Genomic DNA, 57,671 nt, shown 5'->3' with positions numbered 1-57,671 from the left:
GCGGCACGTATCAAGGCGCAATATCAGCCGGGGAGATGGTCGAGGGAATTAATGTTCATGCCTTTGATTCGGAGATCAGCTGTAGCGTCCAGGGATTTTATGTTCTGGAGGCGGCAAAGATGGCCCTTGAGGGGAAAGGTGCAGGAGAGATCATGGCCAGGCTCGAAGAAATGAAACCGTCCGTTAAGGCATACTTCATGGCGGACGATCTATCCCACTTACAGCGTGGGGGACGGTTAAGCAGTGCCCAGGCTTTGATCGGCAGCCTGCTTCAAGTGAAGCCGGTCCTCCATTTCGTGGAGAAGGTCATCGTCCCGTTCGAAAAAATCCGCACAAGGAAAAAAGCGATGAAGCGGATTGCCGATTTACTTGGAGAAGATGCGGCAAGCGGTGCGAAGTATAAAGCCGTCATCATTCATGCAAGGCGGGAAGCCGAAGCCAAAGACTGGAAAACCGAGCTTGAAGCACGATTCCCGAATGTGGAATTTGACATCAGCTATTTCGGTCCTGTGATTGGAACCCATCTTGGTGAAGGCTCGATGGGAATGGGCTGGTATAAAGTATGAACAACGGCGTCCTCCCCGAATTGGGAGGCGTTTTTTTTATGGAGAGACAGGAAACGGTATGGCTTATATCGAATGATAGGGAGAGTAAATCCATGACGAAAGAAGGGTGCAAATTGAAACACTCAAGCATTCCCCGGCCTTTTTCTCCCGAACTTCAGAACCATCTCTCTGGAAGGCACCTGCTGTCCTCCGAAATCCCCTTTTCCGAAGCAATGATCGTAGAGCATCTCAAAAATGGGCATATCTCGCATACAAGCGGCGTGCAATCCGGAAACGGTAAGTTTACCTGTCTGCGCTGCGGCAACAAAGATCAAGCCATGTTTCATACCATCCCGTGTAAGGTCTGCAATCGAGACTGCGCTTACTGCCGCTCTTGCATCATGATGGGGCGTGTCAGCGAATGCGCAAGATTGTATCAATGGATTGGCCCCGGCTTGTTGTATGCCATTCCTGACCCTGTCATGTGTTGGGACGGCAAGCTATCTGACGGGCAGAAAACGGCCTCGCAACGTGCAGTCGGCGCGGTGAATGAAAAGGAGGAGCTCCTGGTATGGGCCGTCTGCGGTGCCGGCAAGACGGAGGTCTTATTTCCAGCCATCAAGACAGCCCTGCTTGCAGGGAAACGAATCTGCCTGGCAACACCGCGGACAGATGTCGTTCTCGAGCTTTCACCAAGACTGAAAAAGGCCTTTCCGAAAATCGATGTCGCCGCCCTTTATGGAGGTAGTGCAGAGCGGCATAAATCCTCACAGCTTATTATCTCCACGACTCATCAGCTTTTTCGTTTCATTGAAGCCTTTGACGTGATCATCGTCGATGAGGTCGATGCGTTTCCCTACTCCGCGGATGATTCCCTGCAATATGCGGTCAATAAGGCGAAAAAATCCTCTGCCGCAACCATCTACCTGACCGCCACGCCCTCGAAGCGTATGCAGCGATTGTATCGAAGCGGTAAATTGAAAGCCGTGACCATCCCGGCCCGTTACCATCGTCAGCCAATTCCTGTCCCGGAAATGAAGTGGTGCGGGAACTGGAGAAAAAAGTTTCTTGATAAAAAGATGCCCCCCGTAATTAGCAGGTGGGTAAGTGAACGTCTGAGGCAAAACATCCCCTTCCTCTTGTTTTTTCCAAGTATACAAGTGCTGGAGCAGGTCATGCCGCTGTTTCAAACATTGTCTCCTACCTTGAAAATCGTCCACTCACAGCATCCAGAGCGAAAGGAAAGGGTATTGGCATTAAGGAAAGGGGAGGTTCCTGGGTTATTGACCACGACCATCCTGGAACGCGGCGTCACAATCGAACGCCTGGAGGTAGCCGTAATCGGCTCGGAGCATGAAGTGTTTTCAGAAAGCGCCCTCGTCCAGATTGCCGGCCGGGTTGGAAGAAGCTTGGCCCACCCTTGCGGCACGATCACTTTTTTTCACTATGGTAAAAGTAAAGCGATGATCGAGGCGATCCATCACATCCGAATGATGAATGAGGCTGCCCTGAAAAGGGGGTTGCTCGATGCGTAGATGCCTGGTTTGTGATGAAGTCATGAAGGAGGCCCTGACATGGGGAACATTGCTTAAGCGGGGCGAGGCCAAGGCGATCTGCAAAGGATGCGAGGCGAAACTGGATAAGATAACCGGGGAGAGATGTTCATTGTGTTCAAGGGGGCTGGCCGGCCATTACAGCAGTGGAGGCACCTGCTTCGATTGCTCAAGGTGGGAAAGGGATAAGGAGTGGTCCGGCTATTTGTCCAAGAATATATCGCTTTTTCACTATAATGAACACCTGAAAGAAATCATCGCCAAATATAAGTACCGGGGGGATTATGCATTGGCAGCGATTTTCGTTCCCTATTTGAGGGAGGTGCTGCAGGACATGGAGCATGACCTTGTAACGTGCATCCCGCTAAGTGCTGAACGGCTAAGGGAGCGGGGGTTCAACCAGGCACAGGCTTTGGCGGATGTTATTGGCATTCGTACAGTCGAGGTACTGACTCGGATCGATACGGAAAAACAATCAAAAAAATCAAGACATGAAAGAATCACGCTGCCGCAGGTTTTCCAGGTCATCAATGAGGAATTGCTGCGGGATCGATCGATTTTGGTCATCGATGACATTTACACAACCGGCACAACACTCAGGCAGGCTGCCAAAGCCTTGAAAAACGCTGGGGCGAAAGCCGTATCATCGATTACTTTGAGTAGGTGAAATAGCACAATTTTAAGGAACATCCTAAAGTATCGTACGTATTATTCGATATATACAGTACAAATCAATAATCGGTGTGATGGTGAAGGAGGGACCTTGATGGATATATCCAACTGTCCAAGCTGTAATTCGTTATTCGTTATGACTAAATTCCGTGATGTTTGCGATGCCTGCCATAAAGAGGAAGAAGCTAACTATGATAAAGTGTATGCCTATATTCGCAAGAAAATAAATCGAACGGCCTCCATGATGCAAGTGGTAAACGACACTGGTGTGGAAGAAATGCTCATCATTAAATTCGTGAAAACAGGTAAGCTAAGGATTTCGCAGTTCCCTAATTTAGGGATTCCTTGTGAAAAGTGCGGCACCCCTATCAAGAGCGGAAGGCTATGCGGCAATTGCAGCGATTCCCTGCGTACGGATTTGCAGGAATTCGAAGATGAAGAAAGGCGCAAGGCCTTCGGGAATGAGAAAAAAAATACTTATTACATGAAGGATGATCAAAAAGGGTAATTCATGGAAACATGTTGCATGATTTGCTAAAATATTCGATATTGAGAACAATTTTCGACAATAGATGTCGGACGAAAGATAACAGGAAACCATAAAAGATATCCAATCCTTGTCGATAATAATGATAGGGAGAATGATGCGGTCCATAGCCACTTCAATGGCCTGTCTGGGAAATCGTAAGTTGGGATGGAAAAATCGACCGAAGGAGAGGATCTGGAATATGAAAATCAATAACGTCGGTGTGACAGGTGTTAACCCGTATAATCTTCAAGCCAATAAAGCAGGTAATATCAAGGAATCCAAGGCGAATGCCAAGGATAAAGTCGAAATTTCCTCAGCGGCAAAAGAAATGCAGCAATTATCTCCGATTCCTGCTGCAAGACAAGCAAAAGTGGATGAATTGAAGAAGCAAGTGGAGAATGGAACTTATAAATTGAATGCGCAAGCGACGGCTAAAGGTCTGATCGATTTTTACCGGAAATGATGTTTAAAAGATGATTGCATTGGACGGAAGGCATCAATTTCCGTCCCTCATTCATGAGGAGAGGAGGCAGCAAATTGTCTGTACGGAACATCATCGAGTCGCTTGAAAAATTGATCAAGCTCCATAAAAGCTTCAATCAATTGGCGATAAGAAAAACGGACCTTTTGAAAGCGAATGATACCGAAGCGATAACGGAACTGCTGATTCAGGAACAAAAGCATATGAAAGCGATCAGTCAAACGGATAAGGATAGAGAAGGAGCTGTCGCGGAATTTCTTCATGCAAGTGGAAAAGCGGGGCAGCCTGCCTCCATCCACACCGTAACCGAACTGACAGGCCCGATCGAAACGGAAAAGCTTGCCCGGCTAAAGGGGGAATTGATTGAAGAAGTGGCTAAGCTGAAGGAGCGGAACAGTTTAAATCAGCAATTGATCTATCAGTCGCTTCAATTCATCAACGTCTCTTTGGATATGTTCAGGCCTCGGAATCAAAACCTGAATTACGGCAACCCGGTTAAAAAACCTGCCAAAAGCGGCATGGCGATGTTTGATTCAAAAGCTTAGGAAATGGAATAAAAGGAGGCATGAGTAAATGATTTCAACCTTTATGGGTCTTGAGACGGCCAAGCGTGGATTATCTACCTCACAAGGAGCCTTGTACACAACAGGAAATAACGTAGCCAATGCCAATACATTAGGGTATTCAAGGCAAAGGGTCAACCTCGTCCAGACGCCGGGCTTCCCCACTGTCGGGATGAACAGCCCGCGGGTGGCCGGCCAAATCGGGACGGGCGTAGCGGCTGAAACGGTGCAGCGTATCCGCGATAGCTTCCTCGACGCTCAGTATCGGACACAAAGCAATAAAATCGGATATTACGGGGCGATGAGCGAATCCTTGACCAAAATGGAGGGGGTCATGAACGAACCTACCGACAGCGGATTGGCTGCCACGATGGAGAAGTTCTGGAATTCACTGCAAGGGCTGACGGCGAACACGGAAAACTCAGGGGCGCGTGAAGTCGTTGCCTCGACAGGCGTCATGGTCGCAGATACTTTGAACTACTACTATAACTCGCTAACCAGCGTCCAAACGGATATCGGGAATCAGATCAACGTCAAAGCGAACGAAATCAATACGCTCATCAGCAGCATCGATCAGCTTAACCAACAAATCAGCAAGGTCGAGCCGCATGGCTATATCCCCAATGACTTGTATGATAAACGTGACGTTCTGGTCGATAATCTCTCGCAGCTTGTCAGCATAAAAGTGCAAAACGTCATTCCGACGGATTATGGCAGGGCCAGCGATGTAGCGACAGGACTGTACAATATCGAATTGATGCAGGAGGACGGTTCTTCCTATAAGCCCCCGATCAATTTGATCAGCGTTAATCAAACGGGGATGGTGGGAACGTCGAAAGTCGAAGTCGGCTATGACAAAACGACAGGCATGGTCGATGGAGTGAAAGTCGGGTCAAAAACATTGACGGACTACAAGTTTTCAGGAGAACTGTCGGGCTTGATCAACAGCTTTGGTTACAAAAAGGCTGATGGCACGATCGGCGGAGCGTTTCCGGATATGCTGAAAAAGCTCGATAATATGACGGCTGCCTTCGTGAACGAGTTCAATGCCATCCACAAACAAGGGTATGCATTGGGCGACGGCAACCAATCAGTCCTGAACTTCTTCGAGATCGAACCAGGTAAGAGCGCTGCCCAAAGCATCAAGGTGAATGGCGAAATCATAAAAGACCCGTCGAAAATTGCCGCAGGCGGTAAAAGCGGCGGAGCATCAGGCGACAATGAAAATGCTAAACTGCTGGCGGACCTGAAGAAAAAGGCGTTTAGTGAGTATTCGACGAAGGACCAAAATTCAAAAGAATTGACGGGAAGCTTCGACACATATTATGCCGGTATCATCGGCAAGCTTGGGGTCGATTCCCAAAGCGCCCAAAAGAACCTATCCAACTCGGTTGTGCTTGCCACTTCCGTCAATCAAAATAGGGATTCCGTCAGCTCCGTATCGCTTGATGAAGAAATGACGGACATGATCAAATTCCAGCAGGCATACAACGCTTCTGCAAGGATGATGACGATGATGGACGAAATGCTCGATAAGATCATCAACGGAATGGGCACGGTAGGCCGATGAAAGGAGTGAATGAACATGCGGGTAACGCAATCGATGCTAACCAATAATATGTTAACCAACTTAAGCGGCAGCTACGAAAAGATGGCCAAGCTGCAAGAACAGGTTTCCTCTCAAAAGAAATTCTCCAAACCATCCGACGATCCCGTTGCGGCCATGATGGGCATGGGATACCGGACCAATTTGAATCAAATCGGACAGTATCAGAGCAATATTTCCGAGGCGACAAATTGGATCGACAGTACGGATGATACCATTTCTGAAGCCGTTTCCGCGATGCAGCGGATTCGGGAGATAACGGTTCAAGGAAGCAATGGCACGTATGAAGGCGATCAACTGAAAAACGTTGCCGAGGAAATCAAGCAATTGAAGGAACATCTCATCACACTCGGAGACACACAGATCGGCGGGAAGTATATTTTCAACGGTCAGGATACGAATGTGAAGCCTTCATCCGTTAAAGACGCGAATGGGAATATCGTATATGGCAAAGGGGACATAAACCTTGAGGTGTTTTCCGGGATTTCGTTGAAAATCAACACGGACGGCTCGAAGGTTTTTGGAGAAGCACTCGCAAATGGCGGGAGCATCGATAAAACGATCGTTGCACTGGAAAGCGGCGGAGATGTGACGGGGACGCTTGACGGGCTTGATGCAACGATCAATACCTTCTTAGGCCTGCAGGCCCAGGTCGGCGCCAGGCAAAACCGGATTGAGCTGATGACGGACCGTCTTAAGCAGCAGGAGGTTTTTGCCACCTCGATCCTCTCAAAAAATGAGGATGTCGATATCGAAAAAGCGATCATGGATTTGACGACCCAGGAAAGCGTCCATAGTGCCGCTTTAAGTATCGGGGCGAAAATCATGCAACCGAGTTTATTGGATTTTCTTCGCTAAGCTATTCTTAAATGGATAGCTTTTTTCTATAAGGAGTGATGATGATGCAGATTCCGCAAATTAGATTGCAATCCGCCCCAATGAAGATCGGGTTGGATATCGAACAGCCAGTACAGCAAATCGAACAAAAGGCGGCGGTTCAACGAATCGAACAGCCGCAGGCCATTTTGGAAATCCATACGACCCCAGGCAAGCTGACGATCGATCAGACAAAGGCCAGGGAGGATATGGACTTGAAAAGCCTCTCCAAACGAGTGGAGGAATTCGCCCAGCAAGGGTACCAGGATTGGCTAGCAGGCATGGCTCGGCGTTCGCAGCAGGGGACGGAGCTGAGGCACATTGAAAGAGGCGGCAGTCCGCTCGCCGATCAGGCCAAGCAAAACAGCAAAGGGGCCGAAAAGCAATTCAATCTTGGCTGGATTCCCTCCTATTTTAGCGTGCAGCTTGACTACGATCCGGCACAAGTGGAGATCGAAGCGACCGCCCAGAAGCCGATCATTGATGCCCAGATCAACAGGCCGGAACATACTTACACACCAGGCAGTGTGGATGTGGAGATTTTACAAAAAAATACGTTGGATATCAATTTCATTAATGTATATCCCGATGAGTCAGGTGAGTGAAAACGGAGATGAATGTACAAACCAAATTTCATGGCGAAATTGAATTAATGGCGAATGAGATCTATCGATTCGAAAGCGGGCTGCCGGGCTTTTTGGAGGAAAAACAGTTTTGCCTGCTTACATTGGATGATACACCCTTTTTCGTCCTGCAATCGACAAAAACAAAAGAGGTTGCCTTCATTGTGACGAACCCTTTTGATGTATTTCGTGATTACGAAGTGAAGCTTACGGATGAAGTGCTCGAGCTTTTACAAATAGAAACGGAGCAGGATGTCCTTACGTTCGCGATCTTGACGATTTCGGATCCCTTCAATGAAACGACAGCGAACCTTCAGGCCCCCGTCATCATAAATGGCTCAAAGAAATTGGGTAAGCAATTCATCATGAACGGCACTGATTACCGCACAAAACATAGGCTGATCGAAACTCCCACAGAACAGGGGGCGAAATGATGCTCGTATTGACGAGAAAACCGAATGAAGCGATCATGATCGGCGATGATATCGAAATCACGATCCTCTCGATTGAGGGAGAACAGATCAAGCTCGGGATCAATGCCCCGAAAAACGTCGAGATCCATAGAAAGGAAATCTATCTATCGATCCAGCAGGAAAATAGTGAAGCCACCCAAACGGAATCACATCTTCTGCAAAACATAAATGACTATTTCAAGAAAAAATCGTAAAATCCGCTAAATATGTTTCCGAGCATGTCGATATTAACTATACAACGATGGGCAGTGATATAGGCGGCCGACTTATTCACTGCCCACCGTGATGAACCACATGGATGTGGGAACTTAAAACTCAAGGAGGAAACATAAATGATCATCAATCACAATATCTCAGCTCTTAACACACACCGTCAATTATCAAGTGCAACAAACGCTCAATCCAAATCAATGGAGAAACTGGCTTCAGGTATGCGTATCAACCGTGCTGGTGACGATGCAGCTGGTCTAGCAATCTCTGAAAAAATGCGTGGACAAATCCGCGGCTTGGATCAAGCTTCCCGTAACTCACAAGATGCTATTTCTCTTATCCAAACTGCTGAAGGTGCCTTGAACGAAACGACTGACATCCTTCAACGCATGCGTGAACTTGCTACTCAAGCAGCAACAGATACAAATACAACAAACGACCGCGGCGAAATCCAAAAAGAAATCAATTCTTTAACATCTGAAATCAACCGTATCGGTAACACGACTGAGTTCAATACACAAAAACTTTTAAATGGTGAAAAAGATGGGGTAGCTAAAGCAGCTGTTCACAAATTAGCATCAAGTGATATTAGTTTTGCGGATACAGAATCAATGACTATTGGTGGTAAATCTTACACAGCTGATACTACTGATAATGGTATTACTGGATTAGTGAAAAAAGTTAATGCTGATACTACTAATAAATATACTGCTACTGAAAATACTGATGGCTCACTTACACTTACTGCTAAAGCAACAGGTCCTGATACAGTAACTGCAGGAGACTTTAAAAAAGGTGCAACTAATGTAACTCAAACAACAGTCTCAGCTGGGAAGGATACTGACCCTGATAAGAGTCTTAAATTCCAAATCGGAGCTAATGAAAAACAAAGTTTGACTCTTGATATTGGAGATATGAGAGCAGAAGCTTTAGGTATTTCTACTAAAGGAACTGGAAATGCAGATTTAGCAGTGACAGACGGAACTAATAACGTAACAACTGAGCAAGCATTGAATGTGGGAACACATGCTAGTGCTGCTGAAGCAATTACAAAAATTAATGACGCAATTAATACAGTATCAGCAGAACGTTCTAAATTAGGTGCTAACCAAAACCGTTTAGAGCACACGATCAACAACTTAGGTACTTCTTCTGAAAACCTGACGGCTGCTGAATCACGTGTACGTGACACAGATATGGCTAAGACGATGATGGAGCAAACTAAAAACTCCATCTTGGCTCAAGCATCACAAGCAATGTTGGCTCAAGCAAATTCCGCACCTCAAGGAGTTTTACAACTTCTAAGGTAAATTTGAAGGGCGTTTTATCCAGTAATGGATAAAAGGATGACTGGGTGAATTGCTGGAACTTCCTAAAGCTTCATCAACCACAACGTAACTGGAAACGGTAAGCGTGATGGTCTGAAAATGATGGAGATGACACAATGGACAATCAGCAGCCAAGCTCCTTTGAGGAAACTCTGGAGAAGGTTCAACGACTAGGATATACAGTCTAAGGCTAAAAAGCTATGACCATGAAATCCGTAGGGTGGCAGCAGCCATTCGAAGTGCCCAGCCCCTTATAAGACAAGGGTGAAGATATAGTCTATTCTATGCTCGAAAGACATAGTCGCAAAGCAAGCGAACCAACAACCACAAGGCGTTTTACAACTTCTACGTTAATAACTTGAAAGTGACCCTAGTTTTGCTAGGGTCTCTTTTTTTATAAAGCAAACGGATAGATATTATCATTTTCCACGGAATGCTATCAAGAAGTGGTGTTAGTTTCGTTTTTTAATATCTTGCCATTTGTAGGTAACGGACCAATAACTTCTTTTTAGCACCTTTGCTATTTCATTTGTCGAATAACCAATTTCTTTGAGTTGATTTAATAATTTGATTTCATCTGGAGAATAGGGTTTAGAGCGATCGGAACTGCTGGTAACAACCGTGTAGTCAGGATACTTCGATTTCCATTTCATTATTTCTTTTTGATATCTAAAATCCCAAGAGGTTTTGTATAACATAGAAGAACAAGTTTTAGTCACAGGTTCGATTAGTTCAAGGAAACGAAACGTTTCCTTAACAGAAGTGGTTTTTAGGATAAATCCATGTCCATCCTTACGAGCACTCAGTCTAAAAGATAACTCATAGGTGGTAAAAATATGGTCCTTTAACTTCTCTAATTCGTCCTTACGATAACACTGAAGGTATAGGTAAATATGAGGTGTGAGGTAAATAATTTTCTTAATATGATTTACCCTAAATGAAATACTTAAAGAGCCATCATCCATGTATAGAATAGCTATGAAATGGGGTAATAGACAATTTTTGATTAAAGTGAAAGGAAGATATTTAGTTCCATCTTTTCTGTAAAAATGAGGGAATAAATTAGTGAATAATTCTAAAGATGCGGAACGTACACATTGGCTTGCTGGAGTGATATACAATAGTCCATCAAAGAAGGCGACTTTCCATTTTCGGTACTCTTCTTGAGATATACCGTAGTGCTCTCGGTAGCTATTGTTCTTTCTCCTGCTATTTTTATAAATTTTCGTGATTTCCCCGTCACTTATTATGCTGGCGTATAATACATTTCTTTGAATTTCAGTAAGCATCATCATGGACACCTCCTTAATAAAAGTATGAAAGCCCTTCTTCCATTTCCTTTTTTATAATGTTATCTCCTCCATTAACAGAATGTTTGTTCTCTATATAATGATAAAACCTTTGTATGAACACTGTAAAGTTCAATTTCAGAACCGATATAAAAAATAAAGACATCATATTGGGGGCTATTAAGATGCTGGAGAGTTTGTCCACGAATATTCTTTCCTCACAACTCAGAACAGCCATCTCGGATGGAATCAGTTCTTATTATCAGCGTGAAATGAATACGCTGGCCTATTCGGAACAAAGCGCCGAAAGCAGTCAGCCTACGAAGGAAAAGGTTCAGGAAGTGGTGGAGAGCTTAAACACCTTCCTCAACCCGATACATACGGCGGTCCGCTTTGAGTATCATGAGAAGCTCAATGAGTATTATGTCAAGGTAGTGGATGACGTAACGGATGAGACGATCAGGGAGATCCCGCCTAAGAAGCTATTGGATTTCTATGCGGCAATGACGGAGTTTGTCGGGATCATGGTGGATGAAAAAATATAAGTGGGTGATGTATTGTGGTACGGATCAGTGGTTTGGCAAGTGGAATGGACATTGATGAATTAGTTAAAAGCATGATGCAGGCGGAACGGGTGCCTTTGGATAAATTGACACAGAAAAAGCAGTACTCCGAATGGCAGCGCGATGATTACCGCTCGATCAATACTTCATTATCGGAATTGGATACGCTCATCCGTGATGGAATCGGAAAGCAATCATCCTTTGTTAAAAAGAAGGTATCGGTTTCGAATCCAGAAGCGGTATCGGTGAAAAATGTAAGTTCGACTAGTGACTTTACAGGAAATATCAAGGTGAACAGTCTTGCCAAGGCAGCAACCATGACCAGTACGGAAAAATCGGCTGTTACGGATGCGAAAAAGAAGCTGTCGGAATTAGGCATTACGGCACCTCAGGAGATTACGATACTGGCTCCAAATAAAGAGGGCGCTTTCAATACGGAAGTGAAGGATGGAGTAACCAAGGATAAGCCATACACGCTTACGCTTAATGCCGATGATACGTTGGAGAGCGTCATCAATAAAATTAATGCGAACTCGGGTGTCACGCTATTTTTTGATCAAAATTCGCAAAACTTTTCGATCACCGCTAAAAATACGGGTGATGTCAAAGATCGTCCCGAAATTGAACTAGGGGGAACCGGTGATTTTTTTGCTGCGTTAAAACTGAGCAGCAACAATGAAGAAGCTGGCGGCACAAAAGGGGAAAATGCAGCGATCACGTATAATGGCCTGGACATTTCCCGCCCTGCGAATACGTTCCTAATCAATGGAGCGGAAATAACGGTAAAGCAGAAAACGACGGATACCGTCTCATTCTCTTCAACGGCCGATGTGGATGCGATTCTGGACACGGTCACGCAGTTCGTGAACAAATACAACGAAATCATTAAAAAGGTACAGGATAAAACAGGTGAAGCGAAATACCGCTCCTTCATCCCGCTGACTGCCGAGCAAAAGAAGGAAATGACGGAAGATGAAGTGAAGCTTTGGGAAGAGAAGGCAAAAAGCGGAACACTGAAAAGCGATTCGACGCTTAAGAGCCTCTTAACCACGATGAGATCCTCCCTATACACCGCAGTGGACGGAATCACTGGGAAAAACAATCTCAGCAGCCTGGGCATTACCACGACCAAGAATTACTTGGAGGGCGGCAAATTGACGATTGATGAGGACAAGCTTCGGGCAGCGATCAGCGAGGATCCCAATGCGGTTTATAATATGTTCATGGCTGATGGAGCGGAAAAAGGTGAAAAGGGGCTGGCACGCCGTTTGCGTGATGATATACAATCTTCGATGAAGGTCATCACCGAAAAAGCCGGGAAGGCTGGATATGTGAATAATAATTTTACCATCGGGAAAATGGTCAATGGGCTGGATACGAGGATCTCGGCATTCGAAACAAAGTTAGCGAAATTGGAATCCCGCTATTACAGCCAGTTCACGGCCATGGAAAAGGCGATTCAAAAGGCAAATAGCCAAAGTTCATCGTTAGCATCTTATTTTAGTTAAGGCAATCGGGAGAGGAAGATAAATATGGCGATTAATAATCCCTATCAGTCGTATCAACAAAATTCGGTCAATACAGCGTCCCCGGGAGAGCTGACATTAATGCTATACAATGGCTGCCTGAAGTTCATCATGCTTGGGCGGAAGGCGATTGAAGCAGGAAATATCGAAGCGAAGAATACCAACATCATCAAGGCGCAAAACATCATCCACGAATTGATGGTGACGCTGAACATGGATGTCGAGGTGTCGAAGGAAATGATGAGTCTGTATGATTTCATGAATCGCCGTCTGATAGAGGCGAATATGAAAAATGATGTTGCTGCCTTGGACGAGGTGGAAGGACTCGTCACTGATTTCCGTAATACGTGGAAGGAAGTCATTCAGATCAACCGCAAAAAACAATTCAGCCAAGGCGGGCAAGTGTAATGATTCAGGCTTTTCACGACTTGACTGCCGAATTACTTGCCGTTCTGGAGGATCGGATGATTGCAGAACGTGAGGATAAAATAGAAAGGATCACCGAGCTGATTGATCGGCGGGATGAAGTCATTGCCCAAATCAAGCCGCCCTTCACTGCTGCTGAACAACAGGTAGGCCGCAGGACGATGCTGCTCAATCAACAGGTAGACAGCTTGCTGAAGCTTCAAAAGCAGGAAATACAACGGGACATCCAGGAAATAAACAAAAAGAAAAATTCCTCCAATAAATATATGAACCCATATGAAAGTCTATCAATCGATGGCATGTTTTACGATAAAAGAAAATGATAACCCAGCCGTTTGGTTTCCAAACGGCTATTATGTTACATTTATTTAAATTTTCTGTAAATAATTAAAGCTTAAATTTTTCTTTATCGCCAGGCATTTGTTATAATGAATGTAGGGTATACATCAACCCTTTCCAAACCTTCCGACAATTGTTTCATAATTTCGACATATTTCATGATATGTTTCCAAAGGGAACCGGAGGGGTATTGTAGAATCTAACTGTTATAGTCTTAATTTAAGGAGGACTCACTTTATGAATTACAACGTACGCGGTGAAAACATTGAGGTAACTCCAGCAATTCGAGAATACGTCGAAAAGAAAATTGGCAAGTTAGAACGATATTTTAACAATACACCTGATGCAAATGTGTTAGTTAATTTGAAAGTTAACAATAATACATCCAAGGTCGAAGTGACGATTCCTATGCAGAATTTGGTTCTTCGTGCTGAAGAGGAAAATGCGGATATGTATGCTGCCATCGATTTGATCAATGACAAGCTTGAACGCCAAATTCGTAAACATAAAACGAAGGTCAATCGTAAATTCAGAAACAACTTATCAACGACTCCGGAAGCATTCGCTTTCAACACGGACGTTGACGAAGTGGTAGATGAATTCGAAGATGATAATGATGTTGAAGTGGTCCGCAATAAGCGCTTCGATTTGAAGCCGATGGACAGTGAAGAAGCGATTTTGCAAATGAATATGCTTGGTCACAGCTTCTTCGTTTACACGAATGCGGATACTAACACAACGAACGTGGTATACCGTCGTAAAGATGGTCGCTACGGTTTGATTGAACCTAGCTAAATCTTAATCTATGAACTAAAGCACAGCCCAGCATTTGGGTTGTGCTTTTTTGCATGCTACAAGATTGCGGTCAGGCTCTGGATGGTTTTTTATAAAGAACAATTTGTGTTCTTTAATAAGATAAATAGTTAATATTACCTATTCTATTGAATCTTCCCTTTGTACTATACTCAAGTTGTTAGTTCTTTAAAAAGAACATAGTGTAATTTATAACAAACGATTTGATTAAGGTGCAAAGGGGCTGGATATTTTGTATCAAAAGAATTGCCATAAATGCAATCGGTCTTCTTTTAGCAGTGCAGACTATGGAGAGTGGCTTTGCCCGACCTGCGGTGACGACCTGACTGTGCAAAAAGCCTTGGATCCACTAGTGGTGGAGAGGGTGAACCTGCAGCATAAACTGAATGGGAAAAGCACGATTTACTATTACGTAAAAAGGAGAAAATGATAAAAGGGAAGCGGTTATTGAATTTTCTAAATATTGTAATATTTTGTCGGATAAATTTTTTTGCATTTTGTTAGTTTGGCGACATAATATAACAATATGTGATGCAAGTATCCGATATAATATGTTTATAAGCAATGTATTTGGTAATTAGTACCATGACAAAGGCAAACTTATTGAAAGATAAGGGCGCAAAGGCACAGGTCTAAGGTCCGCTCGACTAAGATGGCTGGTCTGCCTGAAATACAAAGGTATTTTAGGAGGTAGAAGAGGTGGCTAAAATGGAAATCGATCAAGAATGGGTGGATTTAATATCAGAAGCACGGAGCTTAGGTTTTAAAAAAGAGGAAATTAGTGCTTTTTTTGAACGGAAATGCCTTGAGGTTCCACTAGAGGAGAGCGAGCGAAGCTAATTACCAAACACACCCCTATAAACAGAGGCTGACCTGGCTGTTTATAGGGGTGATTATTCGTATTGGATTTCTGTAAGTCCAGCATTTTCAAGCTGTTTACTCCAGGATTATGTAGGTAGACTATTAAACTTCTACTCTTCTTTGTCTTTTCTCCATTTATTGAATTCGATGAATTCCCTGAATTGTTGTTTCGACACGCCGGAATTCATGGCTTCCTCCACGATTTTCATCCAGTCATTGTCCAAGGTTTCCTTGTTTGGTGCATCGTAAAGGAGGGCATCAACAGGAATGTTCAGCACGGCGGAGATTTTTTCGAGAAATTGAATGGAAGGGTTCGTTTGCAAGTTACGCTCTAGCGAACTTAAGTAAGACTTTGCCACACCGGCTTTGTCGGCGAGTTCAGTCATCGACATCTTTTTTTCTTCACGCAGTTTTTTTACACGTTCACCAATCATAATACCACCTCGAAACATGTTCTATTTATCTTCTACTTAAAATGTTAGTAGCCCACCTTTAAAAAAATTCAAACATGAAATCTGGTTGGATTACCTTGGCAGCATCAAATGATGGAAGGTTATGGATCATTCACATTTGCTTTTTGGAATAGTGGGGAGATTCCATGAATTATTTATACTTCCATCTATTTTAACAGTTTTACTCATGATTTATCCATTGTTTTTCGCAAGAATTGAATTCGGATCAATAGGCATGGAAGTGACATGAAGTTGTACCTCTAGGATAGAAGTGGTAAAATTAAGCGTGGATTAGGAATAACAGAAGATGCATTTCTTCTTACTTATATGAATTTTGTCATGGAACGATCATTACCATAATAGAGGAGCGTTATTGAATGCTTAATATATTAAATAAAGTTTTTGATCCGAATAAGCGAGAAATTAAACGTCTGGAAAAGATTGCTGACCAAGTCGAATCGCTGGCTGATGAGACGGCCGCATTATCGGATGAGCAGCTTCGTGCCAAAACGGGCGAGTTCAAAGAGCGCTACCAAAACGGGGAGACCGTCGATGATCTGCTCGTCGAGGCTTTTGCTGTTGCCCGTGAAGGAGCGAAGCGTGCCCTTGGCTTATATCCTTACCGTGTTCAAATCATGGGTGGGGCCTCACTTCATGACGGCAATATCTCGGAAATGAAGACAGGGGAAGGTAAAACATTGACATCGACCATGCCGGTTTATTTAAACGCGCTTACTGGTAAGGGCGTCCATGTCGTTACAGTCAATGAATACTTGGCCCACCGTGATGCCTCCGAGATGGGGGTATTGTTTGACTTCCTTGGTTTGACCGTCGGTTTGAACCTGAACAGCCATTCAAAAGAGGAAAAACAAGAGGCGTATAATGCCGATGTTACCTATAGCACGAATAATGAGTTAGGCTTCGATTACCTGCGTGACAACATGGTGTTATATAAAGAACAAATGGTCCAGCGGCCCTTGCATTTTGCTGTAATCGATGAAGTCGATTCCATTTTGATTGATGAGGCGAGAACGCCGTTGATCATTTCCGGTTCGGCACAAAAATCGGCCCAGCTTTATATCCAGGCCAATGCGTTTGTCAAAACGCTGCAAAAAGAAAAGGATTATACGTATGATGAAAAGACAAAGGGTGTACAGCTGACGGAAGAAGGCATGAACAGAGCCGAAAAAGCGTTCAATATCGATAATTTATTCGATATCACCCACGTTACTTTGAATCATCATATCAATCAGGCGTTGAAGGCGCATGTTTCGATGCATTTGGATGTGGATTATGTCGTTCAGGAAGGCGAAATAGTCATCGTCGACCAATTTACTGGCCGTTTGATGAAAGGCCGCCGTTACAGTGAAGGCCTCCACCAGGCCATCGAAGCGAAAGAGGGTCTTGAAATCCAAAATGAAAGCATGACTCTTGCGACGATCACGTTCCAGAATTATTTCCGGATGTACGAAAAACTTTCCGGTATGACCGGGACTGCCAAAACGGAAGAAGAGGAGTTCCGCAACATTTATAATATGCATGTCATTGCGATCCCTACAAACCGGAATATCATCAGGGATGACCGGGCCGATCTCATTTATGCGTCAACCGATGGTAAATTCCGGGCTGTTGTCGAGGACATCGCCGAAAGGCATGCAAAGGGGCAGCCTGTGCTTGTCGGAACGGTTGCCATTGAAACATCCGAAGTCATTTCAGCCTATTTATCCAAAAAGGGGATTCCGCACGATGTCTTGAATGCGAAAAATCATGAGCGTGAAGCGGAAATCATTGCCAATGCAGGGAATCAAGGTTCCGTTACGATCGCTACGAATATGGCTGGCCGTGGTACGGACATCAAGCTTGGTGAAGGCGTCAAGGAGCTCGGCGGTCTTGCCGTCATCGGAACGGAGCGTCATGAAAGCAGGCGTATCGATAACCAGCTGCGTGGTCGTTCCGGCCGTCAGGGAGATCCGGGGGTCACACAATTCTATTTATCCATGGAAGATGAATTGATGCGCCGTTTCGGCTCCGATAACATGAAAAACATGATGACACGACTCGGTATGGATGATACCCAGCCGATTCAAAGCAAGATGGTGACGAGGGCCGTCGAGTCTGCACAGAAACGAGTGGAAGGCAATAACTTCGATTCCCGGAAGCAATTACTGCAATATGATGATGTTCTTCGTCAGCAACGGGAGATTATCTATAAGCAGCGTTTCGATGTGATGGAAAGCGAAAACCTGCGCGAAATCGTCGAAACGATGATAGCGGCTTCCATCCAGCGCAATGTGGCAGCATTTGCCCCAATGGGTGATGAGGAAGGCTGGAACCTGCAAGGCCTTGTCGATTACCTGAACGGCAACTTATTCGATGAGGGGTCCATTTCCGTACCTGATTTAGAAGAGAAAAATGAAACGGAATTGGTTGATTTCATTTTAGCCAAAGTGAAAAATGACTATGACCAAAAAGAAGAAGAGCTATCCGAAGAGCAAATGCGTGAATTCGAAAAGGTCATCGTCCTTCGCGCGGTAGATAGCAAATGGATGGATCATATCGATGCAATGGAGCAATTGCGCCAAGGGATTCACCTTCGTGCTTATGGCCAAATCGATCCGCTCCGTGAATATCAATCAGAGGGCTTCGCCATGTTTGAGGCGATGATAGCCTCTATGGAAGATGAAGTCGCCAAATACATCATGAAAGCTGAAATCCGCAACAATCTAGAGCGGAAAGAAGTCATACAAGGACAAGCGGTGAACCCGAAGGAAGAAGACGGGGGCAAAGTGAAAAAGGCTCCGGCCCGTAAAAAGGATGACGTTGGGCGAAATACGTTATGTCCTTGCGGCAGCGGTAAAAAATATAAGAATTGCCATGGCAGTGTAGGCTAATATTAGGTGTATAATGAGTAAGGGACGGTCAAGTGCAGGGCTTGCCGCCTCTTTTCATGTTTCGTTTGCATAAAGTCGTATATTTGCATATAGTTTGAAGAGGCTTAATTGTACTGAGGCGAATCCCTCTGCAGGGATTTTTTCAACATATTTAATGAGGTGAATGGAAATGGAACTAGGAGAAATTAGAAATGAACTTGAACGGACAGCGCAACGATTAACGGACTTTAGGGGGTCTCTTTGACTTAGATGAAAAAGAGGCACGAATCGCTCAGCTTGAAAATGAGATGACACACCCTGATTTTTGGAATGATCAACAAAAAGCCCAGACTGTCATCAATGAAACGAATGCACTGAAAGAGCAAGTCACCCAGCTCGCTGATTTGAACGAATCATATGAAAACCTGGATCTGACGTATGAACTAGTGAAAGAAGAGAATGATGCTGAACTGTTGGCAGAGCTTGAAGAAGAAATCACGACACTTTCACAAAAGATGAATGATTTCGAATTGCAACTGTTACTAAGCGAAGAATATGACTCGAAAAACGCCATCCTGGAACTTCATCCAGGCGCAGGCGGAACGGAATCCCAGGATTGGGGTTCGATGCTGCTGCGGATGTATACTAGATGGGGTGAAAAAAGAGGCTTTAAAGTTGAAACCCTTGATTACCTTCCAGGTGATGAAGCGGGTATCAAAAGTGTCACCCTGCTTTTCAAAGGCCATAACGCATACGGATATTTGAAAGCGGAAAAAGGCGTTCACCGTCTTGTCCGTATTTCTCCTTTTGATTCATCGGGGCGACGCCATACTTCATTCGTTTCTTGTGAAGTCATGCCGGAATTCGATGAGACGATCAATATCGAGATACGTACCGAAGATTTGAAGGTCGATACGTACAGGGCAAGCGGTGCCGGCGGTCAGCATATCAATACGACTGATTCGGCTGTCCGTATCACCCATTTACCTACCAATACGGTAGTAACGTGCCAAAACGAAAGATCGCAAATCAAAAACAAGGCTCAAGCGATGAATATGCTGAAAGCCAAACTTTATCAACGTGAAATTGAACAGCAACAAGCCGATCTGGATGAAATTCGCGGTGAACAAAAGGAAATTGGCTGGGGAAGCCAAATTCGTTCTTATGTTTTCCATCCGTATTCCATGGTCAAGGATCACCGTACGAGTGCGGAGACCGGGAACTTGGGTGCGGTCATGGATGGGGATATTGATATGTTCATCGATGCGTACTTGCGTTCAAAACTATAAGATAAGATGGCCGGACCCGTTCTATGGTCCGGCTTTTTGTATGAAATCATGCATGCCTTACAAGGTGGTCTGGAATATTTTTACAGGATGTGAATGGGGATGTCATGCTATGATCCGCCAATACTACATAATGATGAATGATGGTTTGAGGAGATAATAAAGAATGGGAAAAAGATACAGGGAGCCGAAGCCCCCTTTGCTGCAAAAGTTAATCGAATATGGATTGGTAATCGTGGGTTCGGCCATAATTGCCATCGGTTTTAATGTTTTCCTGCTGCCCAATCAAGTTGCATCGGGTGGGGTCAGCGGGATCAGTACGATCCTCCGGTCCACTCTCGGCTGGGAGCCAGCCTATGTGCTGTGGGGGTTCAATATTCCTTTATTCATTGCGGGACTTATCATCCTGGGAAGGCATTTCGGAGCCAAAAGCTTGATTGGGACATTGTTTTTGCCTTTAGTGGTATTTCTGACAAAAGATTGGGATGCGTGGACGAATGATGCCCTGCTTGGGTCCATTTGCGGCGGGTTGATGGTCGGTCTTGGACTAGGCATTGTCTTTCGTGGGAAAGGCTCGACAGGAGGCACTGACTTAGCTGCGCAGATTTTTCACAAGTACACCCATATGTCACTGGGGATCTGTGTTGCCATTATCGATGGCATCATCGTATTAAGTGCCGCGATCGTTTTTGATATTGAAAAAGGGCTTTATGCCTTGATTGCATTGTATGTGACAAGTAAAACGATCGATCTTGTCCAAGTAGGGCTGAATCGATCCAAGATGGCCCTGATCATCACAAATAATGAACGTGATGTAAGGGACGCTATCATACATGAACTGGATCGCGGGGTAACCGGGATATCCGGTTATGGCGGGTATACGGACGACACCCGTCCAATCATGATGTGTGTAATAGACCAGTCCGAATTCACCAAATTGAAACAATTGGTGAAACTCGTTGACCCTAAAGCGTTTGTAATCGTCACGGACGCATCGGAAGTGCTGGGGGAGGGTTTTAAACTGGAATGACATTGGTATAATGTTCTTGTATTGGTAATAGGAAGAGGGGGTAAATTCAATGAAAATGAAATGGGCAGCTTTAGTTTTGGGCACTTCTTTGGTATTGGCTGCATGTGGCGGGAACGATGATGCGTCAGATAAACAGCCGGCAGATACTGATCGTGGTGAAACGACAACGGCAGGTGCCGGTGATGCCGCCAAGATTTATGAAAACAAATGCTCGAGCTGCCATGCGGTGAATCTCGAAGGCGGCGTTGGACCGAATTTGACGAAAGTCGGCTCGAAGCTGACGAAGGCTGATATCGAAAAGGTCATTGCAAATGGGCAAGGTGCAATGCCAAAGGGTATCATCCAGGGAAAAGAAGCCAGCCTGGTCGCCGAATGGCTTGCAAAACATAAGTAAGTGATCGCCGAAACGTTCTGCACCAGCAGGACGTTTCATTAAGCATTCCCCTTATAAATCCCCGGTACCCCTCACATTTAATTCCTTATCAAACAAACAATTACTGGGAATATTACGTAGATGTTGATATATGACCGACTGAAATGAAACTGTAATATTATTAATGCTTAATTTGACAAAATTTGATGTTATAATGTGTCTGTGCTCAAGTAAGAGCGATTCCTGTCAGAATTCAGTGGAAATTGTCGAAAAAGCTGTAATTACATAAAGATAATTCAAGCAAATTAGGTGGTTTTAAAATGATAGAAATGATAGATGTGAAAAAGACATACCCAAATGGCGTCATTGCCATTAATGGGATCAACGTAAAAATCAAGCCAGGCGAATTCGTATATGTGGTAGGACCCAGCGGTGCCGGTAAATCGACCTTCATCAAGATGATGTACAGGGAAGAAAAGCCGACTAGTGGTAATATCTTGGTCAATGGACTTAGCCTGCCAAGTATCCGCAATTCGAAAGTTCCTCTATTCCGCCGCAATATCGGTATGGTTTTCCAGGATTTTAAACTCCTTCAAACATTCACAGCATATGAAAATGTGGCATTTGCCATGGAAGTCATCGAAAAGGAACCGGAAGAGATCAAAAAGAGAGTCATGGAAGTCCTTGATCTGGTTGGCATCAAGCATAAAGCAAGAATGCTGCCTTCGGAATTATCTGGTGGGGAACAGCAAAGGGTAGCGATTGCCAGGTCGATCGTCAATGATCCCAAGGTGGTCATCGCGGATGAGCCTACAGGGAACCTTGATCCTGAAACATCGTGGGAAATCATGAACATATTTGAAGAAATTAATAAACGCGGAACGACACTAGTAATGGCCACCCATAATAGGGACATCGTCAACAATATCAAACGACGTGTCATTGCCATTGAAAGTGGAAAAATCGTTCGCGATGAACATCGAGGTGATTACGGATATGAAATTTAGAACATTGCTCCGTCACTTCCGTGAAAGTTTTAAAAATATTGGCCGTAATGGATGGATGACGTTCGCTTCAGTAAGTGCAGTAACGGTAACTCTAACATTGGTAGGCGTCTTTTTAGTACTCATGATGAATTTGAATCATATCGCGGGAAATGTGGAGAAGGATGTCGAAGTTCGCGCACATATAGATAATGCAGCGAATCAAAACGATATAAAAGCAATCGGAAAAAAAATTACGGAGATGGATGGCATTGAATCAGTCATTTTCTCCCCAAAAGATGAAGAGCTTACGAATTTGATAGATGATCTAGGTGATAATGGCGAAGCTTTTAAACCATTTGAACAGGACAACCCGTTAAGGGACGTTTATATCATCAAAACGAAATCTCCGCAAGATGTCATCAAGGTGGCAAAAAAGATCGAAGGCTTTGATTATATCCAAAGCGTCAAATATGGCCAAGGATACGTCGAGAAGCTATTCAGCTTCGTGAATATTGCGAGAAACATAGGGATCGTCCTCATTGTAGGTTTACTATTCACTGCAATGTTCCTGATTTCAAATACGATCAAAATCACAATTGTAGCTAGAAGAAAAGAAATCGAGATCATGAGATTGGTAGGGGCAACGAACACATTCATTCGCTGGCCATTCTTCCTCGAGGGGCTTTGGCTGGGAATACTCGGCGCAATCGTGCCGATAGGCCTGATTTCCGTACTCTATTACAATCTTTATAAATATGCAGCACCGCAGATTACGTTCAAGTTCGTTGAGCTTCTTCCTGCAAACCCATTTATTTATCAAGTATCGGCAATCCTCATCGTGATAGGTGCCGTCATCGGGATATGGGGCAGCTTGATGTCCGTCAGGAAATTCTTGAAAGTATAAAAGTTGCTCCTTTTATTAAAAAAGAGCTTGGTATAGATAGAGAGACGTTGCAAGGCAATTGATGTGACGGGATTGAAAGGGGATATGAAACGTTGAAAAAAAATATCATTGCCATGAATGCTTCCATCATGATTGGTTTAGGAAGCCTTCTGGCAGTACCATCCGTTCATGCTGAGTCCATATCGGATCTGGAAAAGCAGAAAGAATCGATTCAGGAAAAACGTTCAGGTGTTGAATCGAACATTTCAGACACGGAGAAGAAAATCGATAACCTTCAGGATAAGCAAATGACTGCAGAAGAACAAATCGATGCAATCGAAGCGAAAATTGCAGAATCCACCAAAAAAATCGATGCTAAAAATGCTGAAATTACACAAACGAAAGACGAAATCGAAGCATTGAAAAAAGAGATTAAAGTGTTGAAGGAACGGATCGCCAAACGTAATGAAGTATTGAAGGAGAGGGCACTTTCTTTCCAGGAAACCGGCGGGGATGTCAACTACCTTGAAGTGCTATTCGGATCATCAAGTTTTGGAGATTTAGTGGACCGTGTCGGAGCTGTAGCAACGATCGCTGAGGCCGACCGGGATATTCTGAAGCAGCATGAACTTGATAAAAAAGATCTTGAAGAAAAACAAAATGCTGTTGAAACGAAGCTTGCTAGTTTGGAAGTGGCAAAAGCTGAACTATTGGAAATCCAAAAGCAGCAAAAACAGCAAAAGCAGGAAAAGGACGCTTTAGTCAAGCAACTGAAGGAACAAACTAAAAAGCATGAAGACGAGAAGATGGGCTTAGAGGAAGAAAAGGCGAACCTTTCCGCTCAGGAAAAAGCCATCAAATCAGCCATCAGCCTAGAACATCAACGTCTTGCGGAATTGGAAGCCGCCCGTAAAAAAGCGGCAGCCGAAGCAAAAAAACGTGCAGAGCAGGAAGCGGCACAAGCAGCTGCAAAAGCAGCTGCAAAAGCAGCATCACAAGCGTCGGAATCCAAGCAACAATCTTCTCCGGCACCTAGCGCAAAAAGCAGTTCAGCGCCAGCTCCTTCGTCCCATGTAAGTGAAGTCCCTGCGGTATCATCGGGTACATTCACAAGACCGAGTGCAGGATATGTATCTTCGACAATGGGTGAACGCTGGAATAAACAGCATGCCGGCATTGATATTGCTGCTAGTGGAACGGTTCCGGTTGTAGCGGCAGCCGACGGGGTCGTAAGCCGTTCTTACCACTCCAGTACATACGGAAACGTCGTCTTCGTTACCCATTCAATCGGCGGGCAGCAATGGACTACGGTTTATGCACATTTACGCTCTAGACAAGTAAGTGAGGGCGCTGTGGTTGCCAAAGGCCAACAAGTGGGCATCATGGGGAACACAGGCCATTCATTTGGACAGCATTTACACTTCGAGCTGCATAAAGGTGCATGGAATTATAGCAAATCGAATGCTGTCAATCCATTAAACTATATACCTAATTAATACCCCATATTATTGCAGTAAAACAGACCAGGATAAATTCCTGGTCTGTTTTTTTATGTTCATTCACCAACCCCTCAGGGAATATTCTTGCCCGGCGCCACATATAGTGGAATACATATCAGGTCAGAAATGGGGATAAATATGGTCAAAAAATGGGTTCTTCCGCTAGCCATCATCATATCACTAGCCATTGGAGCAGTGGGGGGCATATATTGGACAAACCTCCCGGATAAACAGGAAACAAACCCTGAAAGCCCAGCCGTATCCAAGGATAAGGAATGGGCAAAAGTGGAGCAAGCTTATGGCTTGATCGTCAGTGAGTATGTCGAGCAGGTGGATGGCTCCCGTTTGGTGGAAGGGGCGATCCAGGGCATGCTATCATCTTTGAAAGATCCTTATTCCGTTTATATGGACAAGGAGACCGCCAAGCAATTCAATGAAACCCTGGATTCCTCTTTCGAAGGGATAGGGACTGAAATCGGAATGGAAGATGGCAAGGTCATAATCGTTTCTCCTTACAAGGATTCGCCAGCCGAAAAGGCGGGCTTGAAGCCGAAAGACCAAATCCTTAAGGTGAATGGAGAGAGTGTCGAGGGCTTGGATCTGTATGAAACACGCCTGAAAATTCGGGGCGAAAAGGGCTCACCCGTCAAAATGGAAGTAAAGCGAGCGGGGGTTTCCAATCCGCTTGAGTTCAAAATGGTGCGTGCTGAAATACCGCTGGATACCGTATTTTCATCCGTTAAAGAAGTGGGCGGGGAACAGATTGGCTACATCGAGTTAACCACTTTCTCGGAAAATACGGCGGCAGATTTCAAAAAGCAGATGAAGCAGTTAGAAAAGAAAGGGATTAAAGGCTTGGTCATAGATGTACGCGGCAATCCAGGCGGCCTTCTTTCAAGTGTGGAAACGATTCTTGGAGAGTTCATTACAAAAGAAAAACCGTTTTTGCAAATAGCCGAACGAACGGGCGAAAGGCAATCGTTTTTTACAACCCTCAAGAAAGCGAAAGATTATCCCATTGCAGTCTTGACGGATAAAGGGAGCGCCTCTGCCTCGGAAATCCTAGCTGGAGCGATGCAGGAGGCGGGTGGCTATCCATTGATCGGGGAGAAGACCTTCGGGAAAGGGACCGTGCAGCAGGCTGTACCGATGGGGGATGGCAGTAAGATTAAACTCACACTGTATAAGTGGCTGACGCCTTCAGGGAACTGGATCCATAAAAAAGGGATCGAACCGACGATCAAGGTGAAGCAGCCGGAATACTTTAATGCCCATCAGCTTGCGGTCGAAGGGGTGTTCGAGCGCGACATGAACGATGAACAAATCCAATATGCCCAAAGCATTCTGAAGGGACTTGGGTTTGAAACGGGACGCGAAGACGGCTATTATGATTGGAATACGGAAATTGCCGTAAAAGCCTTTCAAAAGCAGTATGACCTGAAAGTGACAGGAAAGCTGGATGCGAAAACCGCAGCCCATTTGGAAAGTGCGATTCTGGAAAAAATCCAAGATGAAGACAATGATATTCAGTTAAGAACGGCTTTGAACTATCTCGTGAAATGATAAAAGGAGGTGCCGCCCCTGAAGCGGTGCCTTTTCTTTGTTTGGTGCCAGCTTATTTCCGCATCATGAAAAGAATGCAGAACAAACTTGCGATAAAGCTACTTTTTCTGCATCTTGATAGGCATGGAGGTTACATTTTTGATAGAATAGGAGGTAACTGACAAGCACGAATTGCACAACTATTTAATTACCCATTGAGGATGGTGGAAAGAAATTGACAACGGATTGGCTGATTGCATGCATGATGGGATTAGGAAAGCTATTCCTTCATCCTTTGCTTTATATTTCGATTGCCTATTGTTTATTCATCGGCTATCTTCGCGTTAAACGGGAACGCCATGATTTTAATACGAAGGTCTACAGGATTTCCATGGAAATGCGGTCGTTGTTGCCTCATGGATTGATATGGGGGTTGATTCTTTCATGCTTAACGCTTGCATCAGGAATGACCATTCCATTGGCAGCGATGTTCATCATGGCCGGTGTAACGATTTTGGCTGTACTGACCATGAACAGGAGGGTCATCTCACCCGTATATACAGTGGGAATCACCTTCTTCATCCTTTTCTTTTTATATGATAGGAACATCAAGCTGCCGATATTGCAGGATGCCATGAATCAGCTCGATCGGTCCATCTATCCGACACTTGTTATCTTGATAGGGCTTTTGCTAATTGCTGAAGGATTTTTAATGGTTGGCAACGGCAGCAAAAAGGTCTCCCCACAGCTGCAGGTTTCAAAGAGGGGGCAGCCGATAGGTGTTTACGTTTCACAAAGGATCTGGCTAGTCCCGATGTTCATCATGATACCGGGAGGACATCTTCCGGCGCCCTTCGAATGGTATCCGGTTTTTTCGATCGGGGATATGGCGATATCGCCAATCGTGCTGCCATTTTTAATCGGTTTCAAGCAGAAAGTTCACGGAACGCTTCCAGAGCAGGCAATCAGGGCACATGGGAAAAAGGTCGGAGCTTTAGGAGTGGTGATTACAGGCATGGCCATCATTGGCTACTGGTACCCGGTACTGGCGGTCATAACGGCCGTATTGGCAATGGTTGGACGTGAATTCCTGCACTACTCCCAGAAGGCGATGGATGAAAGGCTTCCTTTTTATTTTTCAAAAAGCAAGCTCGGTGTCCAGATCTTAGGCGTCATCCCTCAGTCCCCTGCTGATAAAATGGGACTAGTCAAAGGCGAGATCATTTCGAAAATCAACGGGGTCATCGTCAGGGAAGAAGAAGAGCTATACAGGGCGCTCCAAATCAACAGAGCCCATTGCAAGCTCGAGGTCATCGATAATAATGAACAGATTCGATTCGTGCAAAGAGCGTTATTTGATGGCGAGCATTATGAATTGGGCATCCTGTTCGTTGACGATCAACTGAAGGAAAGAGGACAAGCGGGTTAACGGCAAACCCGGCAAACCTGACCGTCCACAGGTAAAATAGGACAGGATGGACTCTTTGAAAATAAAGTTTAACAACTTGAAGGAGATGCTGTCTGTATTTTGCAGGCGGCATTTTTTTTAGGTTCCAACGAAGGGTGAGAGACTGTCGCTTAGGAAATGCGCGTATACGTGAGACCCCAGAGACGAAAGCGCCGAGGAAGTTTTCGGACCGCCTTTGGGTAAGCGAGCGCCTGTAGTGGAAAGAAGCGGTCTAAGTATAAACCTCCAAAACTGGGAGCAAGCAGAATCTGATCATATGGAGTGAAGAGCAATGGAACGGATAAAGTCCGATCCTGCAAAACCGTGGGTAATCGGAAAACAAAAGCACCCTACAGGATAGACTTTTCAAAATGTCTATTCTATAGGGTGCTTTTTTAGCTAGTTTTGCTGGATCGTAATCCTTACTTTTCTAGCATGATTTTTTCTAGATCGTCCAACATTTTATTAGCGGCAATGACTCCACCCGCTGTATTCCATGTTGCATCACTTACTTCGTGGGCATTACCTTTTTTGACTGCATCAAGGTTTTTCCAAAGCGGATCGTTTGTCCACTCTTTTGCAGTGCTAAGAGCTTGTTTGTCTCCTTCAGGAGCGTAAGTGAAGTAGAAGAGGATATCTCCGTCCATTTTAGGAATGACCTCTTTGCCTACCTCGATCGCAAGGTTGCCAAGTTTATTATCAGCAGTGAAAAGTTCCTTCTGTTGTTCTGCACGTTTGAAGCCTAATTGATCAAAAATCACTCCAGAGAATGAATCCGTATAATAAATGCGTGTAGTCCCAGCCATGAAACGGACGATGGAAACTTCTTGATTTACCTTGTCACCCAATTTAGCTTTAAGATCTTCAACGTGCTTATCGAATTGTGCAATGACGTCATTTCCTTTATCTTCAAGGTTGACGGCTTTTGCGTAAAGCTTAAAGTTTTCTTTCCAATCTCCTCTAAGCGTTTCCGAAAAGACGGTCGGGGCGATTGCACTTAATTTATCATAAATCGCTTCTTGGCGGATCTTGCTGCCGATGATCAAGTCTGGTTTAAGTGATGCGATTTTCTCTAAGTTCACTTCATGTTCCACACCGACTACTTCGACCCCATCCATATCAGCTTTAATATGGTCATACCAAGGGTCGCCAAGCCAAGATTGTACGGCACCAACAGGTTTGATTCCTAAAGCGAGTAATGCCTCAGTACCTTCATTCGTCAAAACGACTACTCTTTTTGGCGCTTTTTTCAAATCAGTCGAACCCATTGCGTGCTCGATTGTATAGCTTGTATCCTCTTTTTTATCAGCAGTGTCAGTTCCTGACTTCTTATCTCCCGAGTTTCCGCACGCTGCAAGCAGGAAGACTGCGAATATTGTAAAAATTGTGAATAATGACTTGATCCTGAACATTTATGTATCCCTCCCAATAATAAGCAAATGATAATCATTCGCACTTAACAGCCTCATCATAAAATGAATATACTTTTCTGTCAATATATAATTGAAAATGATTATCAAAATCGTTGACATGATTCCGATGACGCCAGTACAATTAAGTAAACTAGTAAATAAACATGATTGGATAGGTAACTGGATATGTTATTGAAAAATACATGGCAGAAATGGATGGGGCTATTCATTACCATACTTTTGCTGCTTTTTTTAGTGTGCTCAAGCATTGTATACGGTTATACGAATACTACATGGCACATGGCCATTGATGCTTTCACCCATTTCGATGGGTCGAACGAACATATCGTGATCCAATCTGTCAGACTTCCGCGTGCCTTGATCGCTTCGGCGATAGGTGCAAGTTTGGCTATTTCAGGGGTGCTGATGCAAACATTGACTAAAAACCCTCTCGCTTCACCGGATATATTCGGAGTCAACGCCGGCGCGGGCTTGGCGGTAGTCACGGGCATCACCATTTTTGGGGTAAGCAATCTCCAAATATTCACCTGGTTATCTTTCATCGGGGCCGCAATCGCGGCAACAAGTATATATATGATAGGAAGCATGGGACGGGGCGGTTTGACACCGATGAAGCTGACTTTGGCTGGAGCAGCGATGTCCGCGATGGTAGCTTCACTGACGCAAGGTCTCCTGGTTTCCAATGAGGCACTATTGGATCAAGTTTTGTTCTGGCTTGCCGGATCGGTTTCCGGCCGGAGTCTTGATAATTTAGTTGCGGTCCTTCCTTACCTTATCGTTGGATGGGGACTGGCCTTGATCGTTTCCGGAAAAATGAATGTGTTATCCATGGGTGAAGATGTGGCAAAAGGTCTCGGATTGAATGTCGTTATTCTAAAATCGGTCCTGGGGCTGGCAATCATCCTGCTCGCCGGTGGATCCGTTGCGGTGGCGGGACCGATAGGGTTCATAGGAATTGTCGTCCCTCATCTTACCCGTTATATAGTAGGAACCGATCATCGCTGGCTGATTCCATTTTCCGGACTACTCGGGGCGGTGCTTTTACTTGCAGCCGATATCCTCTCCAGGTATATCCTGATGCCCAGGGAAGTTCCCGTCGGAGTCATGACGGCGATCATTGGCACCCCATTCTTTATTTACATAGCTAGAAAGGGGTTCGGCAGCCGATGAAGTCATATAAGAGCTTTCGTTTATTTAATGAAAAAATATCATTCTTAATGGATAAAAAAGCGATGATCATTGTTTTCATATTATTTTTGGTCACTTCCTCAGTATTTGTACTCAGCACTGGATTGGGTGAAATGAATATCCATCCATGGAATGTCCTGCAGGTCTTATTCGGAGGGGGAACGGATGGTGATCGCCTGATCATCCAATCCTTTCGACTACCGAGAATCATCGTTGCCCTTTTGGTAGGGATGGGTCTTGCAGTAGCGGGAGGGATTCTTCAGGGGATGATCCGAAATCCGCTTGCCTCACCCGATATCCTGGGAATCACAGGAGGGGCGACAGTGGCTGTCGTTGGCTTCATGGCTGTTTTTAGCGATAAGAATCATTCTTTGACGGTGAGCATCAATTGGCTGCCGTTAGCTGCCTTCATCGGCGCCACAATCGTAGCATTGCTCGTGTATGCTTTAGCCTGGAAAAATGGCGTTCCCCCGATAAGGCTTGTGTTGATCGGAATCGGGATAATGGCTTTAATGAAGGCGCTCACGACGATGATGATGATTCTAGGCCCGGTCTATCAAGCTAGCCAGGCAAACCTCTGGATTACGGGATCCGTTTCCAACTCTACATGGAATAATATCGCCATACTGGCGCCATGGACGTTTCTGTTTCTGCTGATTGCCTTTCTGTATGCGAGGAATATAAATTTACAGGAGCTTGGTGATGACCTGGCGACGGGTCTTGGCGGGCATGTTCAAAAACAGCGGTTCATATTATTGATGATCAGTACGGCCTTGATTGGCGGTGCCACGGCTTTTGCTGGAGGAATAGGCTTTGTCGGATTAATGGCACCCCACATGGCAAGAAGGCTGGTAGGATCGAGCTTTGGCGTACTGTTGCCCGCATCGGCCTTGCTTGGCGGCATCCTTGTCATGATAGCGGATTTGATTGGACGCACCTTGTTCTCCCCGCTGGAAATACCAGCCGGTGTCTTTACGGCAAGCATAGGGGCCCCATATTTCATATATTTACTTTATCGAACGAGAAATGCGTAAAAAAAGAAGCAGCCGATCAACTAAACTGTACACTATGTAAAGGACATGAAAAAAAGATGATCCCTGTATGGAACGGGATCATCTTTTTTTTATCCCGCTGGCCTCTATACTTATTCCTGCAGTACATTCAGTGTACAAAAAAAGACCCTGAAGGGCAGCCACTTATTTAAGTGTCTACTCTTCAGGGTACAATTCATTAAGCTTCTTTAGCTGCCTCGATGTCGAGGGTAAGAGTGATCTGATCGCCAATAAGGACGCCGCCCGTTTCCAATGCTGCGTTATAAGTTAAACCATAATCACTGCGTTTAACTTTTCCTTTTCCGCTAAATCCTGCTTTTTCATTTCCCCACGGATCTTTTCCTTGGCCTTCAAAGGTGATCGCAAAGGTTTCTTCTTTAGTCATTCCATTAAGGGTTACATTTCCAGTTACATCGTATTCGTCGTCATCCGTTTTCACGATTTTCGTTGACTTGAATGTTAATGTTGGATTATTTTCTACATGGAAGAAGTCAGCAGACCGCAGGTGATTATCTCTGTCTGCATTACGGGTGTCAATGCTGGCTACATCTACGGTGAAATCGATTTCTGCAGTAGTCAGATCAGTTGGGTCCGCTGAAATGTTTGCGCTGAATTTATTGAAGCTGCCTTTAACTTTAGCGATCATCATATGTTTTACGGAAAATTCAATCGTACTGTGTGTCGGGTCGATCGTCCAATTCGTGTTTGTCATGATTATTCCTCCTAAAAATTAATCTTGAAATTATTTATCTTTAATTTGAGATATTTGAACTTAATGTAATTATAAGAGGTAATGAAGAGGGTGTCAACCGAAATCTTTTCCTGTATTTTGAAAACAAGGGAAATCCCTGTGAATCAAGGTGCGGGGGCTTTCCTTGTGATGCCCTTAAAATTAAATGAAAGTTTCTAGAGTTAAATGAAGGGAATAGGGGAAAGTAAAGAGATATTATGGTTTATATTAACAAAGGAGGGATTTTTTTGTCTAATAAATCCAAAAAAACAAATGACCATTCCAAAGAAACATTGACGAACAGGCAAGGCCACCCTGTAACGAATAACCAGAGCCTTCGAACGGTGGGGAACAGGGGGCCAAGTACACTGGAAAACTACGATTTCCTGGAAAAGATCAGCCATTTCGATAGGGAGAGAATTCCTGAACGGGTCGTGCATGCCCGCGGTGCAGGTGCCCATGGCTATTTTGTTCCGACTGGTAAAGCAGGGGACGAGCCGATATCAAAATATACGAGGGCGAAGGTGTTTCAGGTGGAAGGCAAAAAAACACCGGTATTCGTAAGGTTTTCATCTGTTATCCATGGCGGGACATCCCCGGAAACGTTACGTGATCCGAGGGGGTTTGCCGTGAAATTTTATACGGAAGATGGGAACTGGGATCTTGTCGGGAATAATCTGAAAATCTTTTTTATCCGTGATGCGATGAAATTCCCGGATTTGATCCATGCCTTCAAACCGGATCCGGTCACGAACATTCAAGATGGGCGTAGGATTTTCGATTTTTGCTCGAGTTCTCCGGAAACCTTTCATATGGTCACGTTTTTATTTTCCCCTTGGGGCATTCCAGCCAATTATCGCATGATGCAAGGTTCAGGCGTCAATACGTACAAATGGGTGAATGAAGAAGGGAAAGCCGTACTCGTCAAATATCACTGGGAGCCGAAGCAGGGCATCAAGAATTTGACCCAGAAGGAAGCCAATGAAATTCAAGCAACGAATTTCAATCATGCCACACAGGATCTATATGAAGCAATCGAACGGGGGGAGTTTCCCGAATGGGATCTGAATGTACAGATCATGAGTGATGATGATCACCCTGAGTTGGACTTCGATCCGCTCGATGATACAAAGATTTGGCCAAAGGATGAATTCCCATGGCTGCATGTCGGCACGATGGTATTGGATAGAAATCCGCAGGACTATTTCACTGAAGTCGAACAGGCTGCATTCGGTACGGGCGTCTTGGTGGATGGCCTTGACTTTTCGGATGACAAGATGCTTCAGGGGCGTACCTTCTCATACTCCGATACACAACGCCACCGTGTGGGGGCGAATTACCTGCAATTGCCGATCAATGCTCCAAAGAAGCCAACGGCCACGAATCAGACTGGCGGACAAATGCAATATGAAGTGGGCAGAGGCAACCAAAGCCCCCACATAAACTATGAACCATCAACCGTAGGAGGCTTGAAAGAAGCTGAGCAAACGGGTAAGGAGTATACCCCTTTCGTAGAAGGGAAATTGGTTCGTGAGACAATCGATCGCCAAAGCAATACGAAACAGGCTGGTGAAACGTACCGTGAATTCGAAGATTGGGAAAGGGACGAATTGATCGCCAATTTGGTATCGGCTTTGGCACCGGCAGACCGGCGCATCCAAGAAAAAATGATCGCCCTCGCAAAAGAGGCCGATGAAGATTATGGCCGCAGACTTGAAGCGGGACTGGATTCCGCTTCCGAACATACGGAATCCTCCAAACCGATGGGAGGGACGGATGACCCAGGGGACGCTGCCAGAGAAGGACATGAAGCGGATCCATATTGATCGTGAAAGAAGCGAACTTCCTTTTTGGGGGTTTGCTTCCTTTTCGTTATGGAGATAATTTTAAAGTGGTTCAAATGTTCTTTTACCGGTCATCGGAAATCAAGCAGGAAATAGATTGGCAAAAAACTTCATAATCATTTAAACTGAAATTACTCTATTTTTCTCTTACAAAGGAGATGAAAAAATGATTAAAATTCTTTCTGCCCTTTTCCTTCCTTGTCTACTTGTCATGCTTTTTTCAAGGGTCACCTACAACAATGTCGTCGGTCTTGTGTTGACGGTTGCCTTGATAACAGCATCTGCATATAAAGGTTATACACATACGAACTTATTGATCATCGTTGATGCATTATCCCTGACAGTTGGATTCTGGCTATCGAAACGAATGATGAAACGAACATCCAAGAGCGCCTGACACCAGAGGTGCTTTTTTTGTACTCGGCTTGTCTTCACATATGAAGCGACAAAGGATATTAACTTAAAAATAGAATGCGTGTTCGCTTATTGCTGGTTTGTTTTGAGCTTGTTGTGGTAGAATGTGTATATATACTTTCTTAAACCGGAATAAATAGAAGGGATAGGAACATATCCCGTTTTTCATATAAAAATATTTCAATAGGAGGCTATGCTTGGTGAAGGATAAGTTTGAGTTAGTCTCAAAATACTCTCCTCAAGGAGATCAACCTGCAGCAATTGAAATGCTTGTCGATGGCATCAAAGAAGGAAAGGACATGCAGACATTATTGGGGGCGACGGGAACAGGGAAAACGTTCACCGTTTCCAATGTCATTCAGCAAATCAATAAACCGACGCTTGTCATTGCCCACAATAAAACGTTGGCAGGGCAGCTTTACAGTGAGTTCAAAGAGTTTTTCCCCAACAATGCCGTTGAGTACTTCGTAAGCTATTATGATTACTATCAGCCAGAGGCCTATGTCCCATCCACCGATACTTTCATCGAAAAAGATGCAAGCATCAATGATGAGATCGATAAACTTCGCCACTCGGCCACTTCGTCTTTGTTCGAAAGGAAAGATGTCATCATCATTGCCAGTGTATCCTGCATTTATGGGCTCGGCTCCCCGGAAGAATACCGGGAGATGGTCGTTTCTCTCAGAACAGGCATGGAAATGGACCGGAATGCCCTGCTGCACAGGCTCGTGGACATTCAATATGAACGGAATGACATAGCTTTCCAGCGCGGGACCTTCCGCGTACGCGGCGACGTGGTCGAAATTTTCCCGGCCTCCCGCGATGAACATTGCGTACGAGTCGAGTTTTTCGGAGATGAGATTGACCGGATCCGGGAAGTCGATGCACTGACCGGTGAAATTACCGGTGAGCGCGAACATATTGCCATTTTTCCTGCTTCCCATTTCGTAACCCGCGAAGAGAAAATGAAAGTCGCGATACAGAATATCGAGCTGGAATTGGAAGAACGCCTGAAGGAATTAAGGGAAGATGAAAAGCTCCTTGAAGCGCAGCGTTTGGAGCAACGGACCCGTTATGATCTGGAAATGATGCGGGAAATGGGCTTTTGTTCAGGGATCGAGAACTATTCCCGCCATTTGACGCTCCGTCCGGCAGGTGCGACGCCATATACGTTAATCGATTATTTTCCGGAGGACTTCCTGTTGGTCGTTGATGAGTCCCACGTGACCCTTTCACAAATCAGGGGCATGTTCAATGGGGACCAGGCACGGAAGCAGGTGCTTGTCGATCATGGCTTCCGCCTCCCGTCCGCGAAGGATAACCGTCCGCTAAGATTTGAGGAATTCGAGAAAAAGGTCCATCAATCGATATTCGTTTCCGCGACACCGGGACCATATGAGCTCGAGCATACACCTGAAATGGTCGAGCAAATCATCCGTCCTACCGGTTTGCTTGACCCAACCATCGAGGTTCGTCCAATTGAAGGGCAAATAGATGACATGATCGGTGAAATCCAGGAACGTGTCAAAAAGAATGAACGTGTCCTGATCACCACTTTAACGAAAAAGATGTCCGAAGACTTGACGGATTATTTAAAGGAAATCGGCATCAAGGTTCAATACCTTCATTCGGAAGTGAAGACCTTAGAAAGAATAGAAATCATCCGCGAGCTGCGAATGGGTAAATATGATGTACTCGTCGGAATCAACCTCTTGAGGGAAGGATTGGATATACCGGAAGTGTCGTTAGTGACCATCCTCGATGCCGATAAAGAAGGATTCCTTCGCTCGGAGCGGTCGCTCATCCAAACGATGGGCCGTGCTGCACGTAATGCCAACGGGCATGTCATCATGTATGCGGACCGCATCACGAATTCGATGGAGCTTGCCATCAATGAAACGAAGCGGCGCCGTGAAATTCAGGAGCAATATAATGAAGTGCACGGAATCCTGCCGCAGACCATTCAAAAGGATATCCGTGACTCCATCAGGGCTACACATGTGGCGGAAGAAGGGGAAGAGTACAAAGAAGATCTTGCGCCAAGCTTTGCGAAGCTCCCGAAAAAAGAGCGCCTAAAAGTGATGGAAAGCATGGAAAAAGAAATGAAGGAAGCAGCAAAGGCGCTGGACTTCGAGCGTGCTGCCGAGCTGCGTGATTTATTACTAGAGTTAAAAGCGGAAGGGTGACGAAACATGGCAATGGATAAGATTGTGATCAAAGGCGCAAGGGCCAACAATTTAAAGAATATTGATATCACGATACCGAGGGACAAACTAGTCGTCCTTACTGGATTATCTGGATCTGGAAAGTCTTCCTTGGCCTTTGATACGATTTATGCTGAAGGGCAAAGACGTTATGTGGAATCATTGTCCGCTTATGCGCGTCAATTTTTAGGTCAGGTGGATAAACCGGATGTCGATGCGATTGAAGGGTTATCACCTGCCATTTCCATAGACCAGAAAACGACCAGTCGCAATCCCCGATCAACCGTAGGGACCGTTACGGAAATCTATGATTATTTAAGGCTGTTATATGCACGTGTCGGCAGGCCTACCTGTCCGATCCACAATATAGAAATCAGCTCCCAAACGATTGAGCAAATGGTGGACCGCATCCTTGATTATCCTGAGCGCACCAAGCTTCAAGTATTGGCCCCGCTAGTCTCTGGCAGGAAAGGGACACATGCGAAGGTCTTGGAGGAAGTCAAGAAACAAGGATATGTCCGCATTCGTGTGAATGGGGAAATGCATGATTTAAGTGATGAAATCGTACTGGAAAAAAATAAAAAGCATTCGATCGAAGTGATCATCGACCGGATCGTCATTAAAGAGGGCGTTAGGGCCAGGCTTGCCGATTCATTGGAAAGTGCGTTGAAGCTTGGTGAAGGCAAGGTCATCATTGACGTCATGGGTGAGGAAGAACTGCTGTTCAGTGAGAATCATGCTTGCCCATATTGCGGGTTTTCGATTGAGGAATTGGAACCAAGGATGTTCTCCTTCAATAGCCCGTTTGGCGCCTGCCCTGATTGTGATGGTTTAGGGGCAAGGCTTGAAGTGGACCGGGACCTGGTCATCCCGGATAAGGATTTAACCTTGCACCAACATGCCATTGCCCCATGGGAACCGACAAGCTCACAATATTATCCTCAGCTGCTTGAGGCGGTAGCCAACCATTATGGAATCGATATGGATGTGCCCGTTAAAGAATTGCCTGAGGATAATATGGATAAGATTTTAAATGGCTCAGGCAAAGACAAGATTTATTTCCGCTATAAGAATGATTTTGGAAGAGTGCAAGAAGGATATATTACCTTTGAGGGCATCTTAAGAAACATCGAGAGGCGTTTCAAGGAGACGAGCTCGGATTATATCCGTGAGCAAATGCAAAAATACATGTCAGAGCACCACTGTCCAACCTGTAAGGGCCATCGTTTGAAAAAGGAAAGCCTGGCCGTGCTCATCCAAGGGGTCCATATAAGTCAAACGACCGCTTTATCGGTTGAAGATGCCTTGATATTTTTCGATGAGCTTGATTTGACGGAAAAAGAGGCCGCGATCGCCAGGCTGATTTTACGGGAAATTCGCGAGCGGCTCGGGTTTTTGGCTAATGTTGGTTTGGAATATTTGACGTTGAGCAGGGCTGCCGGGACATTATCAGGCGGTGAAGCGCAGCGTATCAGATTGGCAACGCAGATCGGTTCCCGATTGACGGGAGTGCTGTACATTCTGGATGAGCCTTCTATCGGACTCCACCAGCGGGATAACGACCGCTTGATCGAAACGTTGAAAAATATGCGTGAAATCGGAAACACCTTGATCGTTGTCGAGCACGATGAAGATACGATGCTTGCTGCCGATTATTTGATTGATGTCGGACCTGGGGCAGGGGCCCATGGAGGGGAAATCGTGGCCGCCGGAACTCCGGAGGAAGTCATGAACAATCCTGACTCGTTGACGGGTCAATATTTGGCAGGGAAGAAATTCATCCCCTTGCCATTGGAGCGCCGAAAAAACGACGGCCGTGTCATCGAAATAAAAGGTGCCAAGGAAAATAACCTGAAGAATGTGAATGTGAAGTTCCCGCTTGGCGTCTTTACCGCCGTGACTGGAGTTTCTGGTTCGGGTAAGAGTACATTAGTGAATGAGATCCTTCATAAGTCATTGGCCCAAAAGCTGAATCGTGCAAAAGCCAGACCAGGGGACTTTCGTGAAATCAAGGGGATTGAGCATTTGGATAAGGTCATTGATATCGACCAGTCCCCGATTGGAAGGACCCCGCGTTCAAATCCAGCCACGTATACAGGCGTATTTGATGATGTTCGTGATGTTTTTGCGACAACGAACGAAGCGAAAATCCGCGGTTATAAAAAAGGCCGTTTCAGTTTCAATGTGAAGGGTGGCCGCTGTGAAGCCTGCCGCGGCGATGGCATCATCAAGATCGAAATGCATTTCCTTCCGGATGTCTATGTTCCATGTGAAGTCTGCCATGGAAAACGGTATAACCGGGAAACGCTTGAAGTGAAATATAAAGGGAAAAACATTTCAGATATCCTTGATATGACAGTGGAGGAAGGCGTCAGCTTCTTTGAAAATATCCCGAAAATCAAACGGAAGCTCCAAACGATATTTGATGTGGGCTTGGGTTATATTAAGCTTGGACAGCCAGCCACGACATTATCAGGCGGTGAAGCACAAAGGGTGAAGCTTGCTTCTGAATTGCATCGCCGTTCGACCGGACGCTCCTTCTATATCCTGGATGAACCGACTACCGGGCTCCATGTCCATGACATTGCAAGGCTGCTTGAGGTGCTGCAGCGCCTGGTTGACAACGGCGATACCGTTTTAGTGATTGAGCATAACCTTGATGTCATCAAAACGGCGGACCATATCATTGACCTGGGACCGGAAGGCGGGGACAAGGGCGGAACGATTGTCACCTATGGTACACCTGAGAAAATATGTGAGGTTTCCGAATCATACACGGGCAAATATTTAAAGCCAGTATTGACGCGTGACCAAATCCGCATGGAAAACTTGATCGAAGCAAAAGAACAAGAGCATGAACATGCATGAAAGGGAGCGAGCCATTAGGCTTGCTCCCCTTTGGTTTTGGGAAGAATCGGCCCAAGGTCAACGTCGCCATGATCTTCGCGTTTTCCTGCAGGCTGCCTGTTATTTTGTAGAAAAATGAAAGTTAGCATTTAATCAATCATTTGATTAAATGCTGGGAAAGCAGAATATTTCCGGGGGAATATCATATTTTCCGTTTCGGAGAATGTCAGTTCACTTTGTCGAATGATGGTAAAAACAGGATTTATGAAACTTTTTAGATATCTAGGCGTATGTATGAATAAAATGATAGAAGAAAGTGAGGAATGTTCATGCAGGAGGAAAGAAAGAAGATTCTAGAAATGATTCAGGATGGAAAGCTATCCGCGGACGAAGCCATGGGCCTATTGGAAGAATTGGAGAAAGCCAGTCAGGAAAGTGAAGCAAAAGGGCAGGTACTGCAAAATGAATTATCGACTGTAGTCGTGGAAAAGAAAAGTGAAGGAAGCACTCAGGATACGTTTAAGAAGAATATCCAGTCATCGAAAGATAAGATTCTTGATTTCGTTGAGAGTGCTTTTAAGAAAATAAAAGATACCGACCTTGATTTCAACTTCGGCAAATCAGTGGAAGTCAGCCATATTTTTCAGCATGATTATGATTTCCTGAACGAAGTGGATGTCGATATAGCAAATGGAAGAATAAAAATCGCGACTTGGGATCAGCAGGATGTCCGGGTTGAATGTCAGGCAAAGGTATACCGGGTGGAAGATATCGAAGCTGCGAGAAAAAGTTTCCTGGATGAAGTGGATTTTTCGATTAAGGATGGAAAGATCACATTCAAGGTCAGCGAAAAAGCGGTGAAGGTCGATACGATGATGTATATCCCCAGGAAGGAGTATGAGGACATACAGGTAAGAATGTTCAATGGTGCCATCACGACTGAGTCCTTGAAATCAGAGAACCTTAAAGCCAAAACCGCGAATGGAGCGATTCATATCCTGCAAGGTAATGGTGATTCGTGTGTACTGGAAACCGGTAACGGGACGATCACCATATCAGATACGAACTTTACTGACCTGGAAGCGGAGACTTTAAACGGCGCGATTAAAGCTGATGGATACTTCAAGAAATTGGATGTCCAAACATTCAATGGCGAAATCGTTTGTCATAATTCAGGAATGGATTGCGATTCCATACATGCGAAGTCAATTACTGGAAAGGTCCAGCTGAACCTGCCGCCGGGTAAGGCGATTGAAGGAGAGCTGAAATCCAATTTGGGCAGTTTTAACGTGACCCTGGAAGGGATGACCATCATCGAGGAGAAAAGTGATGTTGTCCAAAAGGTTCTTAAGTTCAAGACGGTTAAAGAAGAGGTTCCTTTGCTTCACGTGTTTGCAGAAACAAAAACTGCAGCGATCACGGTTTCCTGATGAAAAGCCCGCCAATTCGAATTGGCGGGCTTTTTAGATCGAGATGGGGACTCTGGGGATCGGGTTGAAATAAGGTTGCACCGTGCCGGACCGTTGGATATGATTGTCTAAAGGATCGTTGCCAGTGATAGTAAAGTGACCACTCTTGCATCTGCAAGAGCAACTTAAAATCTATAAAAAGCCTGCGGACTCTGGTGATTCTTACTGACCGATGCGGCAGGGCGTATAAGATTTTTTTAGAAAGGAGAGAAGGATATGGACGTTTTTTCTGAGTATTTGGACAATATCGCTAACCCAGAGCATAGGGTGCGAACGGAAGAGGTTTTGGCTTGGGTAAGTGGGACATTCCCAAACTTAACCCCGAAGATTGCGTGGAATCAGCCTATGTTCACCGATCATGGCACATATATTATCGGCTTTAGCGTAGCTAAACATCATCTGGCAGTAGCCCCTGAAACGGCAGGGATTAATCATTTTTCCAATGAAATTGTAGAGGCTGGCTATGATCATACAAAGCAGTTGGTACGTATCCGGTGGGATGGTCCGGTTGATTTTGCATTACTAGAGAAAATGATCGAGTTTAACATTATGGATAAGGCAGACTGTTCAACTTTTTGGCGGAAATGAAACACCTCCTCGGTTCGGTCGCTTTAATCGTACCCAACCATATCTAGTCATTTTATCAGGATACCCACACATTCCGTTCAGGCTTTTTTCAGAATGTGTGGCTCTTTTCTATTGTTTCATCGTTTTATTCAAACCGTATTCCAGACCGGCACTTTGAATCATCCCGTACGCTTGCGGGCCTTTTTCGTTTGAAAGTTAAGTGAAACAAAAAAAACGTTAAATAAGATCATGCTTTGTTTGGTTATTAACAGAAAAATGCTAAAATAGTAAAAGTATCTCGAAAAACAGCATCGCTCCAGAAGGAGGAAAGATATATGGCAAAAGTCCGTACAAAGGATATCGTTGAAGCGTTGGGTCTAGAGCTCATCAGTGGGGAAGAAGGAATTAACCGACCGATCGTCACAAGTGATTTATCTCGTCCAGGTCTTGAAATAGCCGGTTTTTTTGATTATTATCCTGCCGATCGGGTCCAGCTTTTAGGAATGACGGAGATGTCCTTTTTTAATCGCCTGAATGAAGCGGATCGTGTACAGAGAATGGAAGAGCTGTGCAGGGACTTTACTCCAGGCATCATCATCACCCGCGGTCAGGAAGTGCCGCAGGAGTTGATTGAAGCTTCTGAGCGGGAATCGGTTCCCGTAATGAAATCGAATATGAAGACAACACGGTTATACAGCCGTCTGACCAATTTTCTTGAAAGCAAGTTGGCACCGACCACGGCCGTTCATGGTGTATTGGTCGATATATATGGCTTAGGTGTTTTGATTACCGGGAAAAGCGGTGTGGGGAAAAGTGAGACGGCCCTGGAATTAGTGAAACGGGGGCATCGCCTCGTCGCTGACGATTGTGTTGAAATCCGCCAGGAAGACCAGGATACATTGGTCGGGAACGCCCCGGATTTAATTGAACACCTTCTTGAAATAAGAGGCTTGGGAATCATCAATGTCATGACGCTGTTTGGGGCTGGCGCAGTCCGCAGCAATAAGAAGATATCAATCGTCATCAGCTTGGAGCTATGGGAAAAAAACAAGCAATATGATCGTGTAGGCCTTGATGAAGAAAAAATGAAGATCATCGATACGGAAGTTACGAAAATAACCGTACCTGTTCGTCCAGGTCGAAATTTAGCCGTCATCATTGAAGTGGCAGCCATGAATTATCGCCTGAAGAAGATGGGGGTCAATGCGGCAGAACAATTTTCGGATCGCTTGAATCATGCGATTGCCGATCCGGAACTTGAAGAATTTTAAACGGTATGGAAAAGAGGGGTCATAATGGAACAAGGAATACAGCCGCTGAATCCGATTGCGATCGATCTTGGACCGATCCAGGTTCACTGGTATGGACTGATCATCGGGTTCGGTGTGTTATTGGGACTTATCATTGCTTTGAGGGAATCGGAGCGAAGAGGTCTTGATAAGGAAATCTTTACGGATTTGATTTTGTTTGCCGTCCCGGTCGCCATCATCTGTGCCCGCATTTATTATGTCATTTTCCAGTGGGAGTACTATTCACAAAACCCAGGGGATATCATAAAAATATGGAATGGCGGAATTGCCATTCACGGTGCACTAATTGGATCGGTGCTGACCACTATCGTTTTTGCCAAGGTGAAGAAGGTCTCGTTTTGGAAGCTGGTCGATATTGCCGCTCCGAGCCTATTGCTGGGGCAGGCGATTGGGCGCTGGGGTAATTTCATGAATCAAGAGGCCCATGGCGGAGAGGTAACGAGGTCCTTCCTGGAAAATATGCACTTGCCGGAATTCATCATTAATCAAATGTACATAAATGGTACGTATTATCACCCGACCTTTTTGTATGAATCGCTTTGGAATATCATCGGGGTCATCATCCTTTTAAGTCTGCGAAAAGTGAACTTGCGCAGGGGAGAGCTCTTTTTGACCTATGTATTATGGTATTCAGTCGGCCGTTTTTTCATCGAAAGCTTGCGGACGGATAGCTTGATGCTGACGGAGTCACTGCGAATCGCACAAGTGATCTCCATCGCTTTGGTAGCTGCAGCCTTAGCCCTTATCATTTATCGAAGGGTAAGCGGGAAAGCCGACAAAAGATATATGGATGCATAGGGATCAACAGTAAGGGGAGAGGACATAGTGATAGGGAATTCGGTTAAAAAGGGGCTTCTTTCTGGCTTGAATACAACCTGGTCGTTGGGCAAGGTGATATTTCCGGTCACGCTGATCGTCACCGTGCTTCAATTTACGCCTGTATTGCCGTGGATCATCGGGGTGATAGCGCCCCTGATGAATCTCATCGGTCTTCCAGGGGACGCTGCGATACCGCTCGTATTAGGGAATTTCCTGAACCTATATGCTGCGATTGCCGGTATCTTGACGCTCGATCTGACCGTGAAAGAAGTATTCATCATCGCGATGATGCTATCATTTTCACATAATTTATTGATTGAATCAGGCGTGGCGATGAAAACCGGAGTCAAGCTGTGGATCATCCTGACAGTCCGGATCGGGCTTGCTCTCTTGTCAGCTATCGTCATTAACCTTGTTTGGCATGGCGGATCAGAAATGGCTCAAGGGATGGCCATCGGGGAAACGGCCGAGGTTAACGGAATGGGCGCAATCCTTATTCACGGCGTCGTTCAGGCACTTTCCGGCATCGCCCAGCTTGCGTTCATCGTGATTCCGCTTATGGTCGTGGTTCAAATCATGAAAGATTTAAAATGGCTGGAAGCCTTCTCGAAAGCACTCGCTCCGTTCATGAAAGTGCTGGGCATGAAGCAGAATGCTTCCATGCCATTCGTTACAGGGCTTACCCTCGGCTTGGCATATGGGGCAGGCGTAATGATCCAAGCAGCGAAAGAAGACAACGTCTCGAAGAAGGATATGACCATTGCCTTCATCTTTTTAGTGGCCTGTCATGCTGTCGTTGAAGACACATTAATTTTCATCCCACTGGGCATTCCGGTCTTGCCGTTGTTAGTTATTCGGTTGCTCACCGCCATCGTTCTAACGATGGTCGTTGCGTATATTTGGAATCGGTCTGACAGTGTACAGAGAAAGGAAGCTGTATATGAGCAGTAACATAAATACATTATTATTCGATCTTGACGGCACTTTGATCAATACAAATGAGTTGATCATTGCATCTTTTACTGAAACGTTAAACCATTTTTGTCCCGGTCAGTTCAAGCGGGAGGATATCATTCCATTTATCGGTCCGACCTTGACCGATACGTTTACGTCGATTGACCCGGAGCGGGTGAAGGAAATGATCGCTTTCTATCGCGAACATAACTGGAAGAACCATGATGCCCTCGTGACACAGTTTGACGGAGTCTATGAAACCGTCCAAACGTTGAAGCAGGCCGGCTATAAATTGGCGGTCGTTACGACGAAGAAACGCGATGTCGTCGAAAAGGGACTGCGACTAAGCAATCTTGATCAGTTTTTTGAAGTCGTGGTCACGCTGGATGATGTGGAAAACGCAAAGCCTGATCCAGAGCCACTAGTAAAGGCGCTCAATCAGCTTGGCTCTGTTCCTGAAGAAGCGATCATGGTTGGCGACAGCTATCATGATATCCTGGGCGGGAAGAATGCAGGTACAAAAACGGCAGGAGTGGCCTGGTCGATTAAAGGCCGGGAGTATCTGGAGAGTCATCAACCGGATTATATGCTTGAAAATATGGCTGATCTCCTGAATATCGTCGAGATTGAAAACCTCACGGAGGCTAAAAGATGAGACGCACGACCCGCCATCCAGTTGAAGGGGCTAACTCATTATGGCATGTGTACAAGACGGTTCCCTTCTGGAAGGTGGTAAAGAACTTTATCGTGATCCAGCTAGCCCGTTATACACCATTTCTAGGCATGAAGAATTGGCTTTACAGGACATTTTTGCAAATGAAGGTCGGAAAGCATACTTCCTTTGCCTTGATGGTCATGCCTGATGTGATGTTTCCGGAGAAAATATCAGTGGGTAAGAATACAGTCATTGGTTACAATACGACGATCCTTGCCCATGAATATTTAATTAGGGAATATCGTCTGGGAGAAGTGATTATTGGGGATGAAGTGCTCATTGGGGCCAATTCGACCATTCTTCCGGGCCTGACCATTGGTGATGGGGCGATTGTCTCGGCAGGAACTCTTGTCCATAAGGATGTCCCGGAGGGGGCTTTCGTCGGAGGCAATCCAATGAAGGTCATTTATACGAAAGAGGAAATGCTTGAGCGTGATCAGCTAACGTCCATATGAAAAGGGAGGACTTGTCCATAAATGCGGCACGTCCTTTTTTTAATTGCATTTAGGGTACAGCGGAGTCAATTCGTTCTTCAGGTGATCCATGATCTCATCGATCGATGCATTCTCCTTGTTCACTGTCGCTTCATAAGTATCTTTCAAAATTTGAAAAAACCTTTCTTGTTGCTCTTTATCCATATTGAGCTAACCCCTTTCAACATAATGGATTGATGGAGAAGGGGCTGAAAAAACTTCAGCCCCTTCTTTCATTCATTCAATTCAGTTTTCAATAAATCGGCCACCAATACGTATCTTTCCGGTGCACTACCAATATATGAAAATGGGTAGCAGGTTGTTACTGTAAGTGTGGCTTTAGGCTTCGGAACGATTACGGTCCGGTCATCAGCATCGACGATACGGACCTTCCGAACTTTATAGGTAAACGTGCCGGCTTCCGTTTTGGTAATCAGCAAGTCTCCTTTGCCGACTTCACCCAGCTCCCGGAAAATGGTATCCCGATGACCGGATAAAACCGAATTATCGTCTTCGCCGGGCAAAACCGAACCTGCATAATGACCGACGCCCTTTTCGAGTTCATCCTCATCGGTTCCATGGTAAATCGGGAGCGTTGCCTTGATTTTTGGGATGTAAAGCTCTCCCATCAGATCCCCTGTTTCCGGCCGTTGCTCATATAGCTCATGATCATCGGGGACAGCAGCTTTTTTCTCCGGCTTTGAGGGCTTGGCCTGCGCCTGCACCTGCGCCATTGTCTCCGTTGCTTCGGGCTTATTCCACTTATATATCGCATAACCCTTAAGCAGTGTGTAGGTGTTTGTCGTTGTAAAATAAAAACCGAGGATTAAAAAGCAAGCAGCAGTGACAAGTAACCATTTTTTCTTTTGCGTGGATGGCCTATTTTGGGTCATTTTACTTTGCAAGTCTCGCTTTTCTGATCAATCCGAAAGCAATGCCCATCATCACTAAGCCGATCAACGATCCCAATAGGTAATTGCCGGCTGTCTTAGGAAGCACTCCGCCTTTTTCCGTTTTATGGGTCGGTCGCTTCTTTTTCTTATCTTTTTTTACATCATTTTTTTCTTTTACATCAGCCACTTTAGAAATGACTTGAGTGGACTGCTTAATGTCATTCCCGGTTTCCTTCACTAAATCGGAACCGATCATCTCACCTGTCAAAATGAAATCGAGCAATAGATTGCCTTTTAAATCATAAATGGAAACTAGTAAACTGGCATTATTCAAATCTTTAAGCTTGAATAACGCTTCAAGTGATAGGTTCGAAGTGACGCCGTTCTGGATCAAGGCGAACTTGAATTGAACCTGAAGCAGGCTTTGCAAATCATTATAAATGGAAAGCAATTCTGCCACTTGCCCAGCCGACAATTGATCGATCGTTTCAAAATCAGCCAGCTTGTCCATTCGGTCGGATATCGCCATCAAGCGATCCTCGAATGTTGGATCCTCGACGAGTGGCATAAGGTGATTCATGAATCTTTCAAGCTCCTCATCCGTAAGCCCGATCTCAGTAAAAAGTCCAGACAGTAAATCGTCCAGTTCTTCATCATCGTATTCCATGTCTTCGTCATCATAACCCATCTCTAAATCGATAATGTCTTCTATATCATAAATGAAATGGAAGGTATCGATGATGGAATCTCCTTCTTCCAATTCACCATACTCCATCAATAATTCCGTCAATTCCGCTTCTGTCATGTCATAATCCTTCAATAACTGCTTCAATGTCTCAGGAGTGACTGTCGGTCCCAATGTATCGCGTAACTCATCTACCGATTCCATCTCCTTCAAGGTCAAGTCATAATAGGCTAAGTAATCTTCCAATTCCTTTTGTGTCATTCTAACTTCCGCCAGGTATGCATTAAGCTCTTCCTGGTTCATTTTCGTTGCAGCGAAGCCTTTAGCTCCGATTGAGCCTACCGAAAAAAGAACGATAAGTGCTACAAATAACGAAAAAAATCTCTTCAATTTCTTTTCCCCCCAATAATTTCTAGTAAAGCCAAACTCCTAACCATTATAAAGCAGCTAAACCAAAAGGTATACATTAATAACAATGATTGACTGCAAATAGGAGGTTAGGAGTGGGTGGAAGGTCTGTTTTTTTCGCATGCTCCTGCGATGATCTTTAAGGTGATAGAAAGGGAAACGATAGCTTTTTCTTGACGGAAGGTTAGGGCAGCGTTAAACTATTAATAACTTCATCATGTTACCATATTAGCGAACTAAAGTAATTTGTAAGATTATTATGATTATTTATAGGATTATGTTAATCTTTTTGCTACTATTTCTTATATGGACCCAAAAATAAGGATTTAACTGTGCTTGATCTTGGAAGGATATAAGGATGTACAAAGACAATGGAGGCAGGGATTGGTTTTGGCCAAAGAAGGCGAACCGATTGAATAGATGATTACTACTTTTTTAAAAGGATGTGCAGTCGTGACAAAGCCGTTTATGTTCGAGAAACCGTTAGGCATGAGAGATACACTGCCAGTGCTATATGAGACGAAGGTGAAGGCCAGAAATGAAATGAGCGATGAAATCAAGAAATGGGGCTATCAATTCATTGAAACCCCAGCACTGGAATATCATGAGACGATTGGCGAGGCCTCGGCCATTTTAGATCAACAGCTGTTTAAGCTTCTTGATTCCGAAGGCCATACGCTCGTTTTGCGGCCTGATATGACAGCACCCATTGCCCGAGTGGCGGCATCGAAGCTGTTAAAGCAGCAAATTCCGCTGCGCCTGGCCTATTCAGCGAATGTATATCGGGCCCAGCAGCGTGAAGGCGGCAGGCCGGCAGAATTCGAGCAGATTGGCATTGAGTGCATCGGCAATAAATCGATAAGTGCAGATGCTGAAATGATTGCACTGCTTGCCGATGTGTTAAAGGCAGCGGGCCTGGAGCGATTCAAGATTTCCATTGGCCATATCGGCTTCTTGCAGGAATTCTTCTTAAGCATACTTGGAACGGAGGAAAGGGCCTCCAAACTGAGGAAGTTTCTATATGAAAAGAATTATGTCGGTTTTCGGGAGCATGTAAAATCGCTGCCGCTATCATCGATCGATAAACAGCGGCTCATCGAATTTACCTCTTTAAGAGGAAGTGAGGGCACCTTGGAAAGGGCGCTGGCGCTGGTCGAGAATGATAAAGGGAAAGATTCCTTGTCAGGGCTCGAGGAATTATCCGTTCAGTTGCAGCAATTCGGCGTAGGGCAATACGTGAGCTTCGATTTAACATTGGTCAGCCACATGAGCTATTATACGGGAACCTTATTTGAGGTGTATGCAGGACAAGTCGGTTCACCAATCGGAAATGGCGGCCGTTATGATAATCTTCTGGGAAAATTCGGTTGGGACGCATCGGCAACAGGGTTTGCGATCCGTGTCGATCGACTTGCCGAAGCTCTTGGAGAGCCTATGCAGCCTGTCGCGCCTGAGTGTATTTTATTCAGTCCAGAACGGCGACTGGAAGCGATTGAAAACGCAAGAATAAAACGATCGGAAGGAAAGCGGGTAACGATTCAGGATATCACCGTCGTCCAAAACGTTGATGCTTTTACAAGGACCTTTTCAGAGGTGCACTTATTTGTAGGGAATGGGGGGAACGGCAAAGATGAACAATAGCTTTTTAACGATAGCGATGCCAAAGGGGAGAATTTTTGAAGAAGCGGCAGAGCTATTAAGAACGGCGGGGTTTCGTCTGCCTCCCGAGTTCGATGATTCCCGGAAATTGATCCTTGAGGTGGAAGAGGAGAATTTACGGTTCATATTGGCCAAACCGATGGATGTCGTAACCTATGTCGAACATGGGGTCGCGGATATTGGCATTGCCGGTAAGGATGTCATGATGGAGGAAGACCGTGATGTATATGAACTGCTTGATTTGAAGATCAGTGCGTGCTACTTAGCCGTGGCAGGCTTGCCTGGTACGAAAATAAGTGACATCGCCCCTAAAATAGCCAGTAAATATCCGAATGTGGCCTCTGGCTATTTCCGTGAGCAGGGAGAGCAAGTCGAGATCATCAAGCTGAACGGTTCAATCGAGCTGGCACCATTGATTGGCTTGGCAGAACGGATCGTGGATATCGTTTCAACAGGCCAGACATTGAAGGAAAATGGCCTCGTTGAATATGCGAAAATTGCTGATGTGACTTCGAGGTTGGTGGCGAACCCAGTCAGCTATCGAATTAAAGAAGCAAGGATCAAGGAGATTGTGGATAGATTGGCAGAAATCATCGAATAGCAAAGAATCGCAAATGAGGTGAGCGTATGAAAATGGAACGGTTTGCAGAAGGGATTTCGCTGAAACGCTCGGTTGACGCAGGTACGGCCGATCAACGAAAAGCGGTTCAGGATATTATCCATGAAGTCAGGAAAAGCGGGGATTCCGCTGTACATAAATTCACCGCACGTTTCGATGGGGTGAGGCTTGAGGAATTGCGGGTATCCGAACGGGAAATGGAAGAAGCGACAGCATCCTTAACGGCTGAACAGCTTGCTATCATTCAGGAGGCTGCCGATAATATTGAATTGTTTCACGAGAAACAAATTAGGAATTCATGGTTTACGACGGATGATACGGGAACGATGCTTGGGCAAAAATTGACACCACTTGATGCGGTGGGAGTGTATGTTCCGGGAGGCACAGCGGCATATCCTTCGTCAGTGCTGATGAATACGATGCCGGCCAAGGCTGCGGGGGTGGAACGAATCGTCATGGTATCCCCTCCGGGCCAAGATGGTAAATTATCACCGGCTGTTTTAGCGGCTGCAAAGATTGCCGGAGTCAAGGAAATCTATAAAGTTGGCGGGGCTCAGGCGATAGCCGCATTGGCTTATGGGACGGAAACGATAAAAAAGGTCGACAAAATCGTCGGTCCGGGAAATATCTACGTTGCGCTGGCGAAGCGGGAGGTATTCGGTGATGTGGCCATTGATATGATCGCCGGACCAAGTGAAATTGCCGTGTTGGCGGACGAATCAGCCATTGCAGCGGAAGTTGCCGCCGACTTGCTATCACAAGCGGAACACGACGCCCGTGCTTGCAGTGTCTTGGTGACAATATCCGCATCTCTTGCAGAAGAGGTTGCTGCAGAAGTGACAAAGCAGGCCGCATTGCTTCCCCGCCGGGAGATTGCTTCCGCATCGATTAAGGATTATGGAAGGATCATCGTATGCGGGAATATGACGGAAGCCATTGAAGCCATCAATGAGCTTGCACCGGAACATCTAGAGATCATGACCAAGGATGCACTTGAAGTGATGGCCAAAATCCGGCATGCCGGGGCAATCTTCATTGGCCGCTACAGTTCTGAGCCTGTCGGGGATTACTTCGCGGGGCCCAATCATGTGCTGCCAACAAACGGAACGGCCCGTTTTTCGAGCCCGCTGAATGTGGATGATTTCCAAAAGAAGTCAAGCGTCATCATGTACAGTGAGACGGCCTTCCGCCAGAATGCAGAAAAAATCGCTGCTTTTGCCCGCATGGAGGGACTTGAGGCTCACGCCCGTGCCATAGAATCGCGCGGCGTGAATGAATCCAAGAACTAGGGGCATTTTTTTACGGAATATATGCAAGGTACAGCTTGGGAAAAGGGGACAGGCCCCGATGAGGAGGATTTGTGATGGAACGTTTTGCTAGTGTGGAGCGAAAGACGAATGAAACGGAGATCAGTTTGAAGTTTGGTGTCGATGGGGAAGGCAATTCATCTATCAAGACTGGCGTCCCGTTTATGACACATATGCTTGATTTGTTCACGAAACATGGGAAATTCGATTTGTCCGTCGATGCAAAAGGCGATACGGAGGTCGATGATCATCATACAACTGAAGATATTGGCATTTGCTTAGGCCAGACGTTATTGGAGGCGCTGGGAGACAAGCGCGGGATTAAACGGTACGGAAATGCTTTCGTACCGATGGACGAAGCACTCGCGCAGGTTGTCATCGACTTAAGCAATCGTCCGCATCTGGAATTCAGGGCGGAGTTCCCTTCGCAAAAGGTAGGGACGTTCGATACGGAACTCGTGCATGAGTTTCTTTGGAAATTCGCTCTTGAAGCCAGGATGAACTTGCATGTAGTCGTTCATTATGGCCATAACACACACCATATGATCGAAGCGATATTCAAAGCGATGGGACGTGCATTGGATGAGGCGACGACCATCGATCCGAGGGTCAAAGGCATTCCTTCAACGAAAGGATTGTTGTAAATGCTCGGGATCGTGGATTACGGCATGGGGAACTTATTTTCTGTAAGCAAAGCGCTGGAGCGGCTTGGCGCCGATTCATTCATTTCCGATGACCCAAAAGAACTTTCAAAGGCAACAGGGATCATTCTTCCTGGTGTTGGCTCGTTCAGGGATGCCATGAGCCTTTTGGAAAAACAAGGGCTGGATGAATTCCTGAAGCGTTATGCAGCAGGGGGAGGCTATGTATTAGGCATCTGCCTCGGCATGCAGCTTCTCTTTGATGAAAGCGAGGAAAATGGGCCGGCACAAGGATTGTCACTCATCCCAGGCAATGTCGTCCGGTTTCAGGGCATGGATGCAAGCGGCCATGTTTATAAAGTGCCTCACATGGGCTGGAATCGACTTGAATTCAAACATTCGTCACCTGTGACTGCAGGACTGGAAGCGGACCATGTTTATTTCGTGCATTCCTATTATGTAAATACGGATGAGGCATATATTGCCGCCAGTGCGACGTATGCAGGGGAAGTCCCGGCAATCGTAGCGAAAGGGAATGTGTTCGGCATGCAGTTCCATCCTGAAAAAAGCGGGCAGATGGGCATGTCGCTGTTAAGAAATTATCTGTCATTAGTAGAAGGGAAGGAAAAAGCATGAGCAACTTTACGATATACCCGGCGATTGATATGCGCGGAGGCAAATGCGTCCGCTTGATCCAGGGAGACTACGATCAGGAAACCGTTTATGGAGATTCTCCCTTCGATATGGCAAAAAGCTTTGCGGACCAAGGCGCGGATTGGATACATATGGTCGACCTTGACGGGGCGAAAGAGGGAGTTCGCATCAACGATTCATACGTGATTAAAGCAGCAAGTGAATTGGGCGCACGCATCCAAATCGGCGGCGGCATCCGTACGGAACAAGATATCGCCCATTATCTGGATAATGGGGTGGAACGTGTCATTCTTGGAAGCACAGCCGTTTCAAATCCTGCCTTCACGAAGGATATGATCAGGAAGTATGGAAAGCATATCGCGATTGGCATAGACGCGAAGGATGGCAAGGTTGCGACTCATGGGTGGCTTCAAACGTCCGGAACCCTTGCCATCGAGCTCGGTAAACGCCTGGCGGATGTAGGTGCCGAGACGTTCATCGTGACCGATATCGCGACGGATGGCATGCTTTCAGGGCCGAATGTCAACGGGATATTGGCTATGGCGGAGGCAACAGGGAAAAACGTGATCGCCTCCGGCGGCATAAGTTCATTGGAAGATATCATTACCCTCAAACAGCAAGAAGCTGAAGGGATTGCAGGGGCGATCATCGGCAAGGCATTATATACGAATCGCTTTACCGTTGCAGAGGCGCTGGAAAAGGTGCGTGGTTAAATGCTCACTAAACGAATCATTCCGTGTCTCGATGTAAAGGATGGGCGTGTTGTCAAAGGCATACAATTCGTTTCGCTAAGAGATGCCGGAGATCCGGTCGAGCTTGCGGCTTTTTATGATCAGGAAGGTGCCGATGAGCTTGTCTTTCTCGATATTTCTGCCTCACATGAAGGCAGGGAAACGATTGTCGACGTCGTTCAAGCGGTAGCCGGCAGCTTGGCCATCCCGTTCACAGTTGGCGGCGGCATTAATTCCCTGGCGGATATGAAGAAGATATTACGTGCAGGTGCAGATAAAGTATCGTTGAATACAGCAGCCGTTCTCCGGCCTGAATTGATTAATGAAGGCTCTGATTACTTTGGTGCCCAATGCATCGTCGTCGCCATTGACGCCCGATACGATGAAGGGCTGGGATCATGGCGGGTATATACCCATGGCGGGCGAAAACCGACCGAATGGGAAGTGGTCGACTGGGCCAAGGAAGCCGTCAGTCGCGGTGCCGGCGAAATTTTATTGACAAGCATGGATTGCGACGGGGAGAAACAGGGGTTCAATATCGCTTTAACCAAAGCGGTATCGGAAGCGGTTTCCGTGCCGGTCATCGCCTCAGGCGGTGCAGGTAACGCCGAGCATTTCCGGGAAGCATTTGAAGAAGGCAAAGCCGATGCAGCATTAGCTGCCTCGATCTTTCATTATAAAGAAACATCGGTCAAAGAAGTCAAAGCGTTTCTCAAACAACAAGGAGTGGTTGTACGATGAATCTTGAAACTATTAAATTCGATGAAAAAGGTCTAATACCGGCAATTGTCCAGGACGCCCGCAGCAAAGAAGTGCTGACGCTTGCTTACATGAATGAAGAATCGCTAAAAATGTCGATTGAAACGGGTGAAACGGTTTTCTTTAGCCGCTCGCGAAATGAATTATGGCATAAGGGGGCGACCAGCGGAAATACACAGAAAATCATCGAAATCAAGTATGACTGTGATCAGGATGCATTGGTCGTTGCGGTCGTTCCTGCAGGTCCTGCATGCCATACTGGAGCAACGAGCTGTTTTAGCGAAACGATCTATCAAAATACGGAAGCCCGTCAAGCGGCTGAAACGAATGTGGCGTTCCTGACGGAATTGGAACAATTGATTACCAAAAGGAAAGCGGAGATGCCTGAAGGCTCTTATACCACCTACTTGTTCGATAAAGGCGTTGATAAAATCCTGAAAAAGGTCGGAGAAGAAGCGGCAGAGGTGATCATTGCCGCCAAAAACCGCGATGCCGAGGAATTGTCCATGGAAAGTGCCGATCTCCTCTATCACTTATTCGTTTTGCTCCAGGAACAGGAATTGCCTTTCCAAGCGGTGCTGGATGTATTGAAGGCCAGACACTCCGAAAAGGACGAGCCAAAAGAAACTGAATGAACGGTTGTCTGCCCTCCTTTAAAAGGAGGGCCGTTTATATTTTTCTTCTAAAAGGCGCCGCGCATCAAATGGCCCCCCTGAATATAAAGGGAAAGTCATGCCACTAATTTGATATTCACACAGAGTGGAATGGAAAGGAAGGAGGAGACTCCCGCTTAGGAATGCGCGTCCAAGGGAGCAAGCGCCGAGGGGGCTCCCCGGACGGCCTCTGGATAAGCGAGCGCCTGAAGTGGAAAATAACGGACAAAGGACAAAAGAAAAAAGGCAAACTTCCAAAACGGCGGGCCATTGACGCTAGTTTGCCTAGAGAATAAGCCCTCCATCAAAAGGAGGGCTTTCTTTATTGGTCACTATTTCTTGACTCATGATTTATCTAGGAATATACTTCATCAAAAATGGAGTGTTTATGCATTTTGTTCACTTCCAATAAGGAGGATACACAGATGAAATTCAGTTCCTTGAATAAAAGCTACATTAATGGTGAATGGGTGGAAGGTTTGACGGGCCGTACCCACGATATTCTTAACCCATTTGATGGTTCTATTTTATCAACTGTAAGTCTAGCATCATCCAAACAAGTGCAGGAATCCTTTGAGCATGCAAAAGCAGCACAAAAAGAATGGGCCAAGACAACTCCGGAACAACGGAATGAAGTATTGAAAAAGGCAGCGTCATACTTTCAGGAATACCGCGACGACATCATTGATGTCATCGTCCGCGAAACAGGCGGAAGCTTCATAAAAGCCAATGCTGAACTTGACCTGACCATACAAATTTTAAAAGAATCATTGACCTATTCACATGAGGTGAACCGTGTACATGAAGTGCCATCGGCTGTGGAGGGTAAGGTGAATCGCATTCATCGCCGGCCATTGGGGGTCATTTCATCGATTTCTCCTTTCAACTTCCCGCTGAACCTTTCTGTAAGAACGATTGCTCCGGCCATTGCGTTAGGAAATAGTGTCGTTCACAAACCAGATGTACAGGTTTCGTATTCAGGCGGAATCATCATCGCTGCTGCCTTTGAATATGCGGGCCTGCCAAAAGGGGTATTGAATATGATCATTACTGATCTGGAGGAGATCGGGGATGACATGCTTACCAATCCGATCCCAAGGCTGATTAGCTTTACGGGTTCAACGCCAGTTGGACGCCATATTGGTGAAGTGGCCGGGAAGAACCTAAAACGTGTGGCACTTGAATTGGGCGGCAATAATCCATTTATCGTCCTTTCGGATGCGGATGTCGATCGTGCAGTCGATGCAGCCATCTTCGGAAAGTACTTGCACCAAGGACAAATTTGCATGAGCATTAACCGAATCATCGTCCATAAGGATCTATACGAGGACTTCATCGCGAAATTTGTGGAACGGGCCAAGATGCTTCCTTACGGAAATCCGTTAAATCCAAAAACCGTCATTGGGCCGCTTGTGAATGAACGCCAAATCGACAAAGCGCAGCGCTACATCGAGGAGGCCAAGCTAAGTGGTGCAGTCCTTGCGCTTGAAGGGAAAAGGGAAGGAAACGTCCTGACACCATACGTTTTCCGCGATGTGCAAAATACGGACAAGATTGCCCAGACTGAACTGTTCTCACCAGTCGTTTCCATCATTAAAGCCGAAACCGACGAAGAGGCCATTGAGGTGGCCAATGATACCGAATACGGTTTGAGCTCTGCCATTTTCACCAATGACTTGGAGAGAGGCGAGCGATTGGGTCTCGAAATCGATAGCGGGATGACGCATATCAATGATCAGACTGTAAATGATGGTCCTAACGTTGCTTTTGGCGGCAATAAAATGAGCGGTATGGGGCGCTTCGGCAACCCGTGGGTAGTGGAGGAATTCACTGTCACCAAATGGATATCCAAACAAACCGTAGCTCGCCAATATCCTTTTTAAATTGAGGCAAGAAATTCCTTGATGCCTTTCTCCAAGATGGCAGCTTAAAATGATAGCGCATTGCCGGATTTTTTTTATAACCGGGGGTCAGATAACCTTTTTCCATTTTCTTGAATTATTCGGCAAAATTACTCCAATATGTTATAATACTGTGGTTAATCAACTTGTAGATGGAGGATTACATGAGTAAAGACTCTAAATTTGGCCAACAGGCAAAAATTTTAACCTTTCACCCAACAGGTGAGTATTATTTCACCAAGGGTTTAAAAGCATATCATAGAAGAGAACTGCCAAAATCAAAAAAATACTTGGAGCGTGCGCTTGAACTGGAGCCGGCCGAACCGATGATAGCCTGTCAATTGGCAATCACATGCTCGGAAATCGGTGAATATAATTATTCGAACAACCTTTTGGAAAACATCTTGGATGTGATGGATCCTTATATGTCGGAATGTCATTACTTTCTGGCGAATAATTATGCCCACTTAGGCATGTTCAAGGAAGCTTACCGTCATGCAAGTGCTTATCTCGATAAAGAAGAGGATGGGGAGTTCAGCGATGACGCAGAGGATTTGCTTGAACTGATTACCTTCGAGACGGATGAAACGGAAGAAAACCCCTTTAAGCATGATGGGCTCATTGCCAAACAGGAGAAAGCGCGTGAATATTTGGAATCAGGGAATTTCCCTAAGGCAATCGAGGTATTGAAGGAAACGATTGCCGAATATGAGGACTACTGGTCCGCTTATAATAACTTGGCATTAGCCTATTTCTACCTTGGCCAAGTGGAGGATGCCTTTGGGACCTTGGATGAAGTGCTGGAAAAAAGCCCAGGAAACCTGCATGCGCTTTGTAACCTCGTCGTTTTCCATCATTATCAACAGGATGAAGAGAAGGTCGAGGAGCTCATACAGATGCTGGAGAAAATCCGGCCGATGCTATCCGAACATCGTTTCAAGCTTGGGGCGACCTTCGCCTTGATCGGAAATTATGCCTCAGCGTATCGATGGCTGAAAGTTTTGCAAAAGCAAGGTTTCGAAGGTGATGGGACCTTCTATTATTGGCTAACGATATCCGCCTATCACTTAGGCCACGAACAGGCAGCCAGAAAGGCTT

58 protein-coding genes and 1 riboswitch (2 of these 59 only partly in view) are annotated in these 57,671 nt (G+C 45.4%); of the genes, 51 read left to right on the top strand and 7 right to left on the bottom strand.

All coding sequences use genetic code 11. The features are described 5' to 3' along the window. The 12 genes from MHI53_RS23730 to MHI53_RS23675 form a co-directional block, all read left to right on the top strand. On the top strand, window positions 1-566 hold the 3' portion of the coding sequence (locus MHI53_RS23730) for a DegV family protein (RefSeq protein WP_340372447.1). 277 nt of this gene lie to the left of the window's left edge; the window shows 566 of its 843 coding nt (coding positions 278-843); its start codon lies off the left edge, out of view; the stop codon is at window positions 564-566. 38 nt (window positions 567-604) lie between these two features. Next, window positions 605-2,080 (top strand): DEAD/DEAH box helicase, encoded by a 1,476-nt coding sequence (locus tag MHI53_RS23725; RefSeq protein WP_340372446.1) that lies wholly within the window; start codon window positions 605-607, stop codon window positions 2,078-2,080. Beyond that, window positions 2,073-2,765 (top strand): ComF family protein, encoded by a 693-nt coding sequence (locus MHI53_RS23720; protein WP_340372445.1) that lies wholly within the window; start codon window positions 2,073-2,075, stop codon window positions 2,763-2,765. Before MHI53_RS23725 ends, MHI53_RS23720 begins: the two co-directional genes overlap by 8 nt. Before the next feature lie 99 nt (window positions 2,766-2,864). Then, entirely contained in the window at window positions 2,865-3,278 is a 414-nt protein-coding gene (locus MHI53_RS23715; protein WP_061141208.1) for a TIGR03826 family flagellar region protein, read from the top strand. 220 nt (window positions 3,279-3,498) lie between these two features. Further along, a complete protein-coding gene (gene flgM, locus MHI53_RS23710; protein ID WP_061141207.1) occupies window positions 3,499-3,762 on the top strand; it encodes a flagellar biosynthesis anti-sigma factor FlgM in 264 nt (87 codons plus the stop codon). 74 nt (window positions 3,763-3,836) lie between these two features. Then, complete coding sequence (locus MHI53_RS23705; RefSeq protein ID WP_061141206.1) at window positions 3,837-4,325, top strand: flagellar protein FlgN; 489 nt, start codon at window positions 3,837-3,839, stop codon at window positions 4,323-4,325. Window positions 4,326-4,353: 28 nt separating this feature from the next. Next, window positions 4,354-5,913, top strand: coding sequence for a flagellar hook-associated protein FlgK (flgK, locus tag MHI53_RS23700; RefSeq protein WP_340372444.1), 1,560 nt, complete (start codon window positions 4,354-4,356; stop codon window positions 5,911-5,913). Window positions 5,914-5,928: 15 nt separating this feature from the next. Beyond that, complete coding sequence (gene flgL / locus MHI53_RS23695; protein WP_340372443.1) at window positions 5,929-6,807, top strand: flagellar hook-associated protein FlgL; 879 nt, start codon at window positions 5,929-5,931, stop codon at window positions 6,805-6,807. A gap of 44 nt (window positions 6,808-6,851) precedes the next feature. Beyond that, window positions 6,852-7,430 (top strand): DUF6470 family protein, encoded by a 579-nt coding sequence (locus MHI53_RS23690; protein WP_340372442.1) that lies wholly within the window; start codon window positions 6,852-6,854, stop codon window positions 7,428-7,430. A gap of 8 nt (window positions 7,431-7,438) precedes the next feature. After that, entirely contained in the window at window positions 7,439-7,882 is a 444-nt protein-coding gene (fliW, locus tag MHI53_RS23685) for a flagellar assembly protein FliW (protein ID WP_340373724.1), read from the top strand. After that, window positions 7,882-8,115 carry a carbon storage regulator CsrA gene (gene csrA, locus MHI53_RS23680; protein WP_061141202.1) on the top strand — a complete coding sequence of 78 codons (234 nt, stop codon included), beginning with the start codon at window positions 7,882-7,884 and terminating at the stop codon, window positions 8,113-8,115. Before fliW ends, csrA begins: the two co-directional genes overlap by 1 nt. Window positions 8,116-8,253: 138 nt before the next feature. Then, on the top strand, window positions 8,254-9,441 hold the full coding sequence (locus MHI53_RS23675) for a flagellin (protein ID WP_061141201.1): 1,188 nt from the start codon (window positions 8,254-8,256) through the stop codon (window positions 9,439-9,441). Between the two features lie 470 nt (window positions 9,442-9,911). Here MHI53_RS23675 and MHI53_RS23670 read toward each other — a convergent pair whose 3' ends face one another. Next, a complete protein-coding gene (locus tag MHI53_RS23670) occupies window positions 9,912-10,754 on the bottom strand; it encodes a DNA endonuclease (RefSeq protein ID WP_340372441.1) in 843 nt (280 codons plus the stop codon). Between the two features lie 179 nt (window positions 10,755-10,933). Here MHI53_RS23670 and flaG point away from each other — a divergent pair, with 179 nt between their 5' ends. From flaG to MHI53_RS23635, 7 genes are all read left to right on the top strand, one after another. Continuing rightward, a complete protein-coding gene (gene flaG, locus MHI53_RS23665) occupies window positions 10,934-11,293 on the top strand; it encodes a flagellar protein FlaG (protein ID WP_061141199.1) in 360 nt (119 codons plus the stop codon). A gap of 14 nt (window positions 11,294-11,307) precedes the next feature. Then, window positions 11,308-12,819, top strand: a complete 1,512-nt coding sequence (locus MHI53_RS23660; protein WP_340372440.1) for a flagellar hook-associated protein 2 — start codon at window positions 11,308-11,310, stop codon at window positions 12,817-12,819. A gap of 24 nt (window positions 12,820-12,843) precedes the next feature. Beyond that, entirely contained in the window at window positions 12,844-13,245 is a 402-nt protein-coding gene (fliS, locus tag MHI53_RS23655) for a flagellar export chaperone FliS (protein ID WP_340372439.1), read from the top strand. Then, window positions 13,245-13,586, top strand: a complete 342-nt coding sequence (locus MHI53_RS23650; protein WP_100533098.1) for a flagellar protein FliT — start codon at window positions 13,245-13,247, stop codon at window positions 13,584-13,586. The genes fliS and MHI53_RS23650 overlap by 1 nt, the downstream gene beginning before the upstream one ends. A gap of 253 nt (window positions 13,587-13,839) precedes the next feature. Further along, complete coding sequence (gene raiA / locus MHI53_RS23645) at window positions 13,840-14,397, top strand: ribosome-associated translation inhibitor RaiA (protein WP_061141196.1); 558 nt, start codon at window positions 13,840-13,842, stop codon at window positions 14,395-14,397. Window positions 14,398-14,647: 250 nt separating this feature from the next. Further along, the gene (locus tag MHI53_RS23640) at window positions 14,648-14,845 is read left to right on the top strand and encodes a hypothetical protein (protein ID WP_340372438.1); all 198 of its coding nucleotides are present in this window, start codon (window positions 14,648-14,650) and stop codon (window positions 14,843-14,845) included. A gap of 153 nt (window positions 14,846-14,998) precedes the next feature. Further along, window positions 14,999-15,084, top strand: a riboswitch (cyclic di-GMP riboswitch). A 39-nt stretch (window positions 15,085-15,123) separates the two neighbouring features. Next, complete coding sequence (locus tag MHI53_RS23635) at window positions 15,124-15,255, top strand: anti-repressor SinI family protein (RefSeq protein WP_340373723.1); 132 nt, start codon at window positions 15,124-15,126, stop codon at window positions 15,253-15,255. A gap of 131 nt (window positions 15,256-15,386) precedes the next feature. Here MHI53_RS23635 and MHI53_RS23630 read toward each other — a convergent pair whose 3' ends face one another. Next, window positions 15,387-15,710 (bottom strand): helix-turn-helix domain-containing protein, encoded by a 324-nt coding sequence (locus MHI53_RS23630; RefSeq protein ID WP_061141195.1) that lies wholly within the window; start codon window positions 15,708-15,710, stop codon window positions 15,387-15,389. Window positions 15,711-16,105: 395 nt separating this feature from the next. On the opposite strand from MHI53_RS23630, the gene secA reads away from it, so the two are divergent. The 9 genes from secA (at window position 16,106) to MHI53_RS23585 (ending at window position 27,626) form a co-directional block, all read left to right on the top strand. After that, complete coding sequence (gene secA, locus MHI53_RS23625) at window positions 16,106-18,619, top strand: preprotein translocase subunit SecA (RefSeq protein ID WP_340372437.1); 2,514 nt, start codon at window positions 16,106-16,108, stop codon at window positions 18,617-18,619. A 169-nt stretch (window positions 18,620-18,788) separates the two neighbouring features. Next, window positions 18,789-19,887 (top strand): peptide chain release factor 2 gene (prfB, locus tag MHI53_RS23620; RefSeq protein WP_232732425.1). Its coding sequence is split into 2 segments (ribosomal slippage): window positions 18,789-18,851 and window positions 18,853-19,887, totalling 1,098 coding nucleotides; the frame shifts between segments, so codons are not numbered across the junction. Window positions 19,888-20,050: 163 nt separating this feature from the next. Beyond that, on the top strand, window positions 20,051-20,914 hold the full coding sequence (locus MHI53_RS23615) for a YitT family protein (RefSeq protein WP_340372436.1): 864 nt from the start codon (window positions 20,051-20,053) through the stop codon (window positions 20,912-20,914). Between the two features lie 49 nt (window positions 20,915-20,963). After that, a complete protein-coding gene (gene cccB / locus MHI53_RS23610; RefSeq protein ID WP_061141191.1) occupies window positions 20,964-21,308 on the top strand; it encodes a cytochrome c551 in 345 nt (114 codons plus the stop codon). Window positions 21,309-21,607: 299 nt separating this feature from the next. Beyond that, window positions 21,608-22,294: a cell division ATP-binding protein FtsE gene (ftsE, locus tag MHI53_RS23605; RefSeq protein ID WP_061141190.1), complete on the top strand. Its 687-nt coding sequence runs from the start codon at window positions 21,608-21,610 to the stop codon at window positions 22,292-22,294. Beyond that, on the top strand, window positions 22,284-23,177 hold the full coding sequence (gene ftsX, locus MHI53_RS23600; RefSeq protein ID WP_061141189.1) for a permease-like cell division protein FtsX: 894 nt from the start codon (window positions 22,284-22,286) through the stop codon (window positions 23,175-23,177). The genes ftsE and ftsX overlap by 11 nt, the downstream gene beginning before the upstream one ends. A gap of 92 nt (window positions 23,178-23,269) precedes the next feature. Continuing rightward, entirely contained in the window at window positions 23,270-24,652 is a 1,383-nt protein-coding gene (locus MHI53_RS23595) for a peptidoglycan DD-metalloendopeptidase family protein (protein ID WP_340372435.1), read from the top strand. A 141-nt stretch (window positions 24,653-24,793) separates the two neighbouring features. Further along, window positions 24,794-26,218 carry a S41 family peptidase gene (locus tag MHI53_RS23590; RefSeq protein ID WP_340372434.1) on the top strand — a complete coding sequence of 475 codons (1,425 nt, stop codon included), beginning with the start codon at window positions 24,794-24,796 and terminating at the stop codon, window positions 26,216-26,218. A 214-nt stretch (window positions 26,219-26,432) separates the two neighbouring features. Next, the gene (locus tag MHI53_RS23585; RefSeq protein ID WP_340372433.1) at window positions 26,433-27,626 is read left to right on the top strand and encodes a PDZ domain-containing protein; all 1,194 of its coding nucleotides are present in this window, start codon (window positions 26,433-26,435) and stop codon (window positions 27,624-27,626) included. Window positions 27,627-28,066: 440 nt separating this feature from the next. Here the strand turns inward: MHI53_RS23585 and MHI53_RS23580 are convergent, their stop codons facing one another. After that, window positions 28,067-29,056 (bottom strand): iron-siderophore ABC transporter substrate-binding protein, encoded by a 990-nt coding sequence (locus MHI53_RS23580; protein ID WP_061141185.1) that lies wholly within the window; start codon window positions 29,054-29,056, stop codon window positions 28,067-28,069. 186 nt (window positions 29,057-29,242) lie between these two features. Between MHI53_RS23580 and MHI53_RS23575 the strand changes: the two genes are divergently transcribed. After that, entirely contained in the window at window positions 29,243-30,247 is a 1,005-nt protein-coding gene (locus tag MHI53_RS23575; protein WP_340372432.1) for an iron ABC transporter permease, read from the top strand. Continuing rightward, window positions 30,244-31,299, top strand: a complete 1,056-nt coding sequence (locus MHI53_RS23570) for an iron ABC transporter permease (protein WP_061141183.1) — start codon at window positions 30,244-30,246, stop codon at window positions 31,297-31,299. Before MHI53_RS23575 ends, MHI53_RS23570 begins: the two co-directional genes overlap by 4 nt. Before the next feature lie 196 nt (window positions 31,300-31,495). On the opposite strand, the gene MHI53_RS23565 is transcribed toward MHI53_RS23570, so the two are convergent. After that, window positions 31,496-32,029, bottom strand: coding sequence for a YceI family protein (locus tag MHI53_RS23565; protein ID WP_061141182.1), 534 nt, complete (start codon window positions 32,027-32,029; stop codon window positions 31,496-31,498). 266 nt (window positions 32,030-32,295) lie between these two features. Here MHI53_RS23565 and MHI53_RS23560 point away from each other — a divergent pair, with 266 nt between their 5' ends. The 11 genes from MHI53_RS23560 (at window position 32,296) to MHI53_RS23510 (ending at window position 45,645) form a co-directional block, all read left to right on the top strand. Then, window positions 32,296-33,873 carry a catalase gene (locus MHI53_RS23560; RefSeq protein WP_340372431.1) on the top strand — a complete coding sequence of 526 codons (1,578 nt, stop codon included), beginning with the start codon at window positions 32,296-32,298 and terminating at the stop codon, window positions 33,871-33,873. Window positions 33,874-34,057: 184 nt separating this feature from the next. Beyond that, window positions 34,058-34,288 (top strand): CsbA family protein, encoded by a 231-nt coding sequence (locus MHI53_RS23555; RefSeq protein ID WP_034309928.1) that lies wholly within the window; start codon window positions 34,058-34,060, stop codon window positions 34,286-34,288. Window positions 34,289-34,505: 217 nt separating this feature from the next. After that, entirely contained in the window at window positions 34,506-36,491 is a 1,986-nt protein-coding gene (gene uvrB, locus MHI53_RS23550) for an excinuclease ABC subunit UvrB (protein WP_340372430.1), read from the top strand. A 6-nt stretch (window positions 36,492-36,497) separates the two neighbouring features. After that, entirely contained in the window at window positions 36,498-39,377 is a 2,880-nt protein-coding gene (gene uvrA / locus MHI53_RS23545) for an excinuclease ABC subunit UvrA (protein ID WP_340372429.1), read from the top strand. A gap of 308 nt (window positions 39,378-39,685) precedes the next feature. Continuing rightward, window positions 39,686-40,786, top strand: coding sequence for a DUF4097 domain-containing protein (locus MHI53_RS23540; RefSeq protein ID WP_340372428.1), 1,101 nt, complete (start codon window positions 39,686-39,688; stop codon window positions 40,784-40,786). Window positions 40,787-41,041: 255 nt separating this feature from the next. Then, entirely contained in the window at window positions 41,042-41,413 is a 372-nt protein-coding gene (locus MHI53_RS23535) for an iron chaperone (RefSeq protein ID WP_340372427.1), read from the top strand. A 314-nt stretch (window positions 41,414-41,727) separates the two neighbouring features. Further along, a complete protein-coding gene (gene hprK / locus MHI53_RS23530; RefSeq protein ID WP_061141178.1) occupies window positions 41,728-42,663 on the top strand; it encodes an HPr(Ser) kinase/phosphatase in 936 nt (311 codons plus the stop codon). 24 nt (window positions 42,664-42,687) lie between these two features. Then, window positions 42,688-43,500, top strand: a complete 813-nt coding sequence (gene lgt / locus MHI53_RS23525) for a prolipoprotein diacylglyceryl transferase (RefSeq protein WP_061141177.1) — start codon at window positions 42,688-42,690, stop codon at window positions 43,498-43,500. Between the two features lie 27 nt (window positions 43,501-43,527). Next, window positions 43,528-44,472, top strand: a complete 945-nt coding sequence (locus MHI53_RS23520) for a nucleoside recognition domain-containing protein (protein WP_340372426.1) — start codon at window positions 43,528-43,530, stop codon at window positions 44,470-44,472. Then, window positions 44,462-45,130, top strand: coding sequence for a pyrophosphatase PpaX (ppaX, locus tag MHI53_RS23515; RefSeq protein WP_340372425.1), 669 nt, complete (start codon window positions 44,462-44,464; stop codon window positions 45,128-45,130). Before MHI53_RS23520 ends, ppaX begins: the two co-directional genes overlap by 11 nt. Continuing rightward, window positions 45,127-45,645, top strand: a complete 519-nt coding sequence (locus MHI53_RS23510; protein WP_061141174.1) for an acyltransferase — start codon at window positions 45,127-45,129, stop codon at window positions 45,643-45,645. The genes ppaX and MHI53_RS23510 overlap by 4 nt, the downstream gene beginning before the upstream one ends. Before the next feature lie 39 nt (window positions 45,646-45,684). Here MHI53_RS23510 and MHI53_RS23505 read toward each other — a convergent pair whose 3' ends face one another. From MHI53_RS23505 to MHI53_RS23495, 3 genes are all read right to left on the bottom strand, one after another. Beyond that, a complete protein-coding gene (locus MHI53_RS23505; RefSeq protein ID WP_155645394.1) occupies window positions 45,685-45,828 on the bottom strand; it encodes a hypothetical protein in 144 nt (47 codons plus the stop codon). Window positions 45,829-45,896: 68 nt separating this feature from the next. Continuing rightward, window positions 45,897-46,568, bottom strand: coding sequence for a class D sortase (locus MHI53_RS23500; RefSeq protein ID WP_340372424.1), 672 nt, complete (start codon window positions 46,566-46,568; stop codon window positions 45,897-45,899). Then, window positions 46,558-47,631 (bottom strand): processed acidic surface protein, encoded by a 1,074-nt coding sequence (locus MHI53_RS23495; RefSeq protein WP_340372423.1) that lies wholly within the window; start codon window positions 47,629-47,631, stop codon window positions 46,558-46,560. The genes MHI53_RS23500 and MHI53_RS23495 overlap by 11 nt, the downstream gene beginning before the upstream one ends. A gap of 471 nt (window positions 47,632-48,102) precedes the next feature. Between MHI53_RS23495 and MHI53_RS23490 the strand changes: the two genes are divergently transcribed. The 10 genes from MHI53_RS23490 to MHI53_RS23445 form a co-directional block, all read left to right on the top strand. Beyond that, a complete protein-coding gene (locus tag MHI53_RS23490) occupies window positions 48,103-49,290 on the top strand; it encodes an ATP phosphoribosyltransferase regulatory subunit (protein ID WP_340372422.1) in 1,188 nt (395 codons plus the stop codon). Beyond that, window positions 49,280-49,909, top strand: a complete 630-nt coding sequence (gene hisG / locus MHI53_RS23485; protein ID WP_340372421.1) for an ATP phosphoribosyltransferase — start codon at window positions 49,280-49,282, stop codon at window positions 49,907-49,909. The genes MHI53_RS23490 and hisG overlap by 11 nt, the downstream gene beginning before the upstream one ends. 26 nt (window positions 49,910-49,935) lie before the next feature. Further along, window positions 49,936-51,216, top strand: a complete 1,281-nt coding sequence (gene hisD / locus MHI53_RS23480; RefSeq protein ID WP_340372420.1) for a histidinol dehydrogenase — start codon at window positions 49,936-49,938, stop codon at window positions 51,214-51,216. A 74-nt stretch (window positions 51,217-51,290) separates the two neighbouring features. After that, window positions 51,291-51,878 carry an imidazoleglycerol-phosphate dehydratase HisB gene (hisB, locus tag MHI53_RS23475; protein ID WP_061141169.1) on the top strand — a complete coding sequence of 196 codons (588 nt, stop codon included), beginning with the start codon at window positions 51,291-51,293 and terminating at the stop codon, window positions 51,876-51,878. Next, window positions 51,879-52,511 carry an imidazole glycerol phosphate synthase subunit HisH gene (hisH, locus tag MHI53_RS23470; protein WP_340372419.1) on the top strand — a complete coding sequence of 211 codons (633 nt, stop codon included), beginning with the start codon at window positions 51,879-51,881 and terminating at the stop codon, window positions 52,509-52,511. It abuts the gene before it with no gap. Next, window positions 52,508-53,242: a 1-(5-phosphoribosyl)-5-[(5-phosphoribosylamino)methylideneamino]imidazole-4-carboxamide isomerase gene (gene hisA / locus MHI53_RS23465; protein WP_340372418.1), complete on the top strand. Its 735-nt coding sequence runs from the start codon at window positions 52,508-52,510 to the stop codon at window positions 53,240-53,242. The genes hisH and hisA overlap by 4 nt, the downstream gene beginning before the upstream one ends. After that, on the top strand, window positions 53,243-54,001 hold the full coding sequence (hisF, locus tag MHI53_RS23460) for an imidazole glycerol phosphate synthase subunit HisF (RefSeq protein ID WP_061141166.1): 759 nt from the start codon (window positions 53,243-53,245) through the stop codon (window positions 53,999-54,001). Then, window positions 53,998-54,654 carry a bifunctional phosphoribosyl-AMP cyclohydrolase/phosphoribosyl-ATP diphosphatase HisIE gene (gene hisIE / locus MHI53_RS23455; RefSeq protein ID WP_340372417.1) on the top strand — a complete coding sequence of 219 codons (657 nt, stop codon included), beginning with the start codon at window positions 53,998-54,000 and terminating at the stop codon, window positions 54,652-54,654. Before hisF ends, hisIE begins: the two co-directional genes overlap by 4 nt. A 443-nt stretch (window positions 54,655-55,097) precedes the next feature. Continuing rightward, window positions 55,098-56,555 carry an aldehyde dehydrogenase family protein gene (locus MHI53_RS23450; protein WP_340372416.1) on the top strand — a complete coding sequence of 486 codons (1,458 nt, stop codon included), beginning with the start codon at window positions 55,098-55,100 and terminating at the stop codon, window positions 56,553-56,555. Between the two features lie 182 nt (window positions 56,556-56,737). Next, window positions 56,738-57,671 carry the 5' portion of a tetratricopeptide repeat protein gene (locus MHI53_RS23445; protein WP_061141163.1) on the top strand. 569 nt of this gene lie beyond the right edge of the window, so only the first 934 of its 1,503 coding nucleotides appear in the window; its start codon is at window positions 56,738-56,740; the stop codon falls past the right edge of the window.

The sequence above is a fragment of the Peribacillus sp. FSL E2-0218 genome, from assembly GCF_037992945.1.
GTDB classification, from domain to species: domain Bacteria; phylum Bacillota; class Bacilli; order Bacillales; family DSM-1321; genus Peribacillus; species Peribacillus simplex_B.
The sequence above is the reverse complement of the archived record's forward strand: the minus strand, read 5'-3'. Positions and strand labels throughout refer to the sequence as shown.

Excerpts from the sequence above, each read along its gene's own strand:
- MHI53_RS23725 (WP_340372446.1), top strand. The coding sequence starts at position 605 with ATGGAGAGACAGGAAACGGTATGGCTTATATCGAATGATAGGGAGAGT.
- MHI53_RS23720 (WP_340372445.1), top strand. The coding sequence starts at position 2,073 with ATGCGTAGATGCCTGGTTTGTGATGAAGTCATGAAGGAGGCCCTGACA.
- MHI53_RS23715 (WP_061141208.1), top strand. The coding sequence starts at position 2,865 with ATGGATATATCCAACTGTCCAAGCTGTAATTCGTTATTCGTTATGACT.
- flgM (WP_061141207.1), top strand. The coding sequence starts at position 3,499 with ATGAAAATCAATAACGTCGGTGTGACAGGTGTTAACCCGTATAATCTT.
- flgK (WP_340372444.1), top strand. The coding sequence starts at position 4,354 with ATGATTTCAACCTTTATGGGTCTTGAGACGGCCAAGCGTGGATTATCT.
- flgL (WP_340372443.1), top strand. The coding sequence starts at position 5,929 with ATGCGGGTAACGCAATCGATGCTAACCAATAATATGTTAACCAACTTA.
- MHI53_RS23690 (WP_340372442.1), top strand. The coding sequence starts at position 6,852 with ATGCAGATTCCGCAAATTAGATTGCAATCCGCCCCAATGAAGATCGGG.
- fliW (WP_340373724.1), top strand. The coding sequence starts at position 7,439 with ATGAATGTACAAACCAAATTTCATGGCGAAATTGAATTAATGGCGAAT.
- csrA (WP_061141202.1), top strand. The coding sequence starts at position 7,882 with ATGCTCGTATTGACGAGAAAACCGAATGAAGCGATCATGATCGGCGAT.
- MHI53_RS23675 (WP_061141201.1), top strand. The coding sequence starts at position 8,254 with ATGATCATCAATCACAATATCTCAGCTCTTAACACACACCGTCAATTA.
- MHI53_RS23670 (WP_340372441.1), bottom strand. The coding sequence starts at position 10,754 with ATGATGATGCTTACTGAAATTCAAAGAAATGTATTATACGCCAGCATA.
- flaG (WP_061141199.1), top strand. The coding sequence starts at position 10,934 with ATGCTGGAGAGTTTGTCCACGAATATTCTTTCCTCACAACTCAGAACA.
- fliS (WP_340372439.1), top strand. The coding sequence starts at position 12,844 with ATGGCGATTAATAATCCCTATCAGTCGTATCAACAAAATTCGGTCAAT.
- MHI53_RS23650 (WP_100533098.1), top strand. The coding sequence starts at position 13,245 with ATGATTCAGGCTTTTCACGACTTGACTGCCGAATTACTTGCCGTTCTG.
- raiA (WP_061141196.1), top strand. The coding sequence starts at position 13,840 with ATGAATTACAACGTACGCGGTGAAAACATTGAGGTAACTCCAGCAATT.
- MHI53_RS23635 (WP_340373723.1), top strand. The coding sequence starts at position 15,124 with ATGGAAATCGATCAAGAATGGGTGGATTTAATATCAGAAGCACGGAGC.
- MHI53_RS23630 (WP_061141195.1), bottom strand. The coding sequence starts at position 15,710 with ATGATTGGTGAACGTGTAAAAAAACTGCGTGAAGAAAAAAAGATGTCG.
- secA (WP_340372437.1), top strand. The coding sequence starts at position 16,106 with ATGCTTAATATATTAAATAAAGTTTTTGATCCGAATAAGCGAGAAATT.
- MHI53_RS23615 (WP_340372436.1), top strand. The coding sequence starts at position 20,051 with ATGGGAAAAAGATACAGGGAGCCGAAGCCCCCTTTGCTGCAAAAGTTA.
- cccB (WP_061141191.1), top strand. The coding sequence starts at position 20,964 with ATGAAAATGAAATGGGCAGCTTTAGTTTTGGGCACTTCTTTGGTATTG.
- ftsE (WP_061141190.1), top strand. The coding sequence starts at position 21,608 with ATGATAGAAATGATAGATGTGAAAAAGACATACCCAAATGGCGTCATT.
- ftsX (WP_061141189.1), top strand. The coding sequence starts at position 22,284 with ATGAAATTTAGAACATTGCTCCGTCACTTCCGTGAAAGTTTTAAAAAT.
- MHI53_RS23590 (WP_340372434.1), top strand. The coding sequence starts at position 24,794 with ATGGTCAAAAAATGGGTTCTTCCGCTAGCCATCATCATATCACTAGCC.
- MHI53_RS23580 (WP_061141185.1), bottom strand. The coding sequence starts at position 29,056 with ATGTTCAGGATCAAGTCATTATTCACAATTTTTACAATATTCGCAGTC.
- MHI53_RS23575 (WP_340372432.1), top strand. The coding sequence starts at position 29,243 with ATGTTATTGAAAAATACATGGCAGAAATGGATGGGGCTATTCATTACC.
- MHI53_RS23570 (WP_061141183.1), top strand. The coding sequence starts at position 30,244 with ATGAAGTCATATAAGAGCTTTCGTTTATTTAATGAAAAAATATCATTC.
- MHI53_RS23565 (WP_061141182.1), bottom strand. The coding sequence starts at position 32,029 with ATGACAAACACGAATTGGACGATCGACCCGACACACAGTACGATTGAA.
- MHI53_RS23555 (WP_034309928.1), top strand. The coding sequence starts at position 34,058 with ATGATTAAAATTCTTTCTGCCCTTTTCCTTCCTTGTCTACTTGTCATG.
- uvrA (WP_340372429.1), top strand. The coding sequence starts at position 36,498 with ATGGCAATGGATAAGATTGTGATCAAAGGCGCAAGGGCCAACAATTTA.
- MHI53_RS23540 (WP_340372428.1), top strand. The coding sequence starts at position 39,686 with ATGCAGGAGGAAAGAAAGAAGATTCTAGAAATGATTCAGGATGGAAAG.
- MHI53_RS23535 (WP_340372427.1), top strand. The coding sequence starts at position 41,042 with ATGGACGTTTTTTCTGAGTATTTGGACAATATCGCTAACCCAGAGCAT.
- hprK (WP_061141178.1), top strand. The coding sequence starts at position 41,728 with ATGGCAAAAGTCCGTACAAAGGATATCGTTGAAGCGTTGGGTCTAGAG.
- lgt (WP_061141177.1), top strand. The coding sequence starts at position 42,688 with ATGGAACAAGGAATACAGCCGCTGAATCCGATTGCGATCGATCTTGGA.
- ppaX (WP_340372425.1), top strand. The coding sequence starts at position 44,462 with ATGAGCAGTAACATAAATACATTATTATTCGATCTTGACGGCACTTTG.
- MHI53_RS23510 (WP_061141174.1), top strand. The coding sequence starts at position 45,127 with ATGAGACGCACGACCCGCCATCCAGTTGAAGGGGCTAACTCATTATGG.
- MHI53_RS23505 (WP_155645394.1), bottom strand. The coding sequence starts at position 45,828 with ATGGATAAAGAGCAACAAGAAAGGTTTTTTCAAATTTTGAAAGATACT.
- hisG (WP_340372421.1), top strand. The coding sequence starts at position 49,280 with ATGAACAATAGCTTTTTAACGATAGCGATGCCAAAGGGGAGAATTTTT.
- hisD (WP_340372420.1), top strand. The coding sequence starts at position 49,936 with ATGAAAATGGAACGGTTTGCAGAAGGGATTTCGCTGAAACGCTCGGTT.
- hisB (WP_061141169.1), top strand. The coding sequence starts at position 51,291 with ATGGAACGTTTTGCTAGTGTGGAGCGAAAGACGAATGAAACGGAGATC.
- hisH (WP_340372419.1), top strand. The coding sequence starts at position 51,879 with ATGCTCGGGATCGTGGATTACGGCATGGGGAACTTATTTTCTGTAAGC.
- hisA (WP_340372418.1), top strand. The coding sequence starts at position 52,508 with ATGAGCAACTTTACGATATACCCGGCGATTGATATGCGCGGAGGCAAA.
- hisF (WP_061141166.1), top strand. The coding sequence starts at position 53,243 with ATGCTCACTAAACGAATCATTCCGTGTCTCGATGTAAAGGATGGGCGT.
- hisIE (WP_340372417.1), top strand. The coding sequence starts at position 53,998 with ATGAATCTTGAAACTATTAAATTCGATGAAAAAGGTCTAATACCGGCA.
- MHI53_RS23450 (WP_340372416.1), top strand. The coding sequence starts at position 55,098 with ATGAAATTCAGTTCCTTGAATAAAAGCTACATTAATGGTGAATGGGTG.